At 68.1% G+C, this 56,257-nt stretch carries 50 protein-coding genes and 2 pseudogenes (2 of these 52 only partly in view); 24 read left to right on the top strand and 28 right to left on the bottom strand.

Annotated elements, in window-relative coordinates; translation table 11 throughout:
• Together ABD231_RS10075 and ABD231_RS10070 are read right to left on the bottom strand one after the other, a co-directional pair.
• Window positions 1-566: the start of an epoxide hydrolase family protein gene (locus tag ABD231_RS10075; protein ID WP_344148611.1), read on the bottom strand. The gene continues 721 nt to the left of window position 1, outside the view; the window shows 566 of its 1,287 coding nt (coding positions 1-566); its start codon is at window positions 564-566; its stop codon lies off the left edge, out of view.
• A gap of 93 nt (window positions 567-659) precedes the next feature.
• Window positions 660-1,625: a GlxA family transcriptional regulator gene (locus ABD231_RS10070; protein WP_344148609.1), complete on the bottom strand. Its 966-nt coding sequence runs from the start codon at window positions 1,623-1,625 to the stop codon at window positions 660-662.
• A gap of 70 nt (window positions 1,626-1,695) precedes the next feature.
• On the opposite strand from ABD231_RS10070, the gene ABD231_RS10065 reads away from it, so the two are divergent.
• Complete coding sequence (locus tag ABD231_RS10065) at window positions 1,696-2,649, top strand: NADP-dependent oxidoreductase (RefSeq protein WP_344148606.1); 954 nt, start codon at window positions 1,696-1,698, stop codon at window positions 2,647-2,649.
• On the opposite strand, the gene ABD231_RS10060 is transcribed toward ABD231_RS10065, so the two are convergent.
• Entirely contained in the window at window positions 2,627-3,376 is a 750-nt protein-coding gene (locus tag ABD231_RS10060) for a hypothetical protein (protein WP_344148603.1), read from the bottom strand. The two genes, ABD231_RS10065 and ABD231_RS10060, sit on opposite strands and share 23 nt — an antisense overlap.
• Before the next feature lie 38 nt (window positions 3,377-3,414).
• Here ABD231_RS10060 and ABD231_RS10055 point away from each other — a divergent pair, with 38 nt between their 5' ends.
• Both ABD231_RS10055 and ABD231_RS10050 read left to right on the top strand, forming a co-directional pair.
• Window positions 3,415-4,083 carry a response regulator transcription factor gene (locus tag ABD231_RS10055; RefSeq protein ID WP_344148600.1) on the top strand — a complete coding sequence of 223 codons (669 nt, stop codon included), beginning with the start codon at window positions 3,415-3,417 and terminating at the stop codon, window positions 4,081-4,083.
• Window positions 4,076-5,173 (top strand): sensor histidine kinase, encoded by a 1,098-nt coding sequence (locus tag ABD231_RS10050; RefSeq protein ID WP_344148597.1) that lies wholly within the window; start codon window positions 4,076-4,078, stop codon window positions 5,171-5,173. Before ABD231_RS10055 ends, ABD231_RS10050 begins: the two co-directional genes overlap by 8 nt.
• Here ABD231_RS10050 and ABD231_RS10045 read toward each other — a convergent pair.
• From ABD231_RS10045 to ABD231_RS10020, 6 genes are all read right to left on the bottom strand, one after another.
• Complete coding sequence (locus tag ABD231_RS10045) at window positions 5,121-5,561, bottom strand: GNAT family N-acetyltransferase (RefSeq protein WP_344148594.1); 441 nt, start codon at window positions 5,559-5,561, stop codon at window positions 5,121-5,123. The two genes, ABD231_RS10050 and ABD231_RS10045, sit on opposite strands and share 53 nt — an antisense overlap.
• Window positions 5,558-6,166 carry a D-Ala-D-Ala dipeptidase VanX gene (gene vanX, locus ABD231_RS10040; RefSeq protein ID WP_344148591.1) on the bottom strand — a complete coding sequence of 203 codons (609 nt, stop codon included), beginning with the start codon at window positions 6,164-6,166 and terminating at the stop codon, window positions 5,558-5,560. Before vanX ends, ABD231_RS10045 begins: the two co-directional genes overlap by 4 nt.
• Window positions 6,163-7,197, bottom strand: a complete 1,035-nt coding sequence (gene vanA / locus ABD231_RS10035; RefSeq protein WP_425554163.1) for a D-alanine--(R)-lactate ligase — start codon at window positions 7,195-7,197, stop codon at window positions 6,163-6,165. Before vanA ends, vanX begins: the two co-directional genes overlap by 4 nt.
• Window positions 7,188-8,171, bottom strand: a complete 984-nt coding sequence (locus ABD231_RS10030) for a D-isomer specific 2-hydroxyacid dehydrogenase family protein (protein WP_344148585.1) — start codon at window positions 8,169-8,171, stop codon at window positions 7,188-7,190. The genes vanA and ABD231_RS10030 overlap by 10 nt, the downstream gene beginning before the upstream one ends.
• Window positions 8,172-8,289: 118 nt before the next feature.
• Window positions 8,290-8,730, bottom strand: coding sequence for a hypothetical protein (locus ABD231_RS10025; RefSeq protein WP_344148582.1), 441 nt, complete (start codon window positions 8,728-8,730; stop codon window positions 8,290-8,292).
• Between the two features lie 103 nt (window positions 8,731-8,833).
• Window positions 8,834-11,335, bottom strand: coding sequence for an ATP-binding protein (locus tag ABD231_RS10020; RefSeq protein WP_344148579.1), 2,502 nt, complete (start codon window positions 11,333-11,335; stop codon window positions 8,834-8,836).
• A 217-nt stretch (window positions 11,336-11,552) separates the two neighbouring features.
• Here ABD231_RS10020 and ABD231_RS10015 point away from each other — a divergent pair, with 217 nt between their 5' ends.
• Both ABD231_RS10015 and ABD231_RS10010 read left to right on the top strand, forming a co-directional pair.
• Window positions 11,553-12,086 carry an EF-hand domain-containing protein gene (locus tag ABD231_RS10015; RefSeq protein WP_344148576.1) on the top strand — a complete coding sequence of 178 codons (534 nt, stop codon included), beginning with the start codon at window positions 11,553-11,555 and terminating at the stop codon, window positions 12,084-12,086.
• An 80-nt stretch (window positions 12,087-12,166) separates the two neighbouring features.
• Window positions 12,167-12,994 (top strand): hypothetical protein, encoded by an 828-nt coding sequence (locus ABD231_RS10010; protein ID WP_344148573.1) that lies wholly within the window; start codon window positions 12,167-12,169, stop codon window positions 12,992-12,994.
• Here ABD231_RS10010 and ABD231_RS10005 read toward each other — a convergent pair.
• Window positions 12,991-13,863: a helix-turn-helix transcriptional regulator gene (locus ABD231_RS10005; protein WP_344148570.1), complete on the bottom strand. Its 873-nt coding sequence runs from the start codon at window positions 13,861-13,863 to the stop codon at window positions 12,991-12,993. The genes ABD231_RS10010 and ABD231_RS10005 overlap by 4 nt on opposite strands.
• Before the next feature lie 146 nt (window positions 13,864-14,009).
• On the opposite strand from ABD231_RS10005, the gene ABD231_RS10000 reads away from it, so the two are divergent.
• Both ABD231_RS10000 and ABD231_RS09995 read left to right on the top strand, forming a co-directional pair.
• Entirely contained in the window at window positions 14,010-15,029 is a 1,020-nt protein-coding gene (locus ABD231_RS10000; RefSeq protein WP_344148567.1) for a zinc-dependent alcohol dehydrogenase family protein, read from the top strand.
• Window positions 15,030-15,032: 3 nt separating this feature from the next.
• On the top strand, window positions 15,033-16,229 hold the full coding sequence (locus ABD231_RS09995; protein ID WP_344148564.1) for a multidrug effflux MFS transporter: 1,197 nt from the start codon (window positions 15,033-15,035) through the stop codon (window positions 16,227-16,229).
• A gap of 4 nt (window positions 16,230-16,233) precedes the next feature.
• Here ABD231_RS09995 and ABD231_RS09990 read toward each other — a convergent pair whose 3' ends face one another.
• Window positions 16,234-16,926, bottom strand: a complete 693-nt coding sequence (locus tag ABD231_RS09990) for a helix-turn-helix domain-containing protein (RefSeq protein ID WP_344148561.1) — start codon at window positions 16,924-16,926, stop codon at window positions 16,234-16,236.
• 65 nt (window positions 16,927-16,991) lie between these two features.
• Between ABD231_RS09990 and ABD231_RS09985 the strand changes: the two genes are divergently transcribed.
• The 4 genes and pseudogenes from ABD231_RS09985 to ABD231_RS09975 all read left to right on the top strand — a co-directional run.
• Window positions 16,992-17,624: a flavin reductase family protein gene (locus tag ABD231_RS09985; protein ID WP_344148558.1), complete on the top strand. Its 633-nt coding sequence runs from the start codon at window positions 16,992-16,994 to the stop codon at window positions 17,622-17,624.
• 20 nt (window positions 17,625-17,644) lie between these two features.
• The gene (locus ABD231_RS09980) at window positions 17,645-18,457 is read left to right on the top strand and encodes an amino acid-binding protein (RefSeq protein ID WP_344148555.1); all 813 of its coding nucleotides are present in this window, start codon (window positions 17,645-17,647) and stop codon (window positions 18,455-18,457) included.
• Window positions 18,458-18,503: 46 nt separating this feature from the next.
• Window positions 18,504-18,758: pseudogene (locus tag ABD231_RS42145) on the top strand (GFA family protein); the annotation flags it as partial.
• Between the two features lie 36 nt (window positions 18,759-18,794).
• Window positions 18,795-19,976: pseudogene (locus ABD231_RS09975) on the top strand (DUF222 domain-containing protein); the annotation flags it as partial.
• An 807-nt stretch (window positions 19,977-20,783) separates the two neighbouring features.
• Here ABD231_RS09975 and ABD231_RS09970 read toward each other — a convergent pair.
• On the bottom strand, window positions 20,784-21,788 hold the full coding sequence (locus ABD231_RS09970) for a YihY/virulence factor BrkB family protein (RefSeq protein WP_344148552.1): 1,005 nt from the start codon (window positions 21,786-21,788) through the stop codon (window positions 20,784-20,786).
• Between the two features lie 47 nt (window positions 21,789-21,835).
• The gene (locus tag ABD231_RS09965; protein WP_344148549.1) at window positions 21,836-22,528 is read right to left on the bottom strand and encodes a GntR family transcriptional regulator; all 693 of its coding nucleotides are present in this window, start codon (window positions 22,526-22,528) and stop codon (window positions 21,836-21,838) included.
• A 107-nt stretch (window positions 22,529-22,635) separates the two neighbouring features.
• Here ABD231_RS09965 and ABD231_RS09960 point away from each other — a divergent pair, with 107 nt between their 5' ends.
• The gene (locus tag ABD231_RS09960; protein WP_344148546.1) at window positions 22,636-24,510 is read left to right on the top strand and encodes an alpha-L-fucosidase; all 1,875 of its coding nucleotides are present in this window, start codon (window positions 22,636-22,638) and stop codon (window positions 24,508-24,510) included.
• Between the two features lie 6 nt (window positions 24,511-24,516).
• On the opposite strand, the gene ABD231_RS09955 is transcribed toward ABD231_RS09960, so the two are convergent.
• Window positions 24,517-25,074, bottom strand: coding sequence for a sigma-70 family RNA polymerase sigma factor (locus tag ABD231_RS09955; protein ID WP_344148543.1), 558 nt, complete (start codon window positions 25,072-25,074; stop codon window positions 24,517-24,519).
• 66 nt (window positions 25,075-25,140) lie between these two features.
• A complete protein-coding gene (locus tag ABD231_RS09950) occupies window positions 25,141-25,680 on the bottom strand; it encodes a hypothetical protein (RefSeq protein ID WP_344148540.1) in 540 nt (179 codons plus the stop codon).
• Window positions 25,681-25,783: 103 nt separating this feature from the next.
• Here ABD231_RS09950 and ABD231_RS09945 point away from each other — a divergent pair, with 103 nt between their 5' ends.
• Window positions 25,784-27,217, top strand: a complete 1,434-nt coding sequence (locus ABD231_RS09945) for a PepSY-associated TM helix domain-containing protein (RefSeq protein WP_344148537.1) — start codon at window positions 25,784-25,786, stop codon at window positions 27,215-27,217.
• On the opposite strand, the gene ABD231_RS09940 is transcribed toward ABD231_RS09945, so the two are convergent.
• Both ABD231_RS09940 and ABD231_RS09935 read right to left on the bottom strand, forming a co-directional pair.
• Window positions 27,214-27,813, bottom strand: coding sequence for a hypothetical protein (locus ABD231_RS09940; protein ID WP_344148534.1), 600 nt, complete (start codon window positions 27,811-27,813; stop codon window positions 27,214-27,216). The two genes, ABD231_RS09945 and ABD231_RS09940, sit on opposite strands and share 4 nt — an antisense overlap.
• Window positions 27,814-27,865: 52 nt before the next feature.
• Window positions 27,866-28,438 carry an RNA polymerase sigma factor gene (locus tag ABD231_RS09935; protein ID WP_344148531.1) on the bottom strand — a complete coding sequence of 191 codons (573 nt, stop codon included), beginning with the start codon at window positions 28,436-28,438 and terminating at the stop codon, window positions 27,866-27,868.
• A gap of 37 nt (window positions 28,439-28,475) precedes the next feature.
• Here ABD231_RS09935 and ABD231_RS09930 point away from each other — a divergent pair, with 37 nt between their 5' ends.
• A complete protein-coding gene (locus ABD231_RS09930; RefSeq protein ID WP_344148528.1) occupies window positions 28,476-29,825 on the top strand; it encodes a serine/threonine-protein kinase in 1,350 nt (449 codons plus the stop codon).
• Here the strand turns inward: ABD231_RS09930 and ABD231_RS09925 are convergent.
• Window positions 29,807-30,979 carry a hypothetical protein gene (locus ABD231_RS09925; RefSeq protein WP_344148525.1) on the bottom strand — a complete coding sequence of 391 codons (1,173 nt, stop codon included), beginning with the start codon at window positions 30,977-30,979 and terminating at the stop codon, window positions 29,807-29,809. The genes ABD231_RS09930 and ABD231_RS09925 overlap by 19 nt on opposite strands.
• Before the next feature lie 106 nt (window positions 30,980-31,085).
• Between ABD231_RS09925 and ABD231_RS09920 the strand changes: the two genes are divergently transcribed.
• From ABD231_RS09920 to ABD231_RS09895, 6 genes are all read left to right on the top strand, one after another.
• A complete protein-coding gene (locus ABD231_RS09920) occupies window positions 31,086-32,519 on the top strand; it encodes an alpha-amylase (protein ID WP_344148522.1) in 1,434 nt (477 codons plus the stop codon).
• A 90-nt stretch (window positions 32,520-32,609) separates the two neighbouring features.
• Window positions 32,610-33,602, top strand: a complete 993-nt coding sequence (locus ABD231_RS09915; protein ID WP_344148519.1) for a penicillin-insensitive murein endopeptidase — start codon at window positions 32,610-32,612, stop codon at window positions 33,600-33,602.
• A gap of 30 nt (window positions 33,603-33,632) precedes the next feature.
• Window positions 33,633-34,541 (top strand): peptidoglycan-binding protein, encoded by a 909-nt coding sequence (locus ABD231_RS09910; protein WP_344148516.1) that lies wholly within the window; start codon window positions 33,633-33,635, stop codon window positions 34,539-34,541.
• 1 nt (window position 34,542) lies between these two features.
• The gene (locus ABD231_RS09905) at window positions 34,543-35,760 is read left to right on the top strand and encodes a glycoside hydrolase domain-containing protein (protein ID WP_344148513.1); all 1,218 of its coding nucleotides are present in this window, start codon (window positions 34,543-34,545) and stop codon (window positions 35,758-35,760) included.
• Between the two features lie 14 nt (window positions 35,761-35,774).
• Window positions 35,775-36,182, top strand: a complete 408-nt coding sequence (locus ABD231_RS09900; RefSeq protein ID WP_344148510.1) for a hypothetical protein — start codon at window positions 35,775-35,777, stop codon at window positions 36,180-36,182.
• Window positions 36,183-36,291: 109 nt separating this feature from the next.
• Complete coding sequence (locus tag ABD231_RS09895; protein ID WP_344148507.1) at window positions 36,292-37,293, top strand: ArsR/SmtB family transcription factor; 1,002 nt, start codon at window positions 36,292-36,294, stop codon at window positions 37,291-37,293.
• Window positions 37,294-38,212: 919 nt separating this feature from the next.
• Here the strand turns inward: ABD231_RS09895 and ABD231_RS09890 are convergent.
• Together ABD231_RS09890 and ABD231_RS09885 are read right to left on the bottom strand one after the other, a co-directional pair.
• Entirely contained in the window at window positions 38,213-40,201 is a 1,989-nt protein-coding gene (locus ABD231_RS09890) for a 13E12 repeat family protein (protein ID WP_344148504.1), read from the bottom strand.
• 113 nt (window positions 40,202-40,314) lie between these two features.
• Complete coding sequence (locus ABD231_RS09885) at window positions 40,315-40,902, bottom strand: dihydrofolate reductase family protein (RefSeq protein WP_344148501.1); 588 nt, start codon at window positions 40,900-40,902, stop codon at window positions 40,315-40,317.
• Window positions 40,903-41,030: 128 nt separating this feature from the next.
• Between ABD231_RS09885 and ABD231_RS09880 the strand changes: the two genes are divergently transcribed.
• Window positions 41,031-43,829 (top strand): helix-turn-helix transcriptional regulator, encoded by a 2,799-nt coding sequence (locus tag ABD231_RS09880; RefSeq protein WP_344148498.1) that lies wholly within the window; start codon window positions 41,031-41,033, stop codon window positions 43,827-43,829.
• On the opposite strand, the gene ABD231_RS09875 is transcribed toward ABD231_RS09880, so the two are convergent.
• The 5 genes from ABD231_RS09875 to ABD231_RS09855 form a co-directional block, all read right to left on the bottom strand.
• A complete protein-coding gene (locus tag ABD231_RS09875) occupies window positions 43,818-44,504 on the bottom strand; it encodes a class I SAM-dependent methyltransferase (RefSeq protein ID WP_344148495.1) in 687 nt (228 codons plus the stop codon). The genes ABD231_RS09880 and ABD231_RS09875 overlap by 12 nt on opposite strands.
• Window positions 44,501-46,060, bottom strand: a complete 1,560-nt coding sequence (locus ABD231_RS09870) for a DUF4139 domain-containing protein (protein ID WP_344148492.1) — start codon at window positions 46,058-46,060, stop codon at window positions 44,501-44,503. The genes ABD231_RS09875 and ABD231_RS09870 overlap by 4 nt, the downstream gene beginning before the upstream one ends.
• 57 nt (window positions 46,061-46,117) lie before the next feature.
• A complete protein-coding gene (locus ABD231_RS09865; protein WP_344148489.1) occupies window positions 46,118-49,447 on the bottom strand; it encodes a S8 family serine peptidase in 3,330 nt (1,109 codons plus the stop codon).
• A gap of 165 nt (window positions 49,448-49,612) precedes the next feature.
• Window positions 49,613-50,344, bottom strand: a complete 732-nt coding sequence (locus ABD231_RS09860; RefSeq protein ID WP_344148486.1) for an enoyl-CoA hydratase/isomerase family protein — start codon at window positions 50,342-50,344, stop codon at window positions 49,613-49,615.
• A gap of 20 nt (window positions 50,345-50,364) precedes the next feature.
• A complete protein-coding gene (locus ABD231_RS09855) occupies window positions 50,365-51,507 on the bottom strand; it encodes a chymotrypsin family serine protease (RefSeq protein ID WP_344148484.1) in 1,143 nt (380 codons plus the stop codon).
• 105 nt (window positions 51,508-51,612) lie between these two features.
• Between ABD231_RS09855 and ABD231_RS09850 the strand changes: the two genes are divergently transcribed.
• The 3 genes from ABD231_RS09850 (at window position 51,613) to ABD231_RS09840 (ending at window position 54,249) form a co-directional block, all read left to right on the top strand.
• Window positions 51,613-51,888: a DUF167 domain-containing protein gene (locus ABD231_RS09850; protein ID WP_344148482.1), complete on the top strand. Its 276-nt coding sequence runs from the start codon at window positions 51,613-51,615 to the stop codon at window positions 51,886-51,888.
• A gap of 120 nt (window positions 51,889-52,008) precedes the next feature.
• Window positions 52,009-53,688: an L-lactate permease gene (locus ABD231_RS09845; protein ID WP_344148479.1), complete on the top strand. Its 1,680-nt coding sequence runs from the start codon at window positions 52,009-52,011 to the stop codon at window positions 53,686-53,688.
• 42 nt (window positions 53,689-53,730) lie between these two features.
• Window positions 53,731-54,249 carry a hypothetical protein gene (locus ABD231_RS09840; RefSeq protein WP_344148476.1) on the top strand — a complete coding sequence of 173 codons (519 nt, stop codon included), beginning with the start codon at window positions 53,731-53,733 and terminating at the stop codon, window positions 54,247-54,249.
• Here ABD231_RS09840 and ABD231_RS09835 read toward each other — a convergent pair.
• The 3 genes from ABD231_RS09835 to ABD231_RS09825 all read right to left on the bottom strand — a co-directional run.
• On the bottom strand, window positions 54,242-55,276 hold the full coding sequence (locus ABD231_RS09835; protein ID WP_344148473.1) for a CU044_5270 family protein: 1,035 nt from the start codon (window positions 55,274-55,276) through the stop codon (window positions 54,242-54,244). The two genes, ABD231_RS09840 and ABD231_RS09835, sit on opposite strands and share 8 nt — an antisense overlap.
• Window positions 55,273-55,881, bottom strand: coding sequence for an RNA polymerase sigma factor (locus ABD231_RS09830; protein ID WP_344148470.1), 609 nt, complete (start codon window positions 55,879-55,881; stop codon window positions 55,273-55,275). Before ABD231_RS09830 ends, ABD231_RS09835 begins: the two co-directional genes overlap by 4 nt.
• A gap of 68 nt (window positions 55,882-55,949) precedes the next feature.
• Window positions 55,950-56,257, bottom strand: the final stretch of a protein-coding gene (locus ABD231_RS09825; protein ID WP_344148467.1) for a nitric oxide synthase oxygenase. It continues 937 nt past the right edge of the window; only the last 308 of its 1,245 coding nucleotides appear in the window; the start codon falls outside the window, past its right edge — the gene reads right to left on this strand; it ends in the stop codon at window positions 55,950-55,952.

Here is a 56,257-nt window from a genome sequence, read left to right as displayed (position 1 = left end):
ATCTCGGTCGGCTGGCTCGAGAAGCCGTACCCCGGAATCGACGGCAGCACGAGGTGGAACGCGTCGGCCGCGCTGCCGCCGTGCGCGGTCGGGTTGGTCAGCGGACCGATGGTCTCCAGCAGTTCCACGAATGAGCCCGGCCAGCCGTGGGTCATGATCAGCGGCAAGGCGTCCCGGTGCGGTGAGCGCACGTGGATGAAGTGGATGTCGACGCCGTCGATCTCCGTCGTGAACTGCGGCAGCTTGTTGATCTTCGCCTCGAACCGCCGCCAGTCGTACCTGCTCAGCCAGTACTTCGCCAGCGCCTGCGACGTCGCCAGCTGCACGCCCTGCGTCCGGTCGCCGACCAGTTCGGCCGTCGGCCAGTTCACCGCGGCAATCCGCCGCCGCAGGTCGGTCAGCTTCGGCTTAGGCACCGAAACCCGAAAGGGACGGATCCCATTCAGCCCGGCCGGCGGCGCAGCGCTCGCCATCCCACTGCTCAGCGCGGTCAGACCGACTCCGGCCACCAGCCCGCCCTGCAGCACCGCCCGCCGCGAAGGCCCGGCCCCATCCGTGAAGCGCATCCGTCTACCTCTCCCGAATCCGGCAATTCCTGCTGACACCTCCACCCTCGCCGGACCACCCACCCGTCGCACCCGTGAAACCCCCTGGTCTTCCTAGGTGCGGAAGGCCCGGCGGTATGCGGTGGGGGAGACGCCGGTGGTCTCCCGGAGTTGCTGGCGGAGGTTGGTGCCGGTCCCGAGACCGGTGCGGCCGGCGATCTGATCGACGGTCAGGTCGGTGTCCTCCAGCAGTTGGCGCGCATAGTCGAGGCGCTGCGTGGCCAGCCAGGTCCCCGGACTCACGCCGGTCTCGGCGCGGAACCGGCGGGTGAAGGTACGCACGCTCATCCGCGCGTGCTCGGCCAGCTCGACCAGACTCAACGGGCGGCCGAGTTGCTCAGCGGCCCAAGCCCGAGTGACCGCCGTACCGCCGTCCTGGGCCGGCGGGATCGGGCGCGGCACGTACTGCGCCTGGCCCCCGTCACGACGGGGCGGTACGACGCAGGCTCTGGCGGCCGCGCTCGCCACCGCGCTCCCGTGGTCGCGGCGGATGACATGCAGACAGAGGTCGATGCCGGCGGCCGCTCCGGCGGACGTGAGGATGTCGCCGTCGTCGATGAACAGGACGACCGGATCGACCTGTACGGCGGGGAACAGTTCCTGCAACTGCTCGGCCTCGGCCCAGTGCGTGGCGGCCGGACGACCGTCGAGCAGACCGGCCGCGGCCAGCACGAAGGATCCGGTGCAGATCGCCAGCAGCCGGGTGCCTGGCCGAATCTCCTTGAGGGCACGCAGTACGGCGTCCTCGATCAGGCCGTCGGAGTCGATGATCGCCCGGAGCATGTGGGACGGCGGGATGACGACCGTGTCGGCGGTGGCCAGCACCGACGCGTCGTACGGGACGGTGATCGAGTAGTCGTCGTGAGTCTGCACCGGGCCGCCGTCCACCGAGCAGGTGACCACGTCGTACAGCGGGTCGTCGGCCACGGCGGCGCCGCCGAAGATCCGCGCCGGGATCGCGAGCTCGAACGGCACGACGCCCGGCAGGGCCAGCACAGCGACACGATGACGATCAGGCATGGCCCGATTCTTTCACATGATGTCCATCCGGCCAGTAGTCGCGACGTCGCCGGACCGAAAGACTCGGGTCATGACAGCGCAGAAGAGAATGCAGGCGGCAGTCGCCAAGGCTCCCGGTGGTCCCGAGGTGCTCCAGTTGCAGGAGGTACCACGCCCGGTGCCCAGCGAGACCGAGGTCCTGGTTCGCGTGCACGCGGCCGGGGTCAATCCCGCCGACTGGAAGACCCGGGCCGGGGACGGCACGTTCCCGGCAATTCTCGGCTGGGACGTCGCCGGAGTGATCGAGGAGGTCGGCTTCGGCGTCACCTGGCTCCGGCCTGGCGACGAGGTACTCGGCATGCCGAAGTTCCCGGAGCTGCCGGGCGCCTACGCGGAGTACGTCGTCGCTCAGTCGCGTCAGTTCGTCCGCAAGCCGGAGGCCCTGACCTTCGAGCAAGCCGCCGGACTCCCACTGGCCGCGCTGACCGCATGGCAAGGCCTGGTCGACACGGCCGATCTGCAGGCCGGGCAGCGCGTCCTGGTGCATGCCGCCGCCGGCGGTGTCGGCCACCTGGCCGTCCAGATCGCCAAGAGCCTCGGCGCCTACGTCATCGGTACGGCGAGCGCCCCGAAGCACGACTTCGTCCGTTCCCTCGGTGCCGACGAGGTGATCGACTACCGCACCGAGGACTTCGCCGATGTCCTGCGAACGCAGCCCGTCGATGTCGTCTTCGACCCGATCGCCGGCGAGACCGGTCTCCGTTCCCTGCAGGTCCTCAAGGACGGCGGCGCGTTCGTCTCGATCCTCCCCGTCCACCCCGACGCCGCCGAGGCGGCGAACCGCCGCGGCATCCAGGCCGAGTTCACCCTGGTCGAGCCCGACCGCCTCGCCCTGACGGCGATCACCGATCTCGTTGCCCAAGGCAAGCTCCGGGTAGCGGTCGACTCGGTCTTCCCGCTCGCGGAGGCCGCGGCCGCCCACCGCCGCGGCGAGACCAACCAGGCCAGCGGCAAGATCGTCCTCAGCGTCCGGGGTGAGGGCTGAAGCGGGATCGCAAGACGGCGGCGAGCGCACCTAGTACGACGGCGCCGACCACGACCCAACCGAAGAACGTGAGCCCAGCTTCGAAGGATCGTTCAGCCGTGCCGGTACTGCGGAAGTTCTGGCCGCGCACGTAGATTTCGTAGTCGGTCCCGCGCTGGATGACCGCGTCGTAGTTGATCCGCGGCATCCAATGGCCGACCTGGTTCATGGTTGGGTTGCCGTAGCCGTCGCTGATCTCGAACAGCTCGAAGAACGCGACCAGCGCGGCCAGCATGGTCACGGCACTCCAGTGACCAACGATCAACGTCAGGCACGCACCCGTCCAGGCCGCGACCACGCCGAGCGCCAGACCCCACGCCGTAGCGGTCAGCAGGTCGGCCGTGGGGCCGGTCTCGCCGCGGGCTGCGAACCAGATGTACAGCAGGCCGAGGACGGGCAGGACGAGCACCGGGACGAGCGCGACCAATGCGAGCAGCCCGCCGAAGTAGTCGGCCAACGGCCGCCTCGTGGGCTGATACCAGCCCACGCTGCGCTGGGCGACGATTCCGCCGGCGGCCATCGTGACGAGGCCGAGGAAATAGGTGTAGCCCGGCAACCGTTCGGTGAGGTCATCCGGCATGTCCAGCAGGGCGTCGCCGCACCACAGGAGGAACGCGCAGAGCAGCACCTGCCCGGCCAGCAGATAGGGCCAGGAGCGTCGGTTCACGATGAGGCGGATGCTGTGCATACGCCGACGATAGGTGCTGACCCGTAGCATCTGGGGGTATGCGGGTGCTGATCGTGGAAGACGAGCCGGAGATGGCCGAGGCGATTCGGGACGGGCTGCGGCTGGAGGCGATCGCGGCTGATATCGCCGGTGACGGGCACACCGCGCTGGAGTTGCTGAGCCTGCACACGTACGACATCGCCGTCCTGGATCGCGACATCCCCGGCCCCTCGGGTGACGAGGTCGCCGCCAGCATCGTTGCCTCGGGCACCGGGATGCCGATCCTGATGCTCACCGCCGCCGACCGGCTGAACGACAAGGCGTCCGGCTTCGAGCTGGGCGCCGATGACTACCTGACCAAACCATTCCACCTTCAGGAGCTGGTACTCCGGTTGCGCGCGCTCGACCGCCGTCGGGTGCACAACCGTCCGCCGGTCTGGGAGATCGCAGGACTGAAGCTCGATCCGTTCCGCCGCGAGGTCTACCGCGACGGCCGGTACGTCGCCCTCACGCGGAAGCAGTTCGCCGTACTGGAGGTGCTGGTTGCGGCCGAGGGCGGAGTGATCAGCGCCGAGGAGTTGCTGGCACGGGCCTGGGATCAGAACGCGGACCCGTTCACCAACGCGGTCCGGATCACGGTGTCGACGCTGCGCAAGCGGCTCGGCGAGCCCTGGCTGATCGCGACCGTGCCCGGTGTCGGGTACCGGATCGGCACCGAGGATGAGTAGGCCGCCTGGGCTGAGCATCCGGCTGAAGCTCACCCTCAGCTACGCCGGCCTGGTGATGGTGGCCGGCATCCTGCTGCTGGGTGCGGTCGCGCTGTCGCTGAAGCTCACGCCGCAGGACGGGTTGGTGATCACCGTCAAGTACGGGTACTACGAAGGCTTGCTGAGGCGATTCGTGCCCGCGGCCGGCTTTGCCGCGGTGCTGCTGCTGGTCCTGGGGCTTGTGGGCGGCTGGTTCCTGGCCGGTCGGATGCTGGCTCCGGTCTCGCAGATCACGAACGCCACCCGGCTGGCCGCGACCGGGTCGTTGTCCCATCGGATCCGGATGCCGGGTCGCAACGACGAGTTCCGCGAGCTGGCCGACAGCTTCGACGCGATGCTCGCGCAGCTCGAAGCGCATGTCGCCGAGCAGCGCCGGTTCGCCGCGAACGCCTCGCACGAACTGCGCACCCCGCTGGCGATCACACAGACCCTGCTCGACGTCGCGCGCAAGGATCCGAAGCGGCCTCCGGACGAACTCGTCGACCGCCTGCACGCCGTGAACGCGCGGGCGATCGACCTCACCGAAGCGCTGCTGGTGCTCAGCCGCACCGACCAAGGTTCCTTCACCCGCGAGGACGTCGACCTGTCCCTGGTCGCGGAGGAAGCGGCCGAATCCCTGCTGTCACAGGCCGAAGAGCGCGATGTCCTGCTGGAGACCTCCGGCGAGCTGGCCGTCATCACCGGCTCCCGCGCGCTGCTGCTGCAGCTGACCACGAACCTGGTGCACAACGCGATCGTGCACAACACGGCCGAGGGCGGCATCGTGCAGGTCGACACCGCGGTCTGGCCGGAGTCCGTCGTACTGACCGTCGAGAACACCGGCGCGGAAATCACCCCGCAGATGCTCTCGACGCTCACTGAGCCGTTCCAGCGCGGGGCCGAACGCATCCGCAGCGATCACGGCGGCGTCGGCCTCGGCCTGGCCATCGTCAAGCGGATCATCGAGGTCCACCACGGGACACTCGGCCTGATGGCCCGCCCCGACGGCGGCCTCCGGGTCACGGTCGAGCTGCCTCGCGGCGGAACCACGACGACCGGCCGCTCTGGTTGACGTAGCCGCGGCCCTCGTAGAAGGCGTGCGCCTCGGTACGGCGGTCCGAGCTGCTGAGCTCGACCCGCAGACAGCCGTGGTCGGTCGCGAACTGCTCCGCGGCCGCCATCAACTGCCCACCGATCCCTTGGCCGCGAACCTGTTCGGACACCACCAGTGCCACGACCCGCGCCCACGATCCGGTGCGCTCGAAGTACGGACCGACATGTACGGCGACCACACCGACAACCTGACCGCGGTCATCGGCGACGTACGCCGTACTGGTCGGATCGGACTGCCAGTCGCGGATCCGATCAGCTGTCGCGGAGACCTCCGACTGCGGATAGCCGAGCTGCACCAGCAGCTCGTTGACGGCGACCGCGTCGGACGGTTCGGCGATCCGGATCATGCGATCGGGAAGTCGAAGTAGCTGTCCGGGTAAGGCTCGTTCTTCAAGGTGTAATGCCACCATTCGTAGTCGTAGCGCTGGAAGCCGGCAGCCTCCATGATGTTGCCGAGGTGCTGGCGATTGCGTGCCTCGGTCGGAGTGATGCCGGTCGCGCCGTGGTGGGAGATCGAGTCCATCAGGTCATGATCACCGCCCATGGGAGCAAGTTCGCCGGTGTCCAGGTGATAGAGAGTCAGGTCGACCGTGCTGCCGCGGCTGTGTCCCGACCTGGCCGACACGTAGCCCTGCACGAACATCTCGGTCCGCCCGATGTTCGGGTAGTGCCTGGACTTGGTCCGGCCGTCCTCCGGCTCGTTTGCCCAACGCAGGAAGCGATCCACGGCACTCTGCGGGCGATACCCGTCCCAGATCAGCAGCCCGAAGCCGAGCGTCGCCGCCTCTTGGCGACCCTTCGCCAGCGCCGCAGCCAGCGCCTTGGTCCCGACCACTCGGTTGGCGAGATAGCCGTCGACCGGACGGCCGGTGAAGTTGTCCCAGGTCGCATACTTGGCGTCCCAGCGGATCCCCGAGACGAACTCGTCCAGATAGACGAAGTCGGCCTTCATCGCGAGCTTCCCTCCATCGCCAGCGCCACCACGCGGTCCACCACATCACCCAGCGACAGCCCGGCCGCCGCCATCATCCGCGGATACCGGCTGTACGACGTGAGTCCGGGCAACGTGTTGACCTCGTTGAGGACGACTGTCCCGTCCTCCTTGAGGAACATGTCGACCCGGGCGAGTCCGCGGCAACCCAGCGCGCGGTAGATCGCCATCGCGGTCTCCTGGACCAGCTTGCGCGCGTCCTCCGGAATCTGCGCCGGCACGACCGGTGCCGAGTTCTCCGAACCGCTCTCGGGAGTGTCCTCCTGGTGGATCCGGAAGAAGCCGTGCGTCAGCGTGATGTGGTCGAGTTCGCCGGTCACGAGATCACCGTCGTTCCCGAGGATCGCGCAGCCGATCTCGCTGCCGACGACACCCTCCTCGATCAGCACCTTGGCGTCGTACCGGCGTGCTGTTTCGAGTGCGTCCGCCAGTTCGGCCGGTCGCGTGACCTTGCTGACGCCGAACGACGATCCCGACCGCGCCGGCTTCACGAAGACCGGGTAGGGGAGCTGGAAGGGGTCGATGTCTTCATCGGCGGTGCCGGTCCAGAAGGTGGGCGTGGCGATCCCGGCGCTGCGTACGACGGTGTAGGCGAGGGACTTGTCCATGCACACGGCTGAACTTTGGATGTCGCAGCCGACGTACGGGAGTCCGGAGAGCTCCAGCAGTCCTTGGATCGAACCGTCCTCGCCGGTCTTGCCGTGCAGGACAGGCAGTACGACGTCCAGGCTGACCGTCAGGTAGCGGCCGTCCGCGAGCAGCACCAGCAGACCGGGTGTGCTCCGGTCCGGCGACAGCACCGCCGGGCGGGCCGCGTCGAAGTTCGGCCCGTCGCACAGTCGCCAGGCGCCGCTCTCGGTGATCCCGATCCAGACCGGCTCGTACTTCGCCAGGTCGAGGTGCTTCGCGACCTCCTGCGCGGACTTCACCGACACCGGGTGCTCCTCGCCGGCGCCGCCGAACAAGATGCCCAGCTTCAGCTTCATATCCATTCCCGCTTCCTGCTCTCGAACTTGAGGCAATTGATGATGGAGTTCTCGACCGTGTCGCTGAGGGCGTGGTCGGTGTAATAGGCCGTGTGCGGACTGACGATTGCGTTCGGCAACTTCTGTAGCCGCAGCATCAGATGGCTCTCGAGCGGCTTGTCCCGGTGGTCGGCGTAGAAGATGCCTTCCTCGCCTTCGAGTACGTCGAGAGCCGCGCCACCCAGCCGCCCGCTCTCCAAGGCCTCGATCAGCGCCTCGGTGTCGAGCAACGCGCCGCGGCCGGTGTTGATCACGAACGCGCCGTCCTTCAGTTGCGCGATCCGCGCGCGGTCGAGGAGATGGTTCGTCTCCGCGGTGAGCGGCGTGTGCAGCGTGACCACGTCACTGATCCGCAGCAACTCGTCCAGCGGGACGTAGTCGGCCGACGTCATCGCACAGGTGTCATAGGCGACGACATAGCAGCCGAATCCGCGCAGCCGGTCCATCACGGCCGCACCGATCCGGCCGGTGCCGATGACCCCGATCCTGAGGTCGCGCAACTCGCGGCCGCGGAGCTCCGTCAGCCGGTAGTCGTGCAGGTCGACCCGCCGGATCATCGACTTCGCGTTCCGCACCGCCATCAGCATCAGCATCAGCGTGTAGTCGGCGACGCTGTCGGGGGAGTACGCGACATTCTGTACGGCGATGCCGAGGCCGGAGGCGTATTCCACATCGAGGTGGTTGTAGCCGATGCTGCGCGTCGAGATGTACGTGACGCCGGCATCGCGGAGTGCCAGCAAAGTCTGGTCGCTGATCCGGGACTTGTGTCCGACGCTGATGCAGCGGTTGCCGGCCACCAGGTCGATCGTGGCCTCGGTGACCGCGGCCGGCGTGATCGTCGGCTCAACCCGGTAGCGCGCGGCCAGTTCCCGGAACAGCACGGCTTCGTCGGGTTCACAGCCGTAGACCGTGATGCCCAGCCCTGGTTCGTGATACGTCATGCGGGCAAGTCAAGCCAACCGGTCGTTGCAGCTGCGTATCCGAGTTTTCATATGCTCAGCACACATGAGTCCGGGCCGGACCCCGTGGTCCGACCCGGCCGATGCTTCGGTACGGCGGTCAACGCGGGAGGAACTCGCTCTCGCACTTGAGCGTGGCGCCGAGGTCGACGCAGACCTGGATACCGGCCTTGACGATGCTGGCGCTGGTGTTCAGCTCCTTGTTGTCGTACGGGCCCCACGCGTCGCTTTCGCAGGTGCCGTCGTCCTCGTGCCAGACGCCGTTGGCCCAGTTGCCGTTGCTGAGCAGGGCCCGGGCGCGCGCGATCACGCGGTAGCCGTCACCGGGGCAGGTGTCGTTGATGACCCAGTTGTTGTAGACCACCTGCGTCGCGGACTTGAAGTCCAGGTCGGCGTACGACGAGCCGCCCGCGTCACCGCCTTGCGGGCTGACGACGTGCACGTAGACGTGGCCGTCGGCGGCCATGGCCGGGCTGATGCCGGCGGAAAGCATCGCGGCCGAGGCCACCGCGATTCCGAGTGCTCGAGTGGGAATGCGCATAGCAGAACTCCTTGTCACTGGGCGGCAAGTGTCCGGTTGAGGACAGCGGGCCCCATGCTCACCGTGACCGGAGTCGGGTGTCTCGGTTTCCGGTCGAATCCGGTCAGGCGGACAAGGCCGCGAGTTGCGTTGCGACGGCGTTGGCCTCCGGGGTCTTCAGGCGGTCGAAGATGGTGAGCGCTTGCCGGAGTTCGGACTGGGCGGTCTCGGGGTCGCCGAGCAGGACCAGGGCCCGGGCACAGCCCTGGTGACTGCGCGCCTGCTCATACGGGTCGCCGACCTCGGTCGAGATCGCCAGCGCGGCCCGGTGCCGGTCCAACGCGATCGCGGGCGATCCCGCCGTACAGGCCACGGTCCCGGACTCGTTGAGGGCGAGCGCCTCGGTGTCCCGGTTGGCGACCTCTCTCGCGATCTTCAGCGCGAGCTCCAGGCGGGAACGGGCCGGGTCGAGGGCGCCCAGCGCGTGGAGGGCGCGGCCGAGGGTGATGAGCGCGTAGGCCTCGCCGGTCCGGTTGCCGGTCTCGCGGGCGATGCTGATTGCGGCTTCCGCATCGGCACGGGCCTGATCGTGCCGGCCGAGGCTGAGGTTGACGCAGGCCCGACTGTTCAGCGCGCGCCCCTCGGTCACCCGGTCACCGGTCTCGCGCAACATCACCAGGCATTCCTGAACCCGTTCGTACGCCTCGTCGTACCGGCCGAGCCGTTCGGCCAGGTGGACCACGTTGTGCAGCGCGTGCGCGGTCGCCAGGTCCGAGCCGATCATGGCCGCGATCTCGATCGACTGCAGATAGTTCTCGTACGCCTCGGTGTACGCGCCGACGCGTTCGAGCACCAGACCGAGGTTGATCAGGGCGCGGATGTGCTCGCGGTGGTCGTCGCTGGTGGCTGCGATCGACAGCGACTCGCCGTACACCTCACGCGCCGCGTCGAACCGCCCGAGCCGCCAATAGACGACACCGAGACTGCTCAGCGCCCGGCCGCGCTTGGCCCGCGGGGTCACCCGTGCGGCGGCCGTGTGCAGCACCTCGCCGTCGCCGTAGTGGCCGGCGTCATCGAGGTAGCGGTAGAGAATAGACGACAGATCGGCCGTGTGATCGGCCAGATTCTGTTCGGCCGCGCTGAGTCCACAGGCGACCAGATTGACCCGCTCGGCCTCGAGCCACGCCAGGGCGGCCTCCCGATCCGCCGGTGCCTCGGCCGATGATGGCGCGGACGGACGCCACTTCGCCTCGTACGGCGCGTACACCGACATCGCGAGGGCGGCCATCGCCCGATAGTGATCGGCCAACCGGGTGAACGCGGCCCGGCGGGCGCTCGCCGGATCCTCGTCGCTTCCGCGTTTGGCGGCGTACACCCTGACCAGATCGTGCATCTCGAACCGGCCGGGGGAGCGCTGCTGCAAGAGGCTCCCGGCCAGCAGATCACCCAGTAGCACGGCCGTCTCGGCCTCGTCCGCACCAGCCAGTACGGCGGCCGCCGAGGTGTCGAAATCGGCGCCCGGGTGCAGCGCGAGCATCCGCAGCAGGGTGCGGTGGTCCTCCGGGAGGCTGCTGTCCGACTGGGCGAGCGCGATCTCGACGGCGTCGTCGAGCGACAACGTCCGGCCCCGCTCGACCAGCCGTTCCAGATGATCGGACAGACTCCAGGCCGGCGTCGCGTCGATCCGGCCCGCGACCAGCGCCAGCGCGAGTGGCAGCTGACCAACCTGTACGGCGATACGCCCGGCCGTGGCCGGATCCTCGCTCACTCGCGCTGACCCGATCGACTTCCGCAGCAGTTCGTCGGACTCGGCCGGAGTGAACGGGCCGAGCTGCAACCGCTCCGCCCCGGGTAATTCGAGCCGCCGACGACTCGACACGAGCAGCACGCTGCCCGGAACGCCGGTTAGGAGCGGTACGACCTGCTCGGCCGACGCGGCATTGTCGAGCAGGATCACCGATCGCCGACCAGCGAGCGCGCGGGCGAGCTTCGCCGTACGGGCAGTCTGGGCGGTGCCGCGCACGCCGAGCACGCGGAGAAAGGCCTCCAGTACGGCGCCCGGTTCGGCCGGCTGGCGTGGATCGAAGCCGCGCAGGTTGACCGCGAGCACCTGATCGACGCCGTCCATCAGGTGCGCGAGGTGCACGATCATCCGGGTCTTGCCGACGCCGGCCATCCCGTCGACAGCGAGCACGACGGGTGCGGATCGGTCGTTCAGCAGTGGCCGGAGCTTGGCGACCGCCTTGGCGCGTCCGATGAAGACGTCGAGGTCGTCCGGGAGTCGGTCGGTCACGTTCACCACGGCCGCATCGGACGCAGCTCCGCACGCCAGCTGGTAGGCCTGCCGCCAAGCCAGTACGACGCACTCATCCGCATCGCCGGTCAACGCCCGTACGACGTCGACCACCAGCTCGACGTCCAGTCGGCTCCGCCCGGGTTGCAGGCACCGGTAGACCGTGTCGTACGCCGGGATCTCGGCGACACCCCGCGCCGTACGGCTTCGGACGATCCGCCGATGCAGCTCGCGGTAGGACACTCCGGACCAGACCCGCAGCTCTCGTAACCGCGCCCCGAAACCGGTCAGCTCCGTCACACCACCTGGCACCGGCTGTGCACTTCCAGACATCTCGCGTGCCTCCCCGTGGTTCCCCCGACCCTGCTCGCCGGGCGAGGTTAACGCCTGCTGGGTCAGAGCGCGACGGTTCGCCGGGGTTTTTCGACGGACGTGATTGCGGTACCTGCGGGTCTCGCTGACCGCATTGAGTCGGGGCCGGTGATTACCCGCGGTGAGGGCCGGGTAGGAGCGGCGTACCGAAGTGATCGTTTGAAAGGGGGCGGGCGAGATGGCGACTGACTTCCAGCGGCGCAAGGTGGCCGTGGTCTTCGAGGCAATGGATGCCGACGGCAACGGATATCTCGACGAGTCCGATTTCGAGGCGCTGACCGAGCGCTGGGTGGGTCTGCGTGGCTGGGCCCCGGGCACCGCCGACCACGAGCGGATGCGGAGCATCATGATGGGCTGGTGGTCGGCGATCTCGACGATGTCCGGCGCCGAACACGACGACAAGGTCTCACTCGACGAGCTGATGAACGTTGTCGATCAGCTTCCGGAGATGCAGGACGCGGTGCATGCGACCGCCGATGCTATGTTCGACGCGATCGACGAGAACGGCGACGACCGGATCGCCCTGACCGAGCACAAACAGGTCGTCTACGCCTGGAAGGGTTCCGACGAAGGGATCGAGGAGGTCTTTCCGCAGCTGGACATCAACGGCGACGGCCACCTGTCCCGCGCCGAGTTCCGCGACCTCTGGACCGCCTTCTGGAGCGGTGACGACCCTGACTCCCCGTCCCAGTGGGTCTTCGGGCGTTACTAGAGCCGGCCGCGCGCGGCGTACAGACATTGGACCTCGGGGCGATCACCATGGGTACAGGGGATCGATCGAGGAGGACGGCCATGACGGACAAGCGACTTCGTTGGCAGTGTGGGATGGCTGTCGCGGTGCTCCTGCTGGCCGGCTGCTCGGACGACAAGGGTGCGGTCAACCCGACCCCGACTAGCAGTGCGCCGCAGCCGACGGCGACTCCGACAGCCGTCACCAGTACGCCGGTTCCGCCGACAACCCCGCCGACCGCCTCGGCCACCCCGACGCCCACGACCTCTGTGCCGGCGCGCAGGGTCTTCCGGTACCAGCCGGCGTGGCCGTTCACGTCCGAGGCGCGGGCCGCGGAGTGGCAGCGGTCGTACCGTAGCGGCGGGCATCAACCCTGGCACCTCGACGCGGCCGAGACTGCCTTGGCGTTCACCCAGGGGTTCTTGGGATTCAAGGACATCACGCTGATCACCTCACGCAGCATCCGCGGCGACGAGGCGCACGTGGGAGTCGGCTTCCAGATCGACACCGGCCGCAAGTTCACCGCCGCCGTCGTCCACCTCGCGCGGATCGGCCAAGGCAAGGACGCTCCCTGGGAGGTCGTCGGCACCCGCGACTCCGACCTCTCGCTGACCTCACCACGCTACGGCGCCACCGCCGGCTCCCCGCTAACTGCGGGCGGCCGCATCACCGGCGTGGACGAAGCGATCCGGATCGAGGTCCGCCAAGCCTCCACGGCCAAACCCCTCGGCACCCTCTGCTGTGTCGCAGCAGGCGGCGAGCGCACCCCGTGGTCCGGTCGCGTCAGCTACCGCGGTGCCACCGACCCGGTTCTGGTCGTCGTCGCCTCGGCCGGCGGCCACAGCCACGGCACCGAGCGCTTCGCCATCACCGCCGTACGCCGTTCCTAACCGTTGCCCAGGGCATCCGCCGGTGCTGTCCAGGAGGCGAGCAATTGAAGGCGTTCTGCGGAGGGCGAGCCGGGTTCGGCGGTGTAGATCAGGAGCACCAGCCCTGGTTCGGCCGTGACCGCGAGTTCTTCGTAGGCGAGCACGAGTTCGCCGACGACGGGGTGCTGGAAGCGCTTGGTGCCTGAACCGTGCGTGCGGACGTTGTGGTCCGCCCACAGTCGGCGAAAGGTCTCGCTACGGGTGGAGAGTTCGCCGACGAGATCCTGGAGGCCGCGGTCGTGCGGGTCGCGGCCTGCCTCGGCGCGCATGATCGCGACACACATCTGGGCGAACAGTTCCCAGTCGGGAAAGAACTCCCGGGCGGCGGGATCGAGGAACTGGAAGCGGGCGAGGTTCGGCATCCGGCCGCCGTCGCCGATGACCGGTGAATAGAAGGCGCGCCCCAGGGCGTTCGTGGCCACCAAGTTCTGGTGCGGATCCCGGACGAACGCCACGCCGTCCTTGATCGCGTCCAACACCCACTGCAGGCTCTCCCGTGCTGCGGCCTTTCCCGCCGTACGGCGGCGCTGTCGGCCCGAGCTCGGGATTCCGTCGGCCGCCCGGGCGAGGTCGAGGAGGTGGGCGCGCTCGGTGTCGTCCAGTTGAAGCGCCCGCGCGAGCGCTTCGAGCACGCCAGAGGAGGCGCCGGCGATTTGGCCACGCTCGAGCCGTGCGTAGTACTCGACGCTGAGCCCGGCGATCGTTGCCACCTCGCTGCGACGCAGACCGGGGACCCGCCGGGCACCGGTCGTGGGCAGTCCGGCCTGCTCCGGCGTGATGCGGGCGCGGCGAGTCGTGAGGAACTCGCGCACCTCTTGACGGTTGTCCACGACTACGACAGTAGTACGCCGGTCGCGCTGGCGAGGCGTTGAAGGGTGCCCTATCAGTACACCTATCGACGGGGACTTCTTGCCCGATCGGCCGGCGGGTTCACTCCTAGAGTAGGTATCAACGTCAGTCCGAGAAGGAGCGCGCAATGCGCCAGGTAGTCATGCACGGGCCCGGTAACGTCCAGGTGGAGGACCGCGAGGACCCGAAGATCATCGCGCCGACCGACGCGATCATCCGGCTGTCCGCAACTTGCATCTGCGGCAGCGACCTGTGGCCTTATCGCGGTGCCGAGCCGGTCGATCACCAGGTCATGGGTCACGAGTACGTCGGAATCGTCGAGGAGATCGGCGCGGACGTGCGCACGGTCAAGGTCGGCGACTTCGTGGTCGGCTCGTTCTGGGCCTCCGACAACACCTGCGAGATCTGCCAGGCCGGTTACCAGGCCTACTGCGTGCACCGCGTGCTGATGGGCACGCTCGGCACGCAGTCCGAGCGGGCCCGGATCCCGTTGGCCGACGGCACGCTCGTCGCGACTCCCGGGATCCCCGACCCGGAGCTCATCCCGTCGCTGATGGCGGCATCCGACGTACTAGGCACTGGTTGGTTTGCGGCTGTTGCCGCGGAGGCCGGTCCGGGCAAGACGATCGCGGTCGTTGGCGACGGTGCTGTCGGTCTGCTGGGAATCCTGGCTGCTCAGCAGCTCGGTGCCGAGCGGATCATCGCCTTCAGCCGGCACGCCGATCGCCAGGCGCTGGCCAAGGAGTTCGGCGCCACCGACATCGTCGAGGAGCGTGGGGATGAGGGCGTCGCGCGCATCAAGGAGCTCACCGGCGGGCTGGGCGCCCACTCGGTCATCGAGGCCGTCGGTACCCAGGAAGCCATGGCGCAGGCCATTCGCTCCACCAGGCCGGGCGGGCACGTCGGATTCGTCGGCGTCTCCCACGACGTGGCGATCCCCGGTGACGAGCTGTTCATGGCCGGCATCCACCTGCACGGCGGTCCCGCACCGGTCCGGCAGTACCTGCCCCACCTGGTCCAGCTCATCTGGGACCGCAAGATCAACCCCGGCAAGGTCTTCGACCTCGTCCTGCCGCTCGACCGCGCCGCCGAAGGCTACCGAGCCATGGACGAGCGTACGGCGACCAAAGTCCTGCTGACCGTCTGATCCATGCGAACCTCATCCCCCGCTCAGGCGCGGCTGACCGCCGGACTGGTCGCCACCCTGGTCTTCGTATCCGCGATCGCGCCGCTGGCCACCGACATGTACGTCCCCGCGTTCCCGCGGGTCGCCGGTGACCTGTCCAGTACGGCGACGCAGGTCCAGCTGACGTTGACGACGTTCTTCGTCGGTATGGCGCTCGGTCAGCTGATCGGGGGGCCGGTTTCGGATCAACGCGGCCGGCGGATTCCGTTGCTGGCGGCGCTGCTGGCGATGACCGCGGCCTCGGTCGTCTGCGCGCTGGCGCCGTCGATCGCGGTACTGACGGCGGCCAGGTTCGTCCAAGGCTTCGCCGGTGGCTGGGCGATGGTGACTGGCCGGGCGATCGTCGTCGACCTGGCCAGCGGCGTACGGCTGGTCCGCGTCATGAACGTGGTTGCCGCGGTCGGCGGCATCGCGCTCGTCGTCGGCCCGCTGCTCGGCGGGATCATCCTGCAGCTGTCCCATTGGCGGGTCTCGTTCTGGGTCGTCGCAGCATTCGGGCTCGCGATGACGCTCGCGGTCCTGATCGCCGTGCCCGAATCACTTCCGCGCGAGCGCCGGCACGCCGGCGGGCTGACCAGCTTCCTGACCGCCGGTCGCGCAGTGCTGGCCAATCGCGAGTACGTCGGCTATCTCGTCGTCTCCGGAGCCGCGATGGGCGCCTTGTTCGCCTATGTCGCCACGTCCGCCTTCGTCCTGCAATCCATGAACGGGCTCTCACCGATCGCCTACTCCGTCGACTTCGCCGCCAACGCCGCCGGCATGACGGCAGCCGCCCTGATCGCCGCCCGCCTAGCCGGCCGAGTCGCCACCCGCAAACTCATCCTGACCGGACAGCTCGCCGTCCTCGCCGCCGGCCTCGCGATGCTCGTCGGGGCCCTGTGGTTCGGCACCCCGTTGTTCCTAGCGATCGCGTGCTTCCTCGTGCTGATGACCGCCCAGGGCCTGATCATCCCGAACACCGGTGCCCTGGCCTCCGCAGCCGTAGCCGACCGCCCCGGCACCGGATCAGCCGTGCTCGGCTTCGTCCACTGGGTCGCCGCCGGAACCATCGCCCCGATCGCCGGCCTCGGCGGCGAACACACCGCCGTACCGATGGCCGTCTTGATGACCATCGGCGCGGTGGTCTCGCTGACCGGACTCCTCGTGGTCAGCAGGCGGTAGCTGGCTAGACCAGCTCTCGTACGACGCCGGCCGGTAGACCGAGCTCTCGCACTGAGCCCGTCACCTTCAGCGCGCGGCCGCCGGGGATGCGTCGTACCCATCCTTCCTGCAATGCATGTGCGCACAGCGCAGCGCCGACCGCACCGGCGAGATGGGGACGTCGTTCGGTCACGTCCAGACACGACCGGACGGTGGGGCGTCCGCGGTGGGGTTCGATCGTGATGCCGAGGTCAGTCAGCCAGGCGCTACCTTCCGTCGTGAGGCCGGACGACCAGTCGAGCAGGCCGCGCTCGATCATCGCGTCCGCCAGCGCTACGCCGAGTTTGCCGGCCAGGTGGTCGTAGCAGGTCCGCGCTCGGGCGAATGCCTCCCGCTTGCTCACCGCGGCCAGGCTGTGGGCGGTCGCCGTACGGCGAGGTGTCAGTGCTGCGAGTCCTTCGATCAGCTCGGCCGTCTCGGGGCCTGCGAGTCGCACGTACCGGTGTCGTCCCTGCCGTACTTCGGCCAGCAGGCCGCCGTCGACGAGCAGGTTGAGATGCTCGCTGATCGTCGGCCGCGAAACGTGCGCCAACCGCGCCAGCTCGGTCGCGGTCCAGGCCCGTCCGTCGAGCAACGCCAGGCAGACCATCGCGCGCGTCGCATCGGCCAGCATCCGCGCCCAGGCGGCCAGCTCCTGTCCCTCGGCCTGCATGCTCATGTCCCCATCATGCCGGGTCAATAGTTCGGCCGCCGCCGAAGCGTCCGCGGTTTAGCTTCGGACGCATGACCCACCTGACGATCGAACCGTCCATCCTGTACGTCGGTACGCCGGTAGCCCTGCTGTCCACCGAGAACGACGACGGCACGTTCAACCTCGCCCCGATGTCATCCGCCTGGGCGCTCGACGACATCGTCGTACTGGGCCTCGGCGACTCCGGTCAGACCGGTCACAACCTGCGTCAGCGCCCCGAGCTCGTGATCAACTACCCGTCACCCGCGCAGTGGGAGGCGGTCGAGCGGATGGCCACGCTGACCGGCCGCAATCCGGTACCGGCCGCCAAGCGCGCGCGGTTCCGCTTCGAGCAGGAGAAGTTCAAGGCGGCCGGGCTGACTGCGGTCGCGTCCTCGCAGGTCGGACCGCCGCGAGTGGCCGAGTGCCCGCTGCAGTTCGAGGCGACGGCGGTCGCGATCGACTTCGATGCCGGTGGCAACTTCTTGATCGTGCAGGCGAAGGTCTTGCAGGTGCACGCCGACGAACGCATCGTCGTACCGGGCACGTCGTACGTCGACCCGAGCGCCTGGTCGCCGCTGATCTACAACTTCCGCCACTACTTCGGCCTCGGTAACGAGCTCGGGGAGTCCTTCCGCACGGAGACCCCGCGCGAGCTTCATCTGCCGGCAACAGCGGGGCAATAAGCGGCAGTCACCCTGGCACCATGGAATCGTTGCGTACGGCGCTCGTCGGCGGATCAGCGTGTGAGGTGTGCGGGCGCCTCCCACATCCCCGGCGGCTGCGAATGACGGTGGCCAAGCTGCTCGCCGTGTTCCCGGTGGAGCTCGCACTACACGCCCTCGTGCTGGCAATCCACCCGCCGTACGTCGTCGCTGTCGCGGTACTCGTTGTGACCACGACGGTGCTGGTGATCTGGGTCGTCGAACCGTCCGCGATGCGGTGGTTGCGAACCTGGCTGCACGCCCCGCACTCACCACCGGCGACAGGCGTGGACGCCTTATGGCGAATCCGCGTCACGCTCCCGGACAGCGTCGGCTCGCTCGAACGGCTGGCCCACGGACTAACGGCGGTGGACGCGAACATCCTCGGACTACACGTCCACACCGTCGAGGATGGCGTCCGCGACGAGCTGGTGGTGTCGGCCCCCGACTCGATCCGGTCCGGCGCGCTGTCCGCAGTCGTCGAGTCCGCCGGCGGAGGCGACGTACAGGTCTGGCCCACGACGGCCCTAGCCCTGATCGACGGCCAAACCAAGGCCCTCAGCCTGGCCGCCCGCGTAGTCGCCGACCCCACCGAACTCCCACACGCCGTCGCGGAACTCCTCGGCGCCGAACTAGTCACCGACCGAGCCCTCCTGTCTGGCCCGCTCCCCGCCGATCGAACCATCCTCAAGATCCCCTCGCCCTGGACCGGCTTCTTCGCCTTCACCCGCCCAGCGGAACCCTTCACCCCCGCCGAATCAGCCCGCGCCCACCGCCTGGCCCAACTAGCCGAACTCTCCCTGCTACCCCTGTGACCACTACATCTAGGGACGCTACTGCCTCTGCCGTGAGAACGGTCACCGACGCGACCGCCTCTTCTGCGGCGACTGCGGTACGCCGATCCTCACCGTCCTCCACGAACGCCCCGACCTGATCATCGTCAAAGCCGGGACCCTCGACGCCCCGTCCGGCCTACACCCCGTCGCCGACGTCTGCTGGCGCCGAGCCCAGGACTGGCTAGGCCCAAACCCCACCCGCCCTCACTACGAGGGTGACGCGCGTGTGGGCAAGTTGAGTGCGCAACCAGCCCACGAACAGCCCACACATCCTTTGTAAATAAGGGTGTTCTGGCCTCGAAAACTGTCGGTGGGCATGTCTAAGCTGTTGGGTATGGAGATGTTGGCGTTGCCCCCGGTGTGGTCGCTGAGCGGCAGTGAACTGCTGTCCACTCTCGACACCGTGGAGGCTGCCACCGCCCTGCTGAATACCTACAAACTCCAACTCCTGGGCGGGCTGGACGAGATGGGCATCGCCCGCGAGTTGGGCGCCCGCGACACTGTCGAACTGGTCTCGGAACGCTACCTTCGCGACCCGGTCGAGGTCCGCAAAGACCTCGCCTTCACCACCGCCCTGCACAAGTACCCGGCCGTGACCGCCGCCCTGCCCGACCCCGCAGGCCCCGCACGCCCGTCAGGGGTGTCTCCCGACCAGGCCAAGGTCATCGTGAAGACCTTGGAGAAGGCCCCTTCGACAGTGCCGGTCGAGCACTTGACGGTCGCCGAGGAGCAGTTGGTCGAGGCAGCCCGGCTCGCCAATCCCCGCGAACTCACCCGGTTCGGTCACAAGGTCCTGTCCACCTTGGACACCGACGGCCCCGAATCAGCCGAGGACCAGGCCCACACGAAAAGGTCGCTGCGGCTGCGACGCATCGACGGTGGAGTGAAGTTCTCCGGGTTCCTGCCCGGTGCCGACGGCGAACAGCTCGAAACCCAGATCCACACCCTGTCCAAGCCGCACAAGACCGTCGACGGTGAACGCGACCCCCGCACTCGCGACCAGCGACAGGCCGACGCGTTGACGATCATCATGGACTCCGCCGCCGGCAATCCCGACTATCCCGGTGTCCCGCACCTGACCGTCACCATCGACTTCAACGACCTCGCAGCCGCCACCCTCGCCGCCACCCCACCCGCCCTCGGCGGCACGGCCGGTACTGAAACGAGCGGACCCGATGCAAGCGGCGCCGATGCGGCCTCGGCTGGAGCGACGGGTGCGGCGGGTCTCGGTGCGGCCGGTCGGGGTGGTGGCGTAGGTGAGTTGGTGTTCGGCGGGAACCTGTCCGCCGGTGCGGTGCGGCTGCTGGCCTGTGACGCCGCGGTGCTGCCGATCGTGCTCGGCGGCGACTCGCAACCGTTGGATGTGGGCCGCGAGCAGCGGTTCGTGAACCGCTACATTCGCCGTGCGTTGAACAAACGCGACAAAGGCTGCGTGGTCTGTAAAGCCCCACCGTGGATGTGTCACGCCCATCACCTGATTCACTGGGCCAACGGCGGCCCCACCAGCCTGCAAAACCTCGCGTTGCTGTGCGCCGTCCACCACCGCGCCGTCCACGACGGCCAATGGGCACTGTCCATCACCACCGAAGGCGTCCAGGTCACCCGCCCGAGCTGGGCAGACCCACCCCGCACCGACCCCGCCGCACTCGCCGACGTCATCGGCTGGATCACCCCTGCCCACCCCCACAGCGACCCAACCCACGAACAACCAGAACGGCTCCCCGCCTCCAGCACCCTCCCAACCCGACACTGGCCGCCGCCCGCGAAGCCCTCCGAACCCAGCTCGCCGCAGTGGCCTCCAACTACACCGACCCGTGGGGCACCAACGCCACCCCCGCAGCCGGCCCGTAAACCCGCACGCCCGGCACACCAACCCCACCAATCCACCACCCCCCACCGCGGCAGCCGGTCCCCAGACCGGCCCGCGGCCCTACCCACGCCCACCGCGCAACCACCACCAACCAGACCGCCCGGTCAGCCGCCAGCCGCCGGCCGCACGATTCGCAAGCACCGACCACGCCACCGAGTCAGCCGCCAATCACCTGATTCCCAAGCAGCACCTACACCGATCGGTCTGCTGCAATGCAAAGCCACCGATCCCGCGACAGCAACTAAAGCGGGGGTCAGCTGCAAGCCACCTGATCTCGGGACAGCAACCACAGCCCGTCAGCCCCATGCGACGAGCAGGCGGTCGCCCGCAGCAACCGTCCGGCTCAGCCACCGTGCGTGTCGATGGCCGGGTTCGCACCCGCCGTCCGGCCGGCATCGGCCGCATCAGGCAGGCCGGCCCCATCAGTGTCCGAATTTATGGAGACGGGGGCTGGACGGGGTCCGGTTTGTGAGGCTCGAAGGTTACGTCGATGGTTTCGGCGGTCTTGTGGCGCTGGGCTTGGGCGTACATGGCGTAGGCGTGGTGGTCGGCGGGGGTGAGGTCGGTGGCCGAGTCGGTGAAGAGGGCCAGCAGTGAGCGTGGGTAGAGCCGGTGGGCGATCACCGAGTTCAGTTCGGCGCCGATCACGGCGATCACCGACGCGGCGTAGATGAGGCCGATCAGGCCCAACGTCAGCGCGAAGATGCCGTTGACCTCACTTGCTTTGGCCAGTACGTCGTTGACGTAGATCCCGCCGAGGCGTTCCAGCAGGTGCCATCCGAGTGCGGTGAGGAATGCGCCGGGAAGGATCTGCCGGAACGGCGGTCGAGGCCGTTTGCCGGGGCGCAGGCACAGCGTCAGCATCGCCGTGAGCACCAGGATCGAGCCGATCGAGACGAGCCAGCCGAGGTCGGCAGCGACCACGCCGGCCAGCGAGGCCTGGCTGCCGGCCAGCACTGTCAGCGTGGCGAAGCTGAGGACGGTGAGACCGGCCAGCGACAGCAGCGCCCCGGAGCGCAACCGCCCTCGGAATGGATTGGGCCGTCCGTTGCGAGGGACACCCCAGGTAACGTTGACCGCGTTCTGGACGGCCTGGCCGAGCCCGATGATGCCGTACAGACCGGTGATCGTACCGACGATGACGGCCGGCGTACTGCCTTGCAGACCCTGTGGAGTCGCCAACTGGGTCCCGACGATCGGGAACTCCTTGAGCGCGGACTGCAACACCGCCCGCTGTAGATCTTCGTTGCCCTGGAGAACGAATCCGAGCACCGACGAGGAGATCAGCAGCATCGGGAAGATCGCCGCGAAGGCGTAGTAGGTGATGATCACGGCCAGATAGCTGCCCTGGTCGTCGAAGAACTTGTACACCACGGCGAGCGGGAACCCGAGCCGTGGGTGCCGCCGCTGCGCAGCATCCAGCCGCCCCAAGGTACTCACGCCCCAACCGTACGATCCCACCCGGAATCGCCGCCAACGGCGCCCCGTCAGCGGTCGTCGTAGGCGGCGAGCAGCCGGATCCGGGAGTTCTCGAGGTGGGTCCGCATGGTTGTCTCGGCCCCGGCCGGGTCGCGGCGGTGGATCATGTCCCGGATCGCCTGGTGCTCGGTGGTGGTGACCTCGGCGATCCCGTGCCGGAAGTACAGCCGGTACGAATGGGTGTGGGCCCGCAGCCGATCCAGGGTCTCGGCGATCAGCGGGTTGCCGGCCGCGGTCGCGATCGTCCCGTGCAACTTCGCGTCTTCTTCGGCGAACTCTCGATACGCCTGATACCCGTCACCCGGTACGGCGGGAGTCATTGCGCGGATGGCGTCGTCCATGGCATGGCGGTGGTCGTTGGTGGCGTTGGTTGCGGCGCGGGCGGCGGCGGTGGGTTCCAGGAGGAGGCGGAGGTCGTAGAGGTCGACCAGGGCGTCGCGGCTGAGTTGGGGAGCGACGTGGTAGCCGGCGTTGGGGCGGCGGACTACCAGGCCTTCGGCCTCGCAGCGGAAGAGAGCTTCTCGGACGGGGGTCTGGGAGACCCGTAGGTCGCGGGCCAGACCGTCGATCGACAGGCGGGTGCCGGGCTCGAGGTCGTTGTCCATCAGGAGGCGTTTCAGCGACTCGTAGACGCTCTCGCGCAGCATCAGCCGTGGGGCGGGCTGCAGCTTGGGCGTCTGCTGTGGGGCTGCTCCGCGCACGAGTCTCCTCCGGTCCCGGCCATTGACAGCGGCCTACTGGGCTCTTAACTTCCAATATCGTATCCGATTTGTCGTGCTCCGTCCCGCCCGACCGAAAGGCCACCTCGATGCCTGATCCGTCCGCCGATGGTCTACGCCGCCGCTCGATCCTGCTGGGCGCGCCAGCCTTGGGAGCCGCCACCATGCTCGGTTCGACAACTGCGGAAGCTCACCCCGAATCAGCGACACCAGCCGCACCGACCGGCCGGCGGGTGGATGCGCAGGCTGCGCTGGCGAAGCTGCGGTTCGGGTTGTTCGTGCACTTCGGGCCGGCCAGTCTGACGCAGGTCGAGACCGGGTGGGGGCGGAAGGCTTACCGCCCAGGGCGGCCCGACGACGGAGCGCCGTACAACGATCCGTCGGTGAAGACCGATCCCGTGTACGACGCGGCGTACAAGTCGTTCCTGCCGGCGAAGGGATGGGCCGAGGCGCTGGCTGATGTCGCCGTATCAGCGGGGATGAGGTACCTGGTGCTGACCAGTAAGCACCACGACGGCTTCCCGATGTTCCGGGCGCGGAACTTTGCGGAGTCGTTCTACCCGGACTTCGCGAAGACGCCGCTGGGGAAGTCGGGACGCGATCTCGTGCAGGAGGTGGCGATCGCGTGCCGATCCCGGCGGATCGAGTTCGGTCTGTACTACTCCGGCTGGGACTGGACGCATCCGAAGGTTGTCGCGGGCAACTACGGCGACTACTACGGCTACATGATGGATCACCTCGACCAGCAGATGCGGAACTACGGTGACATCTCCTTCCTCTGGTACGACGGCATCATGCCTGCCGAGCTGAGTGTCTACCGGCCGCCGACGTTCCACTCGTTACCGCGAACTCTGCAGCCCGGGCTGCTCATCAACAACCGCGGCTACGCACTCAACTGGGCTGACGCGCCGGCGACGTTGAACGGCGACTACACGACACCCGAACAGCGGATCGGCTCGTTCGACGTTGCCCGTGCCTGGGAGTCGTGTATCACGATCGGAAACCAGTGGTCGTGGCGCGAGGACGACGTACTGAAGTCTCCGGCGACGATCATCAAGACGCTGGTCTCGACAGCGACCGGCGACGGGAACCTGCTCTTCAACGTCGGCCCCAAGCCGAGCGGCGAGGTGGACAAGCCGCAGCGGGACCGGCTGGCCGAGGTCGGCCGGTGGATGAAGTCGTACGGTGGCGCGATCTACGGCACCCGCGGCGGCCCGGTCCCGCCGAGCGGCTTCGCGGCAACGACGTTCCGCGAGCGCACGATGAACCTGTTCCTGTTCTCGCGCTCCACCGAGCAGCAGGTGACCGTCCCGAACCTGAACAACCGCTTGCGGGCCGCGAAGACCTCCGCGGGCAAGGCCATTCCGTTCACAGTCAACGGCGACGGCCGTGTCGTCCTCAACCTGACCGGTGTGGACGCCTCCGCGGGGCCGGTCGAGCTGATCCATCTGATGTACGCCGATCTGCTGTCCCATGAGTACGTGACGTCGGAGACGATCACCAAGCCGACTCGACCCGGCAACCTGGCGCTGCGGAAGCCGGCGACGCAGATCTCCACCGACTACGGCGGTGATGCGGGCCGCGCGGTCGACGGCAACACTGACGGCGACTACTTCCATGACTCGGTCACGCACACCGCCGTCGACGCCAAGGAAGCGTGGTGGCAGGTAGACCTCGGCGCCTCCGCCCCTATCGGCGATGTCGAGGTCTACAACCGGACAGGAGGCTTCGAGTACCGCCTCAGCGACTTCTGGGTCATCGTCTCCGACAACCCGATCACCGCCTTGGATCTCGCCGGTGCTCGCGCCACCCCAGGTGCCACTGCCCAGCGGCACGCCGGCGAAGCGGGCACTCCCACTACCCTCAACTTCGCCGGCGCTCCCGGCCGCTACGTCCGCGTGCAACTCGAGAACCAGAGCGGCCCGCTCTCCCTCGCGGAGGTCAGCGTCTACAAGCAGGCCTGACGGAGGTCAGGCTGCGGTGACCAAGCTCGCCAGGGTCATCCGGGCTCGGGCTACTCGGGAGCGTACGGTGCCGGTCGGGCAGCCGAGGTGCGTTGCGGCGTCCTCGTACGGGAAGCCGGCTAGCTGGGTGAGGACGAAGACTTCGCGGCGGTCGGTCGGGAGTTTGTCTAGGAGGTCGGTCAGGGCGATGCCGTCGTCGAAGCCGGGGAGGTTGCGGGGTTGGGCCTGTTCGGCGGCGTGCTGCCAGTCGTGGTCGGAGATCTTCGGCCGGGAGGCTTGGTGGCGGAGGTGGTCGGCGACGGTACGGCGGGCGATCGACAGGAGCCAGGTTCGGGCCGACGAGCGGGCCTCGAAGCGGTGCAGGCTCTTGAGGGCCCGCAGGAACGTCTCCTGGGTGAGGTCGTCGGCTGACTGCGGATCGGCGCTCAGGTAGCTGACATAGCGCCGTACGTCGAGGTGCAGCGCGCGGATGAAGTTGTCCAGGGCAACGAGATCGCCGGCGCGGGCGGCGAGGGCCAGGTGGGTGGCGGTTTCGTCGGGCGGTTGGTGCAAGGCGGAAGCCATCACAAGAGTCCTTCGGTGGTCCATGCGGAAAGCCCCTGCCACTGCAGCAGGGGTGTGGGTCGGCCGTCAGCTGACGGGGACTCCGCGCGGTGGACCCCGCGAGATGATGGCGTGCACGAGCAGGAAGAGCTGCAGCGGCCTGGGGGAGTGGTGCGGCCGGATCCGCGGCTGGTGCGGGGTGAACCCCGGGCTCGCGATCAGCCGCAGTGAGACCAACAGCCGAGTCGCGACCGAACGCAGGACAGTGAACGCGGCCCGCTCGCCATGGGCCAGCCACAGGCCACTCAACAGCGCGGCCAGCAGGTGGACCCCGAGCATCCCGTACGACGACGTACCGGCCATGTCGTGAGGATGGGCCTGGGCGGTAGAGAAGACCGTGTGCAGCATCGCCTGGGCCATCACCGTGGAGACGACCACGAACGGGATACCGCGTTCGCAGTCGGTCACGAACCAGGCCGCCGTACCGACCACGCCGAAGGCCAGGACGAGAGCCCAGCCCGGAATCGGCATCCCGGACATCAGCACGTGGCCGAGAGCCGCGAGCAGCACACAGGTGGCCGCGAACATCGCGGCCCGCGCTGCTCGGAACCCCCAGTACTGACGCATGGCTGCACCATGGTCGCATGGAACGCAGATGTGTCCCAGGTCACGGGAACTGAACGGTCCCGCCATCCGACTACTGCTCCGGAACTGCGGAGAAGGAGTGGAAGTGGGCGAAGTGGCGACGGCCCCGGTGCCGGTCGAGGCGGAGAAGACCGGTCCGCGCGGGAAGGCATCGGGACTGTTCCGGGCGTTCTGGCGGTGGCATTTCTACGCCAGCTTCCTGGTGATCCCGATGCTGCTGATCCTGGCCGGTACCGGGCTCATCTACCTGTTCCGGTTCCAGATCGAGCCGATGTTGCACGCCGACCTGATGAAGGTCCAGCAGCCTGCCGGGCTCGTCGCGCAGCCGTATTCCTCCCAGCTCGACGAGGTGCGGCAGGCGTTCCCGGACGCGACCGTGGTCTCGATGACCGAGCCGTCCGCGCCGAACCGGTCGACCGTCTTCTCGGTCGACACCGAAGCCGGACCGCGGGACGTCTTCGTCGATCCGTACGAAGGCAAGGTGCTGGGCGCGCTGAACCCGGACACCACGCTGTCGGGCGGCGCGATCCTGCTGCACGGCGAACTGATGGCTGGCCGGTGGGGCGACTACGTGATCGAGATCGCCGCCTGCTGGGCGATCGTGATGGCCTTGACCGGCTACTTCCTCTTCCTCCGCGGCCGGGTCGCCCGGGCGCGACGCCGAGCGGCCGGCGCGGCGGGCGCCGTACTGCGGTCCCGACACGGCCGCACTGGCGCGGTCCTCGGCATCGGTCTGCTGTTCCTGATCGTCTCCGGCCTGCCCTGGACCGGCGTCTGGGGCAAGCAGACCCAAGAGCTTGTGACGACAAAGGCCGGTACGTCGTTCTGGGCCGAAGACCCCGGCGCATTGTCGAACCCGACCTCGACGCTGGATGAATCCCTCCCGCACAGCCACGCGGTCCCGTGGGGTCTGGGCAAGACCGACGTACCGCGATCGAACCCGGCGGACAAGAAGCGGTCGGTGGCCACCGTCGACACCGCGATCGCGGTCGGCGAGCGCAACGGCCTGCGCCGGCCGATGACGATCGCGCTGCCCGCCGATGACGAGGGCGTCTACTCGGCGATCGGCTACGCCTTCAACGACCCCGGCAAGGAACGCACCTTGCACGTCGACCAGTACGGCGGCCGCGTCGTGTCGACGTACGGCTATGCCGACTACCCGGCACTCGCCAAAGTGGTTGCCCAAGGCATCGCTCTGCACGAGGGCCGCCGGTTCGGCACCCTGAACCTCTGGGTCACCACGGTCTTCTGCATCGGTGTCGTCTTCATGTGCGTCACCGGGCCGCTGATGTGGTGGCGCCGCCGCCCGAAAGGCAAGGCACTCGGCGCACCCCGCGGGCGCCTTCCGCTCCGAGCCACGCCCGCCTTGGCCGTCCTGGTCGTGGCCCTTGCACTCTTCTTACCGCTGTTCGGGATCACGCTTATCGCGGTGCTGCTGCTGGATCAACTCGTCCTGCGCCGGGTAGCCGGACTCCGAGCCTGGTTCAACGTGGCAGCACCGCGACCTGGCAGCGACTAGTCGCAGGTGTCGCAGATTCCGCTGGCCGGGGTCTGCAGGTTGCACTTCGGGCAGGCTTTGATCGGGCGCTCGGCGATGGCGGCCTTGCGGGCGCGGGCCCGGGCGGCGCCGAGCTTGGCCGGGATCATCGCGCTGCCGCCGTCGGACGGCAGGTTGGTCGCCTCGAACAGGCGGTAGGCGGCGAGGCGTTCGTGCGAGGCGTGCGCGTCGGGGTCGGCGGGAGTGTCACCGGTGGCGGCGCCGACGATCGCGGCGTACCCCTCGAAGACACTTTCGTCGGGGTTGACGCAGAGCGCCGGCAGCATCGGTTCACCGCGGCGCAGGTTCTCGGCGTACACCTCGGCGAGCGTGCCGCCGATCCAGAGGCGGGGGAGCTGCTTGGTCCGGATACCGGTCAGCTCCTGCACGCCGACGGCGAGGTCCTTGAGCTGCACCAGCGACTGGTACTTCTTGGCCGCGACGAGCAGCATCTCGCGGGCGGCACCGGCCCACTCGACGCGTGCGGCGGCCACTCCGATATCGGACACCTCACGCCATGCGCGCTCTTCTACTTCCGGCAGATCTTGGTCTGATGTGGCGACATCGTAGATAGACACGTTCGAAACCCTACGGGCCCGCGGGCGATCGGCGAAACCGCCGAGGGTGAGATCACTCCTGACGGGGGAGTAATTGTGCCTTAAGCGAGACCCTGGCCCGGCTGATCCGGGACTTGACGGTCCCGACCGGGATGCCGACCTGCTCGGCGATCTCGTCGTAGCTGAGCTCGTAGATGTCGCGAAGGACCACCGAAGTGACAGTCTCGGGCAGATCGAGCTCGAGCTGCTCGAGCGCGTCGAGCAGATCCAGCCGGGTCCCGGCGACCACACTGGTCGTCCGCGGGTCGGGACGGTCGTATCTTGCCGGCCGGTCATCTTCCTGCCACGCCGCCGGGTTCTCGACCGCACGTCGTTTCAGCCGCCGGTAGGTCTCGCGGGCGGCGTTCGATGCGACCACGTGTACCCAGGTGCTGAACCGGCTCCGCCCGGAGAAGGTACCGACCTTCGTGGCGACCGCCAGCAGCGCATCCTGGCAGGCGTCCTCGGCGTCGGCGCGATGCGGGAGCACCCGCTGGCAGATCCGCATCACTTGCGGCTGCACCTGCCGGATCAGTTCGTCCAGCAACGCCGGGTCCTGCGCAGCGCGCCGAGCAAGGTCGTCGAGCGCGTCCCCGTCGTTGGCCATGTGGTTGAGGATACGGTTTCTATTCATAATGGCGCCCATGGTTCAGCCCTCTCATTTTGGCCGCTACGCCGTGCTCCGGCGGTTGGGCAGTGGTGGGTTCGCCGCCGTCTGGCTGGCTCGGGACGAGCAGCTCGACGCGGAAGTCGCGGTGAAGGTGCTGGCCGAGCACTGGGTGGACGATCTCGACGTACGGCGTCGCTTCGTCGAGGAAGGCCGGTTCCTGCGGAAGGTCGAGTCGCCGTACGTCGTCGGTGTCCACGACAGCGGTACCACCGACGACGGCCGCCCGTTCCTCGTCCTGACATACGCCGACCGCGGCACGCTCGCCGACCGCATCAAGGAAGGCCCGCTGCCGCTCGCCGACACGCTGGAAGTGATCGAGAACGTCAGCTCCGGCCTGCAGGAGTTGCACGACCAGGGCGTTCTGCATCGCGACGTCAAACCGGAGAACGTGCTCTTTCGCAGTACGCCGACCGGTGAGCGGGCCATGCTCGGCGATCTCGGCCTGGGCAAGTCGCTCGACAAGGTGTCGCGGGTGACGATGCCCGGCGGTACCCCGGCTTATGTCGCCCCCGAGCAGGTGCGCGGCGACGTACTCGATCCGCGCGCCGACCTGTATGCACTGGCCGCGGTCACGTACGCCGCGCTCTCCGGACAACCCCCGTACGGCGCCACGACGCTCGCGGCCGTGTTGGCCGTGGATGGCCCGCCACCGCCGCTGGAGACGGTCCCCGCCGCGGTGAACGAGGTGATCCGGCGCGGTCTGAACAAGGATCGCGAGCAGCGCTGGCCCGATGTCCGTTCCTTCGCCGAAGCCCTGCACGCGGCTGCGCAGGTCCCGGAAACCACCCGCCGGTTCTCGATCAATCCTTGGGTGGCAGCGACTGTCGCGGCCGCACTGCTGGGTGGCGCCGGCGGCTACCTCGGCTGGCAGTACGGCGTACAGCGTCAGTGGGTGCGAGTCGTGGATCAACAGCAAGTCCTGTCGGTCGAGCTTCCGCGGGAATGGACGAGCACCCGGTCCGGCAGCGGCTGGAAACCGCAGGGTGCGACCGGCCAGCTCCCGGCTCTCCTGGTCAGCGGCAACAACAGTTCCTGGAGCGACCCGGGTTCAAAGGTGCCTGGCGTCTTCGCCGGTGTGCTGCCCGACGGAGAGGTGCCGTTGGCCGCTGCACTTCCTGGTCCCACGGGCTGCGCCGCCACACTCGATCGCAACGAGCAGGCCAACACCGCAACCGCGAAGTACGCCGAGTGCCCGGCCGGTATGACGACGTTCGAGCGGGTGAAGAAGATCAACGGCTCGCTGATCCGGATCCAGGTCCGGGCCGAGGACGCTGCACAGGCGGTGCAGGTCCTCGACTCGGTGACCTACGTGCCCAAGAAGTAGGGGCGGTTGTCGGTGTTGCCGGTGCCCTTCTTGAGGGGTGTGGCCAGTTCACAGGCTCCGGTCTTCGGCGTGCAGCGGGCGATCGCCGTCTTGCCGCCCTGCTCAGCCGTCACCAGGATGTGATCGGCGTCCTCCTGCTCGAAGTCGACGATCGTGACCGCCTCGCGGCCGGACCACTCCCGGACGAGCTTGCCGGTCTTGATGTCGAGCGCGGCGACCAGGCCGAGACCGTACCCGTCCTGGTACGCCGGACCGCCGACCGCGAAGGAGCTTCCGCCGCGCAACTCGTCGACGCCGTACTCGCACGTCGTCCAGCGCTTCTTGCCTTCCGCGAGGTCGATCAGCGCGCTGCAGCTTCCATCGTCAGCCACCGACGTGACGGCCGCGGCCAGCTGGAGGTCCGACGACACCGCGGCCGGCGACGGCACACCGCTGACCGGCTTCACGACGACATCGCCGGCGACCCACTTGTACAGCGTCTGCTTCTCGTTCTTGTCCGACGCGGCGAAGTACACCTCAGAGCCTTGGACGGCGAGAATGAGCGGCTCGTGCTCGCCGGTGCGCTGCAGCGACTCCGTCGTACCGCTGGGGTTGTCCCGCCACACCAGCGTGAACTTCGGCTGCGGGGTTCCGTCGGCCTTGGCCGGCTGGATGGCATACGCGCTGCTCGCCTGATCGGCCGCGGAACGCACGGTCGACACATCCTTCACGCTGCCCTTGCGGGCGCCACCGCTCCAGGTGGTGAGGACATCGCTGCCGTTCTCGTTCGGCCGGTGCAGAACGAGTGCACCGCCGCCACCGGTCCGTGCCACGCCCCAGACCTGACCGTCCGAGACCGGCAGCAGGAACTTGGTGGTACCGACGGTCACCGTGCGCCCGTCGACGTACGACGTCTTCGGGGCCGCGCCCTGCTTGAGCTTGGTCAGGTCGAGCGTCTGCTTGAGCGCACCACTCGGTGCAGACTCGGTCGACTTGCTCGGCGTCGTGGACGGCTTCGAGGTGGTGGTGCTCGTGGTGCTGTCGATCGGGTTCACGTCGCCGCCCGACGCCGAGGCGAGCGTCGGCGTCTGCTGCGCCGCCACCAGCGCACCCGCCACCACCGCGGCGACCGAAACGCTCGCCACCAGCCCGGCCAACTTGATACTCCGATTCATCATGCCCTCCGAAATTCGTCCTCAGTGTGTCGTACTGGAGGGCTTTGATGGTCGGGCGACACGTTCGGTTCACGACAGGTCGCACTTTCGCTGCGAGACTGGATCGATGATGCTGCGGAAGGCACTCGTCGTACTGCTGGGGACCGTGCTGGCCGTTGTCGGTTTGCCGACCGCGTCGGCGACGCCGGACGGGCCGCGGGACGTCATCGTGCAGCTGTTCGAGTGGAACTGGAAGTCGGTCGGCCGCGAGTGCGGCGCCTTCCTCGGCCCGCGCGGGTACGGCGCCGTACAGGTGTCGCCGCCGCAGGAGCATGTCGTGCTGCCGGGGCAGGGCTACCCGTGGTGGCAGGACTATCAGCCGGTCAGCTACAAGATCGACAACACCCGGCGCGGTACCCGGGCGGACTTCGTGGCGATGGTCAACAGCTGCCATGCGGCCGGGGTGAAGGTGTACGTCGACTCCGTCATCAATCACATGACCGGTGGATCGTCGGGCGGGACCGGGAGCGCAGGGTCGTCGTACACGCACTACAACTATCCCGGGATCTATCAGACGCAGGACTTCCATCACTGCGGCCGTAATGGGAACGACGACATCGTCAACTACGGCGACCGCTACGAGGTGCAGAACTGCGAGCTCGTCGACCTCGCGGACCTGGCGACTGGTTCGGACTACGTGCGCGGCCGGATCGCGGCGTACCTGAACGATCTGCTCTCGATCGGGGTCGACGGGTTCCGGCTCGATGCGTCCAAGCACATGCCGGCCGCGGACATCGCCGCGATCAAGGCGCGGTTGTCGCGACCGGCGTACCTGTATCAAGAGGTCATCTACGGCCCGGGCGAGCCGGTGACGCCGGACGAGTACGTCGGGAACGGCGACGTGCACGAATTCCGCTACGGGCAGGACCTGGCGAAGATCTTCAACAACGAGCGGCTCGCGTATCTGAAGACCTTCGCATCGCCACTGCCGTCGAACAAGGCGGTCGTCTTCACGGACAACCACGACACGCAGCGGGGGAGTGGCGTGCTCACCTTCCGCGACAACGGCCGCTACGCGATGGCGAACGCCTTCATGCTCGCTTGGACCTACGGGACGCCGACGGTCATGTCCAGTTACGAGTACACCTCGAACGACCAGGGACCGCCGTCATTGAGCGACGGCCGCACGACGGACACCACGTGCTTCACGAACCGCTGGCGGTGTGAGCACGAGTGGCGCGTGATCGCCAACATGGTTGCCTTCCACAACATCACCCGCGGTACCGCGGTCACCGAGTGGTGGGACAACGGCAACGACGCGATCGCCTTCGGTCGCGGCGACAAGGGCTACCTCATCCTGAACGACGAGGGCTCTGCCCTGACCGGCCGCAGCTTCCACACCAACCTGGCACCAGGCCGGTACTGCGACGTCTTCCACGGCGACTTCACGCCGGGCAACTGCACCGGCCCGATCTACACCGTCGACGCTGGTGGCTGGTTCCGCGCTGATGTCGGTGCGCAGGATGGTCTCGCTCTGCACGCTGCCGCCAAGGTCAGTTGAGGGTTTCGGCCGTCGGCGAATAGCTTGGCGGGGGAGTAGGCGTGGTGGCCACGCTGAGTCGGTCAGATCCGGCTCATGCGAAGGAACATCATGTCGAGATCCGCCGTACCGATGATGGCAGTGCGCGGTGGGGTGCTGCTTGTCGTGGCTTGGTTGTTGCTGGTGGGTGGCAGTCTCACCGCGCAGGCGTTTCCGCAGGCCGCTTGGCCGACTCAGAGTAAGGGGAGTCGGGGCGCCGATGTGGAGGCGATCCAGCAACTGCTCGTGCATGCTGGGCAGACGGTTGCTGTTGACGGGGACTTCGGGTCTGGGACGGATGCCGCGGTTCGCGCATTCCAGACGGCTCGAGGGCTGGGGGCCGATGGGCGGGTCGGGCCGAATACGTGGGGCGCGTTGGCGGTCTCTCTCCGCCAGGGGGACAACAACAACGCCGTACGGGCTTTGCAGCGTCAGCTCAATGTGAAGCGGGGTCTTGGGCTCAGTGTTGATGGTTCGTTCGGGCCGGCGACTTATGCCGCGGTGGTCGACTTCCAGCGGCACGCGGGGATCGAGGACAACGGTGAGGTCGGACCGATCACTTGGCGGAACTTGATCTGGCATTACCAGCTTGTTGATCGGCCTGAGGTCGCGGCGATCTGCACGAAGGCGTCGGACGTCAACGGGGACAGCGCCCATTGGGGTACCGCGGCCGCTGTCGGGCAGCTGACTGCGGCGGCCGGCCGGGTCTACTCGAGTGGGCTCGGACCGGTGGCTGCCCGCGACCTGAGCTTCGAACACGGCGGCAACATCCCGGACCACGCCAGCCATGAGGTCGGGCTCGATGCCGATGTCCAGCTGATGCGCAACGACCACGCCCAGTGCACCGGGACCAGCCGGATCAGCAGGTTCGACGTGCAATACAGCCGTACGGCGACGCGCGAACTGATCCAGGCGATCCGCGCCACCGGCCGGGTGAAGGTCATCTTCTTCAACGACCCCGTGCTCATCAGCGAAGGCCTGGTCCAGTCGCAGGACAACCACGACGACCACCTGCATGTCCGCTACTGCGAGTCCGTCCACCCGAACTCCAGCTACTCCTGCTGAAGGGAACCTCCAGTGTCCAAACGTTCCAGAGTGCTCGGCCTTCTCACGGCTTTGATCGCCGTTGCGGCCGGACTCGTCCTGCCGACCACAACCGCTGCGGCCTTGCCTGCTTGGCCAAATCTCGTCAAGGGCCAGTACAGCCCGATCGTCACCACGGCGCAGTACCTGCTGCGCCACCACGGACATGACATCAGCGCCGATGCCGATTTCGGTGGCGGTACCGAGTCCGCGGCCAAGGCGTTCCAGTCCGCCAACGGTCTGGGGTCCGACGGTCAGATCGGGCCGAACACTTGGTCGAAGCTGATTGTCACGGTACAACGCGGTTCGAACAGTGAGGCTGTGAAGGCCTTGCAGGTCGAACTCAACCGGTACGGGCATGGTCTGACGGTCGACGGTGACTTCGGCGGGAACACGGACGCCGCCGTACGGTCGTTCCAGTCCTCACACAGCCTCGACGCGAACGGCCAGGTCGGACCGCTCACCTGGCAGACCCTGATCGGCGACTTCCCCGGCTACCCGGCCGGCTACAGCCTGCCGCTCCCGCGCGGCGCGCTCGCCCGGACCGAGTACGACGACGTGGACCACACCTACCCAGCCATCGACCTGCCGGTGAACCAGGTGGCGGCGTACGCCATCGTGTCCGGTACGGCGTCTCGGATCAGCGAGTCCAAGTGCGGACTGGGTGTGAACATCGATGTCGGCAATGTGCGCTACACCTACTGCCACTTCGAGTCGATCGCGATCAGCAACGGGCCGGTGTCCGCCGGACAGCGAATCGGGACGACCGGCGCATCCGGCAACGCGCAGGGACCACATCTGCACTTCCACATCAAGGTGAACGGCGGCTACCGCTGCCCGCAGAAGTACCTGATCTCGCTGTACGACGGTGGGGTCCCACCGGCGCCTGCGAATCTGCCCACCACCGGCTGTTTCAACTGACATGCGACGGCTACGAATCGCGGCCCTGAGCCTGGCTGTCCTGGTCGTCACGCCGACCCTCACGTGGGCGAGCCCGACATCCTTTGCAGGCAAGGCATTCGACACCTGCGACACGCCGTCGTCAGCGACGATGCAGGCCTGGTTGTCCTCGCCGTACCGGTCCGTCGGGGTCTACTTCGGCGGCGATGGCCGCGGCTGCAAGACCCAGGCAAACCTGACGCCGTCGTGGGTCAGCGCGCAGGTCTCGGCTGGCTGGCACCTCCTACCCCTGTACGTCGGTCGCCAAGCCCCATGCACGACGACCCAGTCGTTCAAGATGTCCGCCGATCCCGCGGTCGCCCGCTCCCAAGGCCGATCCGAAGGCGGCGATGCGATCGCACGCGCCGGAAACCTCGGTCTGGCGGCTGGAACCCTTCTGTACAACGACATGGAGCACTACGACAGCTCGAACACCGCATGCCGTACGGCGGTGCTCAGCTACCTGACCGGATGGACCGAGCGGCTGCACGAGTCGTCGTACCTGTCCGGTGTCTACTCCGGCGCAGCATCGGGGATCCGCGACCTGGCCAACGTGTACCGATCCGCGACGTACGCGCGGCCGGACGTGATCGACTTCGCCTGGTGGAACAACAAGGCGGACACCGACACGGGTTCGTACGTGCCGGCGACGTACTGGTCAAACCACCAACGGATCCACCAGTACGCCGGTGACCACAACGAGACGCACGGCGGGCGCACGATCAACATCGACAGCAACCAGGTCGACCTCCAACCGGCGGTCAATCGCGACTTCACCACCTATCCGACCATCCGCACCGGCGCGAACGGTCCCGCAGTTAGCGCCCTGCAATACCTGCTGAAAGACGACGGCCGAGACGCCGGCGGGGTAGACGGCGACTTCGGCAGCCGCACCGACACCGCCGTACGGGCCTTCCAGTCGGCTCATGGACTAGGCGTCGACGGCGAAGTCGGCCGCCGTACGTGGACCGCGCTGCTATCAGCCGGCTGGCAACCGAACCTGGCCCGCGGCTCAACCGGCCTCGAAGTCCGTCGCCTCCAACGAGCCCTGACCGCCGCCCTCGGCCGCTCCATCAGCATCGACGGCGACTTCGGCTCCGGCACCGAACAAGCAGTCCGCGACTACCAAACCACCCGAGGCCTCCCGGTCGACGGCGAAGTCGGCCCCCAAACCTGGACCGCCCTGCAAGCAGGTCAATGAGAAGGAGAACAGCTGTGAAGAAGGCATTCATGCGTTCGGCTGCCGCGATCGCCGTCCTGACCGGAGCAACCCTGACCGGTGCACCGGCAGCAAACGCCGGCGCGTGTGTCGGCTCGATGTGCGGCACCGTCGACAACCAGACCAGCCTCGGCATCCGGGTCGCGATGAATTGGTGCAGCGACAGCAGGTACGAGCCGCTCGGCTCATCGTGCCCGAGCCAGATCCGCGGGCTGAGCCCGCACAGCAGCACCAACGGATGGGGTGATGTCGACGCCTACGAGGTCCCGTACCGCTGCACGTTCTGGGTAGATATTCACAACTTCTGGGGCTGGGAGGGGACCAAGGTACAAGGCGCCGGCTGGTACAAGATCGACACCGACGACGTCGCGTACATCCGCAGCTACGAGTGCCGCGGCGTCTAATCCTTTAGGCACCGATCGATCCTTCCCACGCACCGGCCGAGGCTGCATCATGGGACCTCGGCGCGCCGGCCCTCGCCCAGCAGCGTGCCGCAGGGGAGGCACGGCAGCGATGGGGACAGTACGGATTCACTTCACCGCGGCGGATCTGGCCCGGACGCATATCGCGCCGGAGCCGGATCCGCTGTGGGAGTTGATGCTCAGCTTGCACCTGCTGCAGGGGGAGAAGCCTCGGCAGCCGCAGTACTTCGCGCCGTGGCGCAAGGGTCTGCCGCGCGACGAAGCCTTCCAGCACATGATCCGTACGACGCTCGCCCCGGTCGCGCCGGCCGGTGCGTACTTCCCGGACTTCATGACACCGATCGAAGGGCTGGCCGGGTTCACGGCCGGCCTCGACACCGTGCTGAGCACGCCACGACAGCGGATGCGCCGGGAACTCGACCTGGTCACACCCCCGCGGGGATCGGCCGCCTGGGTTGCCGCGCTCGCGAACGGGCGGGCGGCCGACCTGACTGCCCTCGGTACGGCGATGCAGACGTACTACGACCGCGCCCTCGCGCCGTACTGGCCGACCATCCGCGCCCGCGTCCGCGCGGAGTACCTACTCCGCACGCGACTCCACAGCGACGACGGCATCTCCGGCCTCCTCGGCAGCCTGCGCCCCGCCCTGCGCTGGGAACCGCCGGTCCTGGAGGTCAACGGCCCGACGAGTCGAGACATCCACCTGAACGGACGAGGGCTGACGCTGATCCCGTCGTACTTCAACTGGCACAACCCGATGACCATGTACGACCCCGAGCTCCCACCCGTCGTCATCTACCCCTCCGGCCGCCTCGGCGGCGACCCGCAGTCGGTTGCTTCAGGCAACGGCCTCGGCGAGCTGATCGGCAGCACCCGCGCCGCCGGGCTGCGCGCGATCGCCGACGGCTGTACGACGTCCGACCTCGCCGCCGGCCTGGGCGTCTCCCGCAGTACGGCGAGCGAACACGCGACCGTCCTGCGCGGAGCCGGCCTGATCACCACCGAACGCCAAGGCCTGGCCGTCTGGCACTCCCTAACCGCCCTCGGCATCGCCCTCCTCCAAGCCGGCCGCAGCGTCAGCCCTCGGACGTGATCAGGCGGTGGGTGCCGGTCGGGTCGACATGGCAGACGAATCCGTGGGGTGCGGTCCATTCGAGGGTGGTGGGGTTGATCCGACGGATGTTCCAGCCGCGCCCGGCCCCGGCGCCCACCGGATCTACGCCGTCGCGGGCCAACTAAGCACCCGTCCTGCCACTCGGCGGCCCTTCGGCTCCCACCAAGAGCCGGTACGACGTTGTGCACGGGTCAACCACGCGCGGTCGCAAGGTGGTTGAGGGGTGCTCAAGGTGACTGCTGGCCCGCGGTCTCGGCTCCCGGGGGATGTCTGGCGCGTTGGTCGGAAGGAAATCGTCGCCAGAGGGCCCTCAAAACAACCGACCAAAGCAAGACTCGAGGGTCACGCGCCTCAGCCACAGCCCGTCAGCCCCGGACGACGTGGAGCCGCGGTCGCCGGGCCTCGCCAAGCGGCTCAGCCAGCTGCGTGGCCCGCCTTCTTGCTTTGTCGGCCGCCTTCGGCGGTCGAGTCGGGGCACAGGCGCGAAAGAACTCGGCCGGGGACGTCCGCTGTGGCTGATCGCCACTTCCGGCCGACTACAAAGACAGCATGGCTGGGCGACGCGGTGGCTGAGCTGGATGGTGCGGTCGGTGACCGCGGCTTCACGTTGCTTGGGGTTGCCGGGTTGTGGTTGCCGTGCGGGACAAGGCCGGCAAGCTCGTTCCCGCTTCCACCCGAACAGTTCTCATCACTCGCGATCGGCCAACGGTTGCCCAGCCTCTTCATCGCACACGCGTCAGCCGTCGTGACGTCCGATGATCAGGAGGCCAGGAGGCCAGGAGGCCAGGAGGCCAGGAGGCCAGGAGGCCAGGAGACCAGGAGGTCAGGAGACCAGGTCTGCGGGTTCTTTGAAGGTTGTGGTCGCGAGGTTGCGGGATGCTGCACCGGCGAGCTCTGACTAGCCGGGCTCGGGGCTGCCACTCTGGTCCTGTCCATCCGTGATGACGCGGTGGGTGCCGGTCGGGTTGACGTGGAAGACGAAGCCGTGGGGTGTGGTCCATTCGAGGGTGGTGGGGTTGATGCGGCGGACGTTCCAGCCGCGGGCGTGGGTTTTCACTCGGTGGGCGTAGCGGCCGAGTGGGGCGAGGTTTTGTGTGTTCGTCTGGCCTGGTGGTCCGAGTGGGTTGTAGGGCTCGAGGTGGTCGAGGTCGATGCTGTGGTTGGTTTCGCGGGTGCCGTAGGGGAACAGTTCGACCGGGTGGGTGAGTTTGACGCGTTCGCGGACCCGCTCGGAAGCCTCGTAGCAGTTGACCGAGACGCCGTCGTTGAGGTCGATGACCGGCTTGACGATGTAGGGGCCGTATCCGATCAGATCGCTCAACTGGCTTGTCAGCAAGGGCCCGATCCCTTCGGCCCGCACGACGCCGTCTCGAGTGCGAGTACCGGTCGTGGAGGTCGCGGCGGCTACCAGCGTCCGATCCGTCAGGTGGACGTAGATCACGGCCTTGCCCGGCCGCACGACAGTGTCGGCGGTCGTGGGTGATGCGAGCCGGGCGTAGGCGTCGTGTTTGATCTGCGCCAACCGTTTGGTGAGCGCGAGGTGTGCTGCGGGGTCCATGGGTTCGCCGTCATCAGGTATGCGGCACGTGGCAGCATCGAACGGCTCCACCAGCCGGCCAGTGCGGTCATCCGGTCGGTCGAGGGGGTCGGGGAGATCGCTGTTGCTCGGGTGTGGTGCGTCGCGGTCTGCCTCGTCGTTCACTCCAGGCTCACCACTACCCACCCATCCATGACCCCACCCCGTCTCCTCAATGCCACGCTCCGGGCCCAGAGTTCCTGGGCCGAGAGCTCTCGGGGCGGGAGCTTGCGGGCTGGGAACCTCCTGGCTCGCGGCGCTCTGGGCTGCAGCGCGGGAGGCGCCGGTGGCCGCGGTTACGGTCGCGGTGTTGGAGTTCGAGGTGTTCGCGGTGGCCGGGGCCGGTGCAGGTGATTGCGGAGCGGAGGTGTCGGCAGCGGAGTCTCCCGCAGCAGGCGTGGCCGAGGCAGGGGTGTCCTGGGCGTGGGTGTCCGGGGCCGGCGTGGCTGAGGTAGGCGCGACCGGGTCGGGATTCGACGGCATTGCAGCGGCTGCAGGTGGGGCGGCGTCGTGCGGTGCCGGGGAGGGGGTGGGGTGGTGGTGGGCTTGGGTGAGGAGTTCTTGGGCGAAGACTGGGTCGGCGATGATGCCGACTGCTTCGGCTCGGCGGGTCTGGGTCGGGCGGGTGTCGCCGAGGGTTTGCTGGGCGTCGCTGAGAGCGTGGATGGTGGCGTCGAAGCGGGTGGCCGCACCCGAGGAGGTGCGGATGTAGATGGTTTTGGTGCCGTGTTCGTCGGAGCGGCCGATGAAGACGCCGCGTTCGCGGACCTTGGCGGCGGCCTCGGCGCGGGCTCCTTCGGGGTCGATGTGCATCTTGGCTGCTTTGACGATCTTGTCCAGGCGGTACGGGGTGATCGTGTCGATCAGGGCGGCGACCCGCTGGTCGACGTAGCGGGCGGCTTCCTCGGACAGGTCCATGCAGTCGCGGACGAGGCGGCAGGCCTTCCACGGGGTTGCGTGGCCGGACAGGACTCGGGCCCAGGTGAACGGGAAGCGGTGCCGCAGCGCGAGGGCGTCGCCGATGATCGTGGCGCCGATGCGATGCGAGACGCCGAGCACGGCCGCGTACTCGGCGATCGCGAACTCCAAGATCTCCGGGCAGCCCTCACCACCCAGCACCACGGCACGTTCGCGACCGTCGCAGGAGCGGCGGCCGGGGCGTGGGGTGCAGGCGTCGGGGTGGAAACGGTCGGCATAGACCAGGGCATGTTCGAGACCTCGCGTCTCCGCCCGATTCGCGAACGCGCGGTGCTCGACGGCCGACTCCAGCAGGTCAGCCGTCGAAAGCAGCGTCAGATCATCCTCGAACATGTGTTCGATCTTACGCACTCAGGATGCCCGCCGCAAATCACGACCGGGCTGGATTCCCTTGTCCACAAGGGGAAACATCACACCTGCGCCAGCCATCAATCCGAGTAGGCAAGTCAGAGGCAGTAGATGAGGTGGGTGACACCCTGACCGACGATGACTTCGGGGTTCTGGAGGTCGAGTTGCTCGGTGATCCCGCTGAGCATCGGGGTACCGGAGCCGAGGATCAGTGGGACGAGGTCGACCCGGATCTCGTCGACCAGGCCGGCGTTGATGGCCTGACCGACGGTGGAGCCCGGGCCGATGCCGATCCGCTTGTCGCCGGCGAGGTCCTGCGCTTGTTTGATTGCGCTCTCGATGCCGTCGGTGACGAAGATGAACGGGGTCTCGGACTCGACCGGCTCTTCCGGCGCGCGGTGGGTCACCACGAACACCGGCAGTCCGCCCGGGTGCTTGCCGTCCCAGCCGTTCGTCATGTCGTAGAGGGTGCGGCCCACGATCAGGGCTCCGGTGGTTTCCATCAGCTCGCGCAGGTACGCCGCCGTGGCCGCGTTGGTGCGGTAGATCAGCCGTTCCGGATCCTCCGACGGCGTCTCCACGTCACCGGCCCGGCACCAGGCGAACAGCTTGTCGAACCCACTGTGACCAGGCCCGGCGATGAATCCGTCCAGCGATACCGATGCCTGCGTGAAGACCTTGCCCATGATGACTCCTCGAATACCTGTCCCGGAGCGACCCGGGTCTGCGCGACACTGGTCAGCCTGGCAGTGTCCTGGGGCGCCGGGCATGGTGTGAACGGACGAGATCTGGTTCCGGTGGGGAGGGAGCGGCGGTGATTCGAGTGCCGGCCGGCCGTACGGCGGAATTGTCGGCCGTGCGGACCGCCTATGACCGGGCGACCGACCGCGGTCCCGTCACCGTGCTGATCAGCGGCGAGGCGGGGATCGGCAAATCGCTCCTCACGGCCAGCGCCGTGACGGACCTGCCCGGCGGTCCCACGGTCCTCACCGGGAATTGCCTGGAGCTCGGCACCGGCAGTGCGCCGTACACGCCCTTCATCTCGATCGTGCGCGAGCTGGAAACCCTGCTCGGTCCGGAGTCGGCACAGCCCGGTCTGTCCGGTCTGCTGACCGGTGCCGGACCGCGCACTGAGGACCAGTTCGGGCGGGTCGCACTGCTGGCGGGTCTGCTGGATCTGATCCATGCAGCCTGTGCGCTGCGGCCGCTCGTTCTCGTTGTCGAGGATCTGCACTGGGCCGACGCCTCGAGCCGCGAACTCTTCGCGTACCTGGTCAACAACCTCAGCGATTGCCAGGTCTTGCTGGTCGGGACCTACCGGACCGGCGAGCTGAGCGCAGGAGACCCCGGCCGCCAGGTGCTGGCCGAACTCGGTCGGCGAACCGACGTGATTCGGCTTGCCCTGACGCCGCTGACGGAGGCCGCCGTACGGGAGCAGCTGACCGGCCTGCTTGGCCGGCCGCCGGAGTCGGCCGAGGCTCGGCAGGTTCATCGGCGCAGCGGCGGTAACCCGTTCTTCGTCGAGGCGCTGGCGGGCGGCGAGGACCGTGCGCTGAGCCTGCGCGCCCTGCTCCGCGACCGGACCGCGGCTCTGCCGCCACTTCCCCGCGAGGTACTGCGCTGGCTCGCGGTCGCCGCCCGGCCGGTCCCGGACGATCTGTTGCTCGATGTTGCCGACTTGGCACCCGACGACCTCGGCGAGGTGCTGCGGATCCTCACCGACCGCCAACTGATTGTGCTGGCCGACGGCCGGTACGCGATCCGCCACGACCTGCTCCGGGAGGCGGCGTACGACGATCTGGCTCCGATCCAGCAGCGCGACCGGCACGACCGCCTCGGTACGGCGTTGCTCCGGCGACCCGACACCCGCCCGGCCGAACTGGCGGAGCACTGGTTCGCATCCGGCCGCCTCGAGCCCGCCCTCCGTGCGGCCTGGGAAGCGGCCGAGCTGGCGCGGCTGGGTTTCGCGTACGACGAGGAGGCGCTCCTCCTGCGACGCATCCTCGATCACTGGAGCGAGGGTTCCGAGGCGCAGTTGGGGGTGACCCACCTGGTCGTCCTCGAACACGCGATCCTGGCTGCCTCCGCAACTGGTCGGGCCGAGCAGGGCCTCGAATACACCACGGCCGCCTTGGCCGCGCTGGATCCGATCGCCGAGCCCGCACGGGTCGCGACGGTGTACGTCCACCAGGGCGTCTTCCGCAATCGACTGACCGCCACCGGTGGGGAGGACATTGACAAAGCGCTCGCGGTGCTCAGGCCCGACAGCGATCCCCACCTGCGCTGCTGGGCGATGGCGACGCGGTGCATCGTCGAAGTGGTCGAGAATCGCAGCCCAGATGCCCGCGAGTGGTGTCTGGATGCGTTGCGGCTGGCCGAGGAGCTGGGCGACGAAGAATCACAAGGTTTCGCCTGCCTCGCATTGGGTTGTCTGGAGGATTACGCCGGACAGGTGGACGAGGCCGTCGCGCTGGTCAGGCGGGCCCGTGCGCACGGCCTGGCGTGCGGTAACCATCACGTGTTGCTGACCGCGGTCCAGTACGAGGCGTTCATGCTTGCCCACAGCGGTAACCATCAGCAGGCGATTGTGCTGTGCGAGACCTGGTTGATCGAGACGGATCGACTGGGGCGACGTCTCGCCAAGGGATCACTGCTCGCCGCCGCCCTCGTCCTCGCTCTGCTCAACGCAGGCCGCTGGGACGAAGCCCGCGAACTCGGGGCAGAGCGCCTCGGCGAACTGCCACCGAGGTTGTTCACCGCCTGGCTGCGCCTGCCACTCGCGGCGGTCGCGCGCGTTCAGGGCGATCGGGAGGAGGTCGCCCGCCAGCTGGAGATCCTGGTGGCTGAGCAGGACATGAGCTCGGAGACGTTCCGGCCGGTCGTCGGCCTGCAGGCCCTGCTCGCGCTCGACGAAGGGGACCCGGAGCGAGCCGATTGCATCCTCGACGACGCGTTGCCGCTGTCCAGGCACGCACGTTGGGCCGCGCCGATGGCCGTCATCGTCGGTCTGGTCCAGCGCGCGAGGCGGCAAGCAGCACCCCGCGATCGGCGGATCCAGGCCGAGACGGCAGCGCGGATCGGCGAGGTGGACAAAGGACTGCGCGATCTCCGGCCGTCCGACCCGGTCCTGCGGGCCGAGTTGCTGATGTACCGGGCCCTGACCCAGGACACCACCTTGCCCGACTGGGATCTGGTGACCAAGTCGTGGCGTGAGCTGGATCGCCCGTACGACGTCGCGCGGTCCCTGGTCCTGGCGGCCGAAACAGCGTTTGCCAACAGCAACAAACCGGGAGCACGCGCCCGGCTGGTCGAGGCGCGGGAACTCGCCGTACAGCTCGGTGCCGAGCCCTTGCTGGAGCGGATCGATGCACTGGGGGAGCGGGCCGGCATTGGCCAGGAGGCTCCGGTCGATGCCGCGCTCGGACTCAGCCGTCGTGAACTCGACGTGCTTCGCGTGCTGGCCAAGGGTTTGTCGAATCACCAGATCGCCGCCGAGCTGTTCATCTCCACGAACACGGTGTCGTCCCACCTGGCCAGCATCTACACCAAACTCGGCGTCACCACCCGCACCGAAGCCGCGGCCGCCGCTTACCGAGCCGGCCTACTCACCTGAGTCGCGCCGATACTCCGCGCGCCAGCGGTAGACGCTGGGGTCGACCGGGCTGGGGCTGCGACCGAGATCGACCAGCTTCAGGTCGTCCGCCTCGAAGGCATCGATCGCGGCTCGCTTCAGTGGCCAAGGAGGACCTTCGATGGTGGAGTCCGGTACGTCGTCCTCACGGGCGACCGCGATCACGAGCAGCGTTCCGCCGGGGGCGAGCAGGTCGCTGATCTGCTCGGTCGCCGAGGGCTGCAACGGGATCGGGAGGGCTTGGACCGTGTAGATCTCGACGACCAGATCGAAGGCGCGACGCCAGTCCGGCGGAAGGTTGAACAGGTCGGCGGTCAGGTAGTTCACCTTCGAGCCGGGATGGTTCTGCTTCGCCGTCTCGATGGCGGTCGGCGAGATGTCGAAGGCTGTTGTCACGAACCCGCGATCGGCGACCAGCTCGGCGTCCCACCCGGTGCCGGCGCCGACCACGACGGCCTTCTTGCCGGTGCCATCGGGTCGCGCCGTCTCGACCCAGTCGGTCAGTTGGGCGTGCGCTATGCCGCGATCCCACGGGATCTCGGCGCGACCTTCCGAGGCCTCCGCATACAACTGCTCGAACCATCCGGTCGGATCGTCCGCGGCCAGCGACTCGTGGGCCAGGTCACGGGTGCGGGGATTGACGGGATCGGTGCTCATTCGCGCCAGCCCGCGAGGTCGACGGACTTGGCGCTCTCGACGCGGAAGGCGAGGTTGATGGTGGATTCCTCGCCGGGTGGCACGTCGAGCTTCCAGGTGATGATGCCGAGATCGGTGGTCTCGGCGGGGTCGGGGGTGGCGGTGATGGGTTTGACGGTGATCTCGTGGTCGCGGGGGACGGGGAGCTGGTCGAGGACGGTGATGCGGGCTGCGCGCGGGGTGTGGTTCTCGATCCGGGTCGCGTATTCGACCTCGCGACGCCGCGTCGAGCCGAGAGTCGCCTTGGTCGCAGTACGACGTACCAGCTCACGCTCGACGCGGATCCGGTCGTCCAGACCGAGCGCGAGCTCGACCTCCTCGCCAGGTGCCCACAACGGCAGGGCGGCCGAACCGACGAAGTCGGCCTCGTGGAAGACGGCGGCCTTTCCGGCGGGCAGGGTGTGGGTGCTGGAGTTGACGACGGTGGCCCGGAGGTGGACGTCGGTCGAGCGGATCGGCGCGGTGATGTAGTCCAGCTCGGTGTCGAGCTCGACCGAGGCGATCGTCGCGCGGTGGGCAGCGCCATCGGCCGGTACGGCGACCGCTCGGGGCGGGGTGTAGGTCGCGGCCGTGGTGCCCTGTTCGACGGTGGCGCTCTGCTCGACAAATTCGGCCGGAGCGCCTGCGGGCTCGGGGGCTCCGCCGTAGGCCGACTCTGCCCGGGCCAACGCGAAGCTGGCCGGTGCTGCCGGCCGCAGCGGGACGGGCGGGCGACGGCGGTCGAGGTACCAGGGGTCGAGCTCGGGCACCTTCGCGTTCACCGTCGGCCGGGCGGTCGACAGCGTGAGCTCGCACTCGGGCCAGTCCTCGCCGGTGTACTGGGTGATCAGACCGAACCAGCCCAAGGTCAACCGGTCGCCGGTCAGCCGAACGTCGTACGAGCTGGTCCAGCCGGCACCGGTGACGACGTACGAGAGCTCGATCTCCACCTCGGCCTCGGTGTCGAGATTCAACGCAACAGCCACCGACCGGCGATCCGGGACGCGCTGCTGCGCCACCTCGGCCAGCCGCCGATCGATCGCCGCGAGCCGCTCCTCGGCGTCCTCCCGCTGATCAGCGAGTTCACGCCGCTTCGACCGTACGGCGGTCAGCCGCGTCGCCAGCGATTCGGTGAACTCGCCCAGGTCGGCGCTGCTCTCACCGGCCGCCAGAGTTCGGGCGAACGTGCCACCGGCCCGGCGCCCCAACTGCGACAGGAACAGGTCGAGCTGACTCTGCACGTCATCGGCATCCGCAAGACTCGCGACCTCGGTCGCCGCCTGCCGACGCTGGCGTTCGAGATCGGCGACCGTCTCGTCCGGCGCCTGCGGATGATGCCGTACGGCGACGTCCACGCCGAGCACGGTCGCCGGCCCACGGCCCGCGACGCGGACCGAATCGTCCTGCAACGACAGCGGGAGCGAGTCGACGTACACGGTCTGATCGCCGGCCGGCAGGGTCAGCCGCCCGCGCCGGGTCACTCGCGCCCGGTCGGGATAGACGGCGACGGCGACGATCGGTGCCTCGAGTTCGGTCATGCCCCGACAGTAGTCCGGGCCGGATCCCTGTGGACCCGGCCCGGACCGATCAGCTCACTAGTTGACGATGATCTTGTCGACCTCGATGGTGAGGCCCTTGACGAGTGGCGTGGAGGTTCCGGTGGTGACTGTGCCGGTTCCCTTCTGCACACCCCTGACGTTCATCGAATAGGTCATCGAGCCACCGGGCGCACCCGGCGTACTCGTCACCCGGTAGTCCTGGGTCGGCGGACCGACGATCTGGCTGCCGGCCGTCCCGTCGGAGTTCTCCGCGCCGACCGTCAGCCCGTACCCGGCCGGCGGGTCACCGGGCAGGTTGCCCGGATCGTAGGCGTAGGTGATGTCCTCGGTGCCGTCGATGCCGATCCATTGCTGGAACACCTTCAGGCTGGACGTGCCGAACAGGTTGACCCGCCATTCGAGAACGAGCCAGCTGTTGACGCCGTCGGTCAGGGTCCCGGCGAAGACGCCCGGCGTTCCGCCGCCGTCGAGGTCGGTCCAGTACGGCGCGAGCACGTTGTTCGGCCGTGCGGGATCCGGCAGGTTCTGCGGTGCGAACTGGACGTCGTCCCCGTCCGCGCCACCCGCGACCGAGTATCCGTTCGAGGTCACACCGATCCGGGTGTAGCTCTGACCGGCGAACACGAACGGCGGCACGTTGAAGTTCAGCGCCTGTTCGTCACCGATCGCGATCGGGCTGATGCCGAACGCGTCCAGCGGGATGTATCCGAACAGCGATCCCGGTGCGATCTCCGGTTCGTCCGGCTGACGCCCGGCCAGCGTCGCGGTCTTGGTCGCGATCTGGGTACCGATCTGCGTCGCACCCGTCACGCTGTTGAGCCGCAGCGACGAGCTCAGCGTGCTGACCGCTGTCACGTCCGTGGTCTGCAGGCTGTTGTTCTGCACGGTCACGGTGCAGGTCGACTGACCGGTGTTCCGGGCGATCGTGCTCGGTGTACAGGTCTGATCGATCGGCACGATGCCTTCCTGGCGGAAGAACGCGACCGGCAGGTGCAGGGCCCGGCTGCCATTGGCCTGCTTCAGGTTGACCTGGCCGAAGTACTGACCATCGGGCAGGTCGGGTGCGGTGATCACGATCGTCAGCTTCTGCGTCTGACCAGGCTTCACCGAGAACCCACCCGGTACGACGGTGATGTTCGCGCCGCTGACGGTCGTGCCGTTGGCGGTGAAGGCGAGTGTCTGGTTGGTGACGTTCTTGACGACGCGCGTTGCCGTGATCACGCCCGGCATGGTCGGGGCGTTGACCGACGGCAGGTTGAGGTCGATGCGGTTGAGTGCATCCGTGGCCGAGGCAGCGTAGTTCGCCGCCGACTCGTCCAGGGTCAGACCGGGGTTGCCGGCCTTGGTCAGGTCGATCCGGCCGCCGCCATGGTCGAACGGGTCGGCCGGGGTGACCCGGTCGGACTTCTTGACGTTCGTCTTGGCGGTGGTTTCCAGTGCGGACTTGACCTGGCCTGGTGTCCACGACGGGTTCAGCGCGAACAGCAGTGCGGCTGCTCCGGCCACGTGCGGCGAGGACATCGACGTACCGGCGATTGCCTGGAAGAGGTTCCCGGGCGGTCCTTCGGACGGGGCCTCCGGGGTCGGAGTGTGACCGGCGAGGATGTGCAGACCGGGTGCGGTGACGTCCGGCTTGAGGAAGTCACCACCAGGACCACGTGACGAGAAGTTCGTGATCACGTCGCCTTGCCAGGTGGTCTTGTTGCCTTGCGTCATCTTGGCCGTGGCGCCCGGATGCGCTGCCAGGAACGCGAGCAGTACGTCGGCGTCCGGCTTCTCGAGCTGCGCCGCCGGCAACCAGTGGTTGTCGGTGAAGACATCGGACGGGAAGGTCGTGTTGTACATCAGCATGCCGACCGCGCCGCCCTGCCGGACGTTGAATCCCTTCATTACCCGGCCTGGCGTGAACCGGCAGGCCACGATCTTGCCTGTGAATGTGCCGACGGGTGGAGCGGTGTTACAGGTGGCGTCGGTGTAGCCAGGCGTGGACCCGGCCAGTACGACGGGAGTCGCCGTAGCGATTCCGCCGGTGACCGACGCGCCGGTGACCGTGGCAGTCGCGCCATCGCCTTCCAGCGTGACCGTCGAGCGGAAGGTACGGCTCTGCGTGGACGCTGCGACCGTGGTCACCCACGGGCTGCGGTGGTCGGTCGTGTTCGCGCTCGGACCGGAGTTGCCGGCCGATGCGGCCACGAAGACTCCCGCGGCGTACGCGTCCAGGAAGGCGAGTTCGACCGGGTCGCTGTACGGGTCACTACCGCCGGAGATCGAGAAGTTGATCACGCGGACGCCATCCAGGATGGCGCGTGCGACAGCCGCCGCCGAGTCGGACGGGAAGCAGCCTTGCGCACCGCAGACCTTGTAGACCGAGACTGCGGCCGCCGGTGCGATACCGCGGATCGGGCCGCGGCTGATGCCCAGCGGGTTCGCATCCGCGACCGGGCCGCCGGCCGAGGTCGTGGACGTGTGCGTGCCATGGCCGTTCGAGTCGCGGGCGGAGGTGGGATAGACGTCCCCGCCGATCACCGCGTTGTAGGTGTCGAGGAACGGCCGGCCACCGATCAGCTTCCGGTTGCAGACGAACGGATCGCTTGCCGGTGTCAACGGGTTGTCGCCGAAGTTGCACACGCGCGGCGTCCCGTCGGCGGTCGGCGGAGGCGCGGGCAGCGTGCCAGGATCGGCGTACGACGGATGCTCGGGCCACGCGCCGGTGTCGAGGATGCCGACGATCACGCCCTTGCCCGAGGAAGCCGCTCCACCGAGCTGGTTGTAGATCGTCGGAGCGCCGATGAAGTCACCACTCGAGTCGGTCAGCAGCTTCTGCGGATTGTCCTGCTGGACCGCGGCGACACCGGGCAGCTTGAGCAGTTCGCGGGCCTGGTTCGCCGGCACGCTGAGCGCGATACCGCCGTACACGGTGCGCAGCTTCTGCCCGGCGCGGGCGCTCGGAACCTTGCTCTGCATGGCCGCGAGGAAGTCGTTCTCCACCGCCGTCACATGCTTGAGGTACTTGGTGGCGTTCGCACCCTTGGGGTCGAGACGCTTCCCGGTGACCGCGGGGCTGGTACCCGGCAGGCCCTTCAGGCCACCGCGGTACGCGGCGAGCGAGTCGTAGTCGAGTTTGACGACCACGCGCACCTGCTTGGCCGACGTACTGTTGATCAGTGCCGGATCGCTCTTGGCGAGCTGCCCACTGGGTGATTTGGCGCCGCTGACCGTGTCGGTGACCTGCAGCGGTGTCGCGCTCAAGCCACGTGGCGGCGGATCGGCAGCGGCTGCTCCGACCGGGGTCAAGGTGGCGGCGAACAGCAGACCGGCGGACACAACGGCCGTGGTGGTGCGTCTCTTCTGAATCCGTGACCTCATGCGGTGGCCTCCCGTGAAGGCAGATGACGCCGTCACCGCGAGCACAAAGCGTGGCCCCCCAGACCGCCGCGCCCCCGAGCCCCCCTCGGAACGGCGTACCGGCCGGCACCCCCACGGTGCCTGCCTGAGCCGAATCTAAGCCCAAACCTGCGGAACGGCCAGACCTCACAACCCTAAGTAACTCTGGTCCGCCTGACCTTCGTCGTACCGGCGTAGTTGCTCGGCGACCCCGTCAGCCGCGAGCTGTTGAGCAGTTGGCAGATCAACCGCCGGATCGATTGCGTTGAGCAAGCGTTGGGCAGCGCGAACCGCGTCGGCGCCGATACTCGCGAACCGCTCGACGTGAGCCCGAACGACCTGCTCAGGATCGTTGCTGACGGTCGCGAGATCACTCCGCGCCGTGATCGGCTCGGTCGTGAACACCAGCTCCCGCACGAACTGCGAGCTGTGCCGCGTCCGCAACAACGCGATCGCGTACGACGGCACCACCCCACGACTCAACTCCGGCAACCCGAACGACGCCCGTGGCGTGGCAACCACGAGGTCACTCGTGAGCGCCAGCGCCGCCCCGAACGCCCGCGCCGCACCGTCAACCACCGCGATCACCGGAAACGTCCGCCCAGCCCACGCCTCAAAGCAGGCCGCGAGACTGGGCGCATATTCCGCCGACGCCCGCCCCGGCCGATCGGCATCCGCATAATTGCCGCCCGAACAGAACACCCCCTCGACCCCAGAACGCAGTACGGCGCAATGCACATCCGCAGCCTGCTCAACATGCAGCAGGGCACGCGCCAACGCGGCAAGTGCCCTGCTGTCGAGCGTGTTCCCGGCCGCCGGCCGATCGATCATGATCTCAGCGGCGCCGGCGCGGACCTTCAGCCGAATCCCATCAGGCATAGGCCCACCCTACGGATCCGTTACGGGATGCTGATGCCGAAGTCTCGGTTGGCGGTGGCGAAGTCTTGGAAGCCGATGCGGGCGCCGGCGGTGCGGGTGACGGTGCCGTTGGCGATCAGGCCGGCGTCGCCGCGGGAGTAGACGGGGCCGCCGGAGTCGCCGCCGCGGGCGGCTTCCTGGCCGTTCATCTGTTCGCCTTCGACGAGGTCCTCGCGGTCGTTGTAGAAGAAGAGGACCTTGATGTTGCAGACCGGGCCGCCGAGGACGCCGGCGCTGGTCTGGCCGCTCTGGCAGAGGAATTGGCCGACGTACACGTGGCCCCAGTAGGGGACGTTCTCGATGAGGTTGTCGGTGCTGTTGCCGACGTAGAGCTGGAAGTCGACGGCGTTGGTCGGGATGAGGGCTACGTCGTGGTCGCCGTTCTTGGCGCCCATGTTGCCGATGTACTCGCCGCGGCCGTCGGCGAACTGCTGGCCCGGCTGGCCGCAGTGGCCGGCGGTGAGAATGTACGGTCGGCCCTGGCCGTCCTTGACGCCGAATCCGGTCGTGCAGATGGCTCCCGCGGACTGGTTCCAGAGCCGGGCACCGCCGATCCACGGTGACCAGTCGTCGTCGCGTGACGCCGGCTTGAGCGGCTCCTCCGCGACAACTCGGATGGGGACTCCGGTACGGCGTTGCAGCGTCGTACCGAGTTCGCCGGTCTTGCCGTGTGTCGGCCGGACGCCGAGGACGAGGCCGCTGCCGTCGCCGGGGTTCTTGACCGCGTCGATGCCGTGGCCCGGGTTCTGCTGCTGCCAGGTCGCGATGGAGCGAGCGGCCTGGTCGAGTTCGGCCTTCGAATGTGTGGCGTTGGCGATGCGAACCGGCGCTCGTTTGGACGCGGTGGCGACGGCCTGCTGGATGTCTTTGGGCGGCGTACCTTTCCACCAGAGGACGACGGCATCATCGGCGAGCGTGATTCCGGAAAACCCTTGCAGGCTTGGCGATTCGGCGACCGCGGCCAGTTGGTCGGCGGCCTCGACCAGCGGTCGTTGAGCCAGCATCTGGCGGTCGGCGGCAGTGAGCGTCGTGGCCTCGGACCGTGGTTCGAAGGCGTGGGCGGGGAGGGCGGTACAGGTGGCCAGCAGGGCGGCGGCCGCGATGGCGACAGGTGTTCTACGCATGAGCAAGTCCTCACACTTGGGCGGGTGTGCGCCCCACTGTGAACAGTCAGTCACGGACTGTCAATACATCGTTGTCATCGGGCGCACTATGCTCGTCAACTGCTGATGAGAATTCTGCTGCGGGTCAAACCAGGTGCGTCGCGCACGGCGGTCGGAGGCCGGTACGACGGCCCGTCCGGTCCTGCCCTGGTTGTCGCGGTGGCCGCTCGCGCGGTCGAGGGGCAGGCGACGAAGGCCGTGCTGGAGGCGGTCGCGGCGGCGTTCGGTGTTCGCCGTACGGCGGTGACTTTGGTGCGTGGGGCAACTAGTCGCGACAAGCTCGTCGAGGTCGACGGAGACGACGTGACGATCGGGGCCAGGCGCACCGAACTGCTCGGCTGATTCGTGGAACTTTTCCGCCGTTTGTGCCAGAAATCCCTGCTATAGCTGGCGGAACCCAGCTTGTGCTAACTTCCCTTCGCTGTGCGTGAGGAGAGCGTTACCAACTGGGGAGGACTTGCCATGGGCTGGATCCAGGACTATCAACCGGCCGGCCCGTTGTGGCTCTCGGCATTGTTCGCGGCGTTGCCGGTGTTCGTCCTGCTGATCGCACTCGGCATCGTGCGGTGGTCGGCGCCGATCTCCGCCGCGTTGTCGTTGCTCACGGCATTGATCGTCGCGCTCGCCGTCTATCGAATGCCGGTCGAGCTGGCCTTCGACTCGGCCGCGATGGGTGTCGTGTTCGGGGTGTGGTCGGTGGCCTGGATCGCCTTCCATGCTGTGTATTTCCACAACGTCACCGTGGCGACGGGACGGTTCGAACAGATCAAAGGCGTGCTTGCCGGGTTCAGTGAAGACCGGCGGTTGCAGGCGCTGCTGATCGCGTTCGGATTCGGTGCGCTGCTCGAGGGTGTCGCGGGTGGCGGCTCACCGATCGCCATCACGGCCGCGATGATGGCGGCGCTCGGCTTCCCGCCGATCCGTGCGGTGGTGCTCGCGTTGCTGGCCAACACTGCGCCGGTCGCGTTCGGTGGATTGGGCAACCCGCTGATCGTGCTGGGTCGGTTGACCGCACCGATCCTCGGGATGGAGCAGGGGCAGGCGACCGATCAGTACTCCGCGATGGTGGGTCGGCAGCTCCCGCTGATCGCCTGGATCGTGCCTGCGTTCCTGGTGATCGTGATGGCCGGGTGGAAGCGGATGATCGAGGTCTGGCCGGCTGTTCTGACCACCGGTCTGTCCTTCGCTGTCATGCAGTACGTGACGGCGAACTTCATCAGCCCGAGCCTCGTCGACGTGATCGCAGCACTCGCCGCGATGGGCTCGCTGTGGGTCCTCACCCGCTTCTGGCAACCAGCCACGATCTGGCGCTTCGACAACGAGCCCGACGCGACCACGGCGCCGAAGTCCTTGGCTCAGAAGGGTGCGTTCCACGCCTGGACGCCGTACATCATCCTGATCGTCGCCATCTTCCTGTCCCGGATCGGCTCGATCATCAAGAGTCTACCGGCCTGGCTCGACCTGAGCGCGCTACTGCACAAGGCCGACTGGAAGTTCCCCTGGCCGGGCCTGCACAACCACGTCATCCAGCACGCACCCATCACCGCGCACGATGCGCCGTACGCCGCCACTCTCACGATCGACTGGCTGTTCTCACCCGGCACGGTCGCCTTGATTGCCGCTGTCATCGCCGGGTTCGCGATGGGTGCCAGGCCGGGTCTGCTGGTGGCGACGTACCGCAAGACCCTGCACCAGATGCGCTGGGCCCTGCTCACGATTTTCATGATCCTCGCGATCGCCTTCGTGATGAACTACTCCGGCGCCACGCAAACTCTCGGCCTGGCTCTGGCCACGACCGGCGTCCTGTTCCCCCTCTTCTCGGCGTACATCGGCTGGCTGGGCGTCTTCCTCACCGGCTCGGACGCCTCCGCCAACAGTCTCTTCGGCCCCATGCAAGTCATCTCCGCCCAGCAACTGGACCTCAGCCCCATCCTCGCCGGCGCCACCAACACCTCCGGCGGCGTCATGGCCAAAATGATCTCCCCCCAAAACCTGGCCATCGGCGCCACCGCCATCGGCCAATCCGGCAAAGAAGGCCAGCTCCTCCGGATGACCTTCTGGTGGTCAGTCATCCTCGCCTTCGTCGTAGGCCTCATAGCCCTCCTCCAAGCCACCCTCCTCACCTGGATGATCCCCGGCTGAGCCGCCGGGATGGCATCCTGCACCGGACGGAGGGGGAACAAGATGCAGGCATTTCTGTTGCGGGCGCCGAGCTGGGTGATCGGGGTTCTGAGCGGTGGGTTGTTCGCGGTCCTGTTCGTGGTCGCCTGGGGCCCGGACACGAGGCTTGGCTTCGTGGTGATCACCGCACTGGTAGCCGGCGCGATCTTCGGCACCACACTTGCCCTGGCGACCCGGGCGTCGCGCCGCGAGCAGCTCCGTGCTCTCGAGGAGGTGCCGCTCGCCGATTGGAAGGCAGTACGTCGAGCCGCGTGGCGCGGGCCGGTGCCGGCTGAGCCGGCGAGCCGCGCGGCTGCGCTGGACCTGGCGAACCGGATGTTCGCCAGGGCCCATCGCTTCCGCATACTGATCTACATCGTCTTCAGCGTGAATCTCGTGCTCGCGATCGTGCAGCTCGTGGTCAACGACCAGCGCTGGCACATCATCACGTTGGTCCTCTGGGTGATCGCGCTCGCCAGCCACTGGTACAGCCTTCGCCGCTTGCAAACGCGGATCGCTCTCTTGGACGGCCGGGCTACCTGAGGGCAGGGCGGGTGGTGGTGAGGCGGCTGGTGACGGAGGTGGCGGTGTAGATGTCGCCGTTGGGTTGGACCAGGCGGGATCCGATGCTTTGACCGTCCGACGGGGAGATGATGATGTCCCATCGTTGGCGCTGCTGGGTGGTGTAGCCGACGGCGCGGCCGTGGCGGCCGTCGACGGTGGTGACGTCGTTCAGGAGTTTGATGCCGGGGATTTTGCGGGCGGCTTGGTAGAGCGCGGCCCGGAGGTCGGACGGGACGATGCCTGAGTTCAGCGCGGCGTTGATGCGGAAGAACGCCACCTCGTCGGCAGGCAGCGGCACTCGCCGGCTCTCCTGCGCGGGTGCCGGCTGACGCAGTACGGCGAGGAGGGCGTCCGGATCGCGTGGTTGCCGGGCCAGGAAGTCGGTGGTCGGCGTGAACCAGTCGGCGGTGCACGGCTTCTGGAGGATCTTCGGGTCGAGGTTCGGCTGGACGATGAGGCCTCGGCAGGTCACGCGGTCCATCCGGGACTTGGGCTTCTTGAACAGCCACGGGGCCTGCGTGCGCGCGGCCAGCTGTGCCTCGCGGGTTGTGAAGGTCACCTTGGCCAGTTCCTGGAGCCGGCCGGGGTACTGCTGGAAGGGATCCGCGGTGATCCACTTGTCCTCGACCATCATGGTCGTGGCCTGGTACTTCTTCTGTGGACCGAAGCCGACGAGGTAGGTCCGCAGCGTGGTGACCTGGAGGAACTGCCCGGATGGGATCCGCACGTCGGGCTGCGACGCCGTCTGCGCGGCCGCCTCGGCGAGGAAGGTGCCGGCGTCGGCGACCGCTCCGGGCAGGGGCGTGTTGTCGTGGTCGATCACGTCGGCGGCGAGGAAACCTCCGGTCAGCACGACCGCGACACCGGCGGCGACAAGCACCCGCGCGTGGGTGCGGCGTCGTACCGGGGGAGGCGTGAGCAGCCGCTGCCGAGCGCGTGCCAGGGCCAGCGGGTCGGGGGCCGGTACGTCGTTGCGTACCTGCTTGAGCAGGTCGAGTTCGTTCATGAGTGCTTCTCCTCGAAGTCGGGTCCGAGCGCGGAGCGAAGGGCTCGACGAGCTCGGTGCAGGCGGGACCGGACGGTCCCGAGGGGGAGATCGAGTGCTTCGGCGATCTCTGCGTAGCTGAGGTCTTCCCAGCAATAGAGCAGCAGTACGTCGCGTTCGGCCTCCCGCAGAGCAGCCAGTACGCCGGTCAGTGCGCGCGAGGCCGATTCCGCATCGACCCGGGCCGCCACCTCGGTCGCCAGCGGGTCGCCGTTCTGGTCGCGGCCGGCCGGTTCGGATCGGGCATAGGCGCGGTACTGGCGGATCTCGTCACGGCGTCTGCGGTGAATGAGGTTGGTGGCGATGCCGTACAACCACGGCAGCGCGTCGTCGGCCGAACCGGCGTACCGGTGTCTTCGTTCGAAGGCGATCAGAAACGTCTGGCCGATCAGGTCGTCGGCCTCGGCCGGTCCGAGCCGGCGGGCGACGTACCGGTGCAGTTTGACGGCGTACCGGTCGAAGAGATGGGCGAACTCGGCCGGCTCCTCGGCGGCCTGGATCGGTACGGGTGGGGGAACAGGTTCGAGCGGGGCAGCCTCCGCGGTGGCGGCTCGAAGTCGATACATACCTGCTACTGCCCGATGTGCGCGATCCGGTTCCCACCCCACCCGCCGAGCGTTTCACGACGAAGCGGTCAGCCGAACGCGGGTGGGTTCCCGTGGAGACCGCGGCGGGTGGCGTCGGGGTCGGTGACGAAGTTGGGTAGCTGGTCCTCGGAGTCGTAGTAGCGGTGGAAGACCGGGGTCTGGGATCCGGACAGGGGAGGGACGATCCACGTCCAGTCGGCCGGGCAGGTCCGGCCTGCTCGTTCCTCGCGTTCCAGGTGGATGAGGAACCGCCTGGACTCGGTGTGGTGGTCGGTGATGCTCACGCCGCTCGAACGGAACGAGTGCAGTACGGCGCGGTTCAGCTCGACCAAGGCCCGGTCGCGCCACAGGGTTG

Source organism: Kribbella yunnanensis (assembly GCF_039529655.1).
Taxonomy (GTDB): domain Bacteria; phylum Actinomycetota; class Actinomycetes; order Propionibacteriales; family Kribbellaceae; genus Kribbella; species Kribbella yunnanensis.
Note: the sequence above shows the minus strand (reverse complement) of the source record. Positions and strands in the feature narration are given on the sequence as shown.

What these genes read in the sequence shown, in the direction of transcription:
- ABD231_RS10070 (WP_344148609.1), bottom strand. Translation starts at nt 1,625, where the DNA reads ATGCCTGATCGTCATCGTGTCGCTGTGCTGGCCCTGCCGGGCGTCGTG.
- ABD231_RS10065 (WP_344148606.1), top strand. Translation starts at nt 1,696, where the DNA reads ATGACAGCGCAGAAGAGAATGCAGGCGGCAGTCGCCAAGGCTCCCGGT.
- ABD231_RS10060 (WP_344148603.1), bottom strand. Translation starts at nt 3,376, where the DNA reads ATGCACAGCATCCGCCTCATCGTGAACCGACGCTCCTGGCCCTATCTG.
- ABD231_RS10055 (WP_344148600.1), top strand. Translation starts at nt 3,415, where the DNA reads ATGCGGGTGCTGATCGTGGAAGACGAGCCGGAGATGGCCGAGGCGATT.
- ABD231_RS10050 (WP_344148597.1), top strand. Translation starts at nt 4,076, where the DNA reads ATGAGTAGGCCGCCTGGGCTGAGCATCCGGCTGAAGCTCACCCTCAGC.
- ABD231_RS10045 (WP_344148594.1), bottom strand. Translation starts at nt 5,561, where the DNA reads ATGATCCGGATCGCCGAACCGTCCGACGCGGTCGCCGTCAACGAGCTG.
- vanX (WP_344148591.1), bottom strand. Translation starts at nt 6,166, where the DNA reads ATGAAGGCCGACTTCGTCTATCTGGACGAGTTCGTCTCGGGGATCCGC.
- vanA (WP_425554163.1), bottom strand. Translation starts at nt 7,197, where the DNA reads ATGGATATGAAGCTGAAGCTGGGCATCTTGTTCGGCGGCGCCGGCGAG.
- ABD231_RS10030 (WP_344148585.1), bottom strand. Translation starts at nt 8,171, where the DNA reads ATGACGTATCACGAACCAGGGCTGGGCATCACGGTCTACGGCTGTGAA.
- ABD231_RS10025 (WP_344148582.1), bottom strand. Translation starts at nt 8,730, where the DNA reads ATGCGCATTCCCACTCGAGCACTCGGAATCGCGGTGGCCTCGGCCGCG.
- ABD231_RS10020 (WP_344148579.1), bottom strand. Translation starts at nt 11,335, where the DNA reads ATGTCTGGAAGTGCACAGCCGGTGCCAGGTGGTGTGACGGAGCTGACC.
- ABD231_RS10015 (WP_344148576.1), top strand. Translation starts at nt 11,553, where the DNA reads ATGGCGACTGACTTCCAGCGGCGCAAGGTGGCCGTGGTCTTCGAGGCA.
- ABD231_RS10010 (WP_344148573.1), top strand. Translation starts at nt 12,167, where the DNA reads ATGACGGACAAGCGACTTCGTTGGCAGTGTGGGATGGCTGTCGCGGTG.
- ABD231_RS10000 (WP_344148567.1), top strand. Translation starts at nt 14,010, where the DNA reads ATGCGCCAGGTAGTCATGCACGGGCCCGGTAACGTCCAGGTGGAGGAC.
- ABD231_RS09995 (WP_344148564.1), top strand. Translation starts at nt 15,033, where the DNA reads ATGCGAACCTCATCCCCCGCTCAGGCGCGGCTGACCGCCGGACTGGTC.
- ABD231_RS09990 (WP_344148561.1), bottom strand. Translation starts at nt 16,926, where the DNA reads ATGAGCATGCAGGCCGAGGGACAGGAGCTGGCCGCCTGGGCGCGGATG.
- ABD231_RS09985 (WP_344148558.1), top strand. Translation starts at nt 16,992, where the DNA reads ATGACCCACCTGACGATCGAACCGTCCATCCTGTACGTCGGTACGCCG.
- ABD231_RS09980 (WP_344148555.1), top strand. Translation starts at nt 17,645, where the DNA reads ATGGAATCGTTGCGTACGGCGCTCGTCGGCGGATCAGCGTGTGAGGTG.
- ABD231_RS09960 (WP_344148546.1), top strand. Translation starts at nt 22,636, where the DNA reads ATGCCTGATCCGTCCGCCGATGGTCTACGCCGCCGCTCGATCCTGCTG.
- ABD231_RS09955 (WP_344148543.1), bottom strand. Translation starts at nt 25,074, where the DNA reads ATGGCTTCCGCCTTGCACCAACCGCCCGACGAAACCGCCACCCACCTG.
- ABD231_RS09950 (WP_344148540.1), bottom strand. Translation starts at nt 25,680, where the DNA reads ATGCGTCAGTACTGGGGGTTCCGAGCAGCGCGGGCCGCGATGTTCGCG.
- ABD231_RS09935 (WP_344148531.1), bottom strand. Translation starts at nt 28,438, where the DNA reads ATGGCCAACGACGGGGACGCGCTCGACGACCTTGCTCGGCGCGCTGCG.
- ABD231_RS09930 (WP_344148528.1), top strand. Translation starts at nt 28,476, where the DNA reads ATGGTTCAGCCCTCTCATTTTGGCCGCTACGCCGTGCTCCGGCGGTTG.
- ABD231_RS09925 (WP_344148525.1), bottom strand. Translation starts at nt 30,979, where the DNA reads ATGAATCGGAGTATCAAGTTGGCCGGGCTGGTGGCGAGCGTTTCGGTC.
- ABD231_RS09920 (WP_344148522.1), top strand. Translation starts at nt 31,086, where the DNA reads ATGATGCTGCGGAAGGCACTCGTCGTACTGCTGGGGACCGTGCTGGCC.
- ABD231_RS09915 (WP_344148519.1), top strand. Translation starts at nt 32,610, where the DNA reads ATGTCGAGATCCGCCGTACCGATGATGGCAGTGCGCGGTGGGGTGCTG.
- ABD231_RS09905 (WP_344148513.1), top strand. Translation starts at nt 34,543, where the DNA reads ATGCGACGGCTACGAATCGCGGCCCTGAGCCTGGCTGTCCTGGTCGTC.
- ABD231_RS09895 (WP_344148507.1), top strand. Translation starts at nt 36,292, where the DNA reads ATGGGGACAGTACGGATTCACTTCACCGCGGCGGATCTGGCCCGGACG.
- ABD231_RS09890 (WP_344148504.1), bottom strand. Translation starts at nt 40,201, where the DNA reads ATGTTCGAGGATGATCTGACGCTGCTTTCGACGGCTGACCTGCTGGAG.
- ABD231_RS09885 (WP_344148501.1), bottom strand. Translation starts at nt 40,902, where the DNA reads ATGGGCAAGGTCTTCACGCAGGCATCGGTATCGCTGGACGGATTCATC.
- ABD231_RS09875 (WP_344148495.1), bottom strand. Translation starts at nt 44,504, where the DNA reads ATGAGCACCGATCCCGTCAATCCCCGCACCCGTGACCTGGCCCACGAG.
- ABD231_RS09870 (WP_344148492.1), bottom strand. Translation starts at nt 46,060, where the DNA reads ATGACCGAACTCGAGGCACCGATCGTCGCCGTCGCCGTCTATCCCGAC.
- ABD231_RS09865 (WP_344148489.1), bottom strand. Translation starts at nt 49,447, where the DNA reads ATGAGGTCACGGATTCAGAAGAGACGCACCACCACGGCCGTTGTGTCC.
- ABD231_RS09860 (WP_344148486.1), bottom strand. Translation starts at nt 50,344, where the DNA reads ATGCCTGATGGGATTCGGCTGAAGGTCCGCGCCGGCGCCGCTGAGATC.
- ABD231_RS09855 (WP_344148484.1), bottom strand. Translation starts at nt 51,507, where the DNA reads ATGCGTAGAACACCTGTCGCCATCGCGGCCGCCGCCCTGCTGGCCACC.
- ABD231_RS09850 (WP_344148482.1), top strand. Translation starts at nt 51,613, where the DNA reads ATGAGAATTCTGCTGCGGGTCAAACCAGGTGCGTCGCGCACGGCGGTC.
- ABD231_RS09845 (WP_344148479.1), top strand. Translation starts at nt 52,009, where the DNA reads ATGGGCTGGATCCAGGACTATCAACCGGCCGGCCCGTTGTGGCTCTCG.
- ABD231_RS09840 (WP_344148476.1), top strand. Translation starts at nt 53,731, where the DNA reads ATGCAGGCATTTCTGTTGCGGGCGCCGAGCTGGGTGATCGGGGTTCTG.
- ABD231_RS09835 (WP_344148473.1), bottom strand. Translation starts at nt 55,276, where the DNA reads ATGAACGAACTCGACCTGCTCAAGCAGGTACGCAACGACGTACCGGCC.
- ABD231_RS09830 (WP_344148470.1), bottom strand. Translation starts at nt 55,881, where the DNA reads ATGTATCGACTTCGAGCCGCCACCGCGGAGGCTGCCCCGCTCGAACCT.